A 55,859-nucleotide genomic window follows, 5' to 3' on the forward strand; every position below is an offset into this window, starting at 1 on the left:
CAGGCCTCGCACCTGTCGGGCCACGACTTCCTGGTGATCAAGCGCCAGCGCAGCGATGCAGAGCGCATGCAGGTGCTCGCGCGCCTGCTGCACGTGCCGGCCTCGTCCTTCCTGCTGCCCAGCGTGGGCGAGGCCTTCGAGGCCTACTACGCGGGCGGCCTGAACTCGGGCCGGCTCGATGCCTATGCCGACCTGCTGGAGCTGCTGGTCCACGGCAAGATCGTCAACGCCGAACACACGCGCTACCTGCTGGCGGTGATGGAGCGGGTGCAGACGGGGGTCTACCGCGTGCAGGCCGGCCTGCCCAAGGCGGCGCGCTTTGCGCACAAAACGGGCACGCAAAGGGCGCGCACCTGCGACTCCGGATTGGTCACTGTCCCACGTCTGGGCCGGGACCGGCGCGTTATCGTGGTCGCCTGCACGCGTGGAGAGCTGTCCAGCGCGCGTTCAGACCGTGCCCTGCGCGACGTGGGGGCGGCCCTGTGCCAGTCTGGACTGCTGACCGACGGACGAACCCATGACCCAGAGTGTCCCCCCGTGGCGCGCGTGGTGCACCGCGCTGATCCTGGCGAGCGCTAGCCTGGCTGCGCAGGGCGCCGCCTGGAGCGACGCGCTGCGCCAGCAGATCGAACGCATCGACGCCGCCACGCCCGGCCGGCTCGGCGTTTATGTGAAGCGGCTGGACAACGGCGAGGTGCTGTCCTACCAGGCCGACCGGCCCTGGTACCTGGGCTCCTCGGCCAAGCTGCCGGTGGCCATCGCGGTGCTGCAGGAGATCGAGCAGGGCCGGCACAGCCTGGCCGAGCAGGTCACCTTGCAGGACACGGACAAGATCGACGGCTCGGGCAACGTGGTCTGGAACAAGGCCGGCACCCGCTACCGGGTGGATGCACTGCTCAAGCGCATGCTGATGGAGAGCGACAACACAGCCGCCAACATGCTGATGCGCAGCATCGGCGACGAGGCGCTCAACCGCCATGCGCGCGAGCTGCTGGGGGGCAAGGGCTTCGAGCGCATCACCAATTTCGCGCAGGTGCGCTACGACGTTTATGCCGAACTGCACCCCGACGCGCTTACGATGAGCAACATGGACCTGGTGCGCCTGGCGGCCGCGCCCATGGGGCCGCAACGCGTGGATGCGCTGGCCCGCACCATCGAGGTGGACAAGGCGGACTTCCGCGTGAAGACCATGGACGATGCCTACCGGCGCTACTACGCGCGCGGCCTCAATTCCGCACCGCTCACCTCCTATGGCGGCATGCTGGAAAAGCTGGTCACCGGCAAGCTGCTCTCGCCCGCGCATCAGCAGCGCCTGTTCACCGACCTCAAGTACGCCACCTACGATGCCTACCGGCTCGAAGCCGGCCTGCCGCGCAGCGAGCGCTTCATCCACAAGACGGGCACCCAGCTGCACCGCGCCTGCCACATGGGCGTGGTCAACCCGCAGGACGGCGGCCGTGCCGCCATCGTGGTGGCCACCTGCGCCGAAGACCTGGACGAGCACGGCGAGGCCGGAAAGGCCTTCGAGCAGATCGGCCGGGCCATCACCGCGACCCTGCTGCCGGGCAAGAAGCCCGGCCGATGAGCGACGCAGGCTACTGCGCGCAGACGCGCAGCACCTCGCTGCCGTAGGCCTCGAGCTTTTTCGCGCCCATGCCGCTGATGCCCTGCAGGTCCTCCTGCGTGGCCGGGTTGCGCTCGGCGATGGCGGCCAGCGTGGCGTCGTGGAAGATCACGTAGGCCGGCAGGTTGTGCTCCTTGGCCACCTCGGCACGCCAGGCCTTGAGGTTGATGAAGCGCACCTGCGCATCGGGCCCCAGGTTGGCGGCGGCGGCTGGCGGTGCGCTGCCCTTGCGGGTGCGCTTGGCCGGCGCGGCCGACACCGATTCGCGCAGCTGCACCAGCACCTCGCCCTTGAGCACGGCGCGCGAGCCCTCGGTCAGGCACAGGGTGTCGAAGCTGTGGCCGCTGTCGAGCATGACCTTCTGCAGGCCCAGGGCGCCGGTGGCGATCAGCTGGCGCAAAACACCACGCAGCTGGGGCTCGGACAGGTCGGCCCCGATGCCGAAGGTGGAGATCTTGTCGTGCCCGAACTGCGCGACCTTCTCGGTCTGCTTGCCGCGCAGGATGTCCATGATGTGGCCCGCGCCGAAGCCGATGCGGCTGACCTGCTGCACCCGGTAGATGGTGGACAGCAGCTTGCGCGCCGCGTCGGTCGCATCCCAGATGGCCGGGGGTGTGAGGCAGTTGTCGCAGTTGCCGCAGGGCGTGGACTCCTCGCCGAAATAGGCCAGCAGGCGCACGCGGCGGCAGTCGGTGGCCTCGGCCAGGGCCAGCAGCGCGTCGAGCTTGCCGCGCAGCGCCTGCTTGAACTCCTCGCCCGCCGGGCTCTCGTCGATCATGCGGCGCTGGTTCACCACGTCGTTCAGGCCGTAGGCCATCCAGGCATCGGCGTTCAGGCCGTCGCGGCCGGCCCGGCCGGTCTCCTGGTAGTAGCCCTCGATGTTCTTGGGCATGTCCACGTGCGCCACGAAGCGCACATCGGGCTTGTCGATGCCCATGCCGAAGGCGATGGTGGCCACCATCACGATGCCTTCTTCGCGCAGGAAGCGGTCCTGGTTCTTCTGGCGCACTTTGGTATCGAGGCCCGCGTGGTAGGGCAGGGCGGTCAGGCCCGCGTCGCTCAGGGTGGAGGCCAGCTCCTCCACGCGCTTGCGCGACTGGCAGTACACCACGCCGGCCTCGCCCGCATGCTCGCGCTCGATGAAGCGCAGCAATTGGGTGGTGGCGTCCTTCTTCTCGACGATGGTGTAGCGGATGTTGGGGCGGTCGAAGCTGCTGATGAACAGCCGCGCGTCCTCGAGTTGCAGGCGCTCGATGATGTCGGCGCGCGTGAGGTCGTCGGCCGTGGCCGTGAGGGCGATGCGCGGCACGCCGGCATAGCGCTCGTGCAGCACCGTGAGGGCGCGGTACTCGGGCCGGAAGTCGTGGCCCCACTGGCTCACGCAATGGGCTTCGTCGATTGCGAAGAGCGACAGGTGCCCTTCGTTGTACAGGCTGTCGAGCAGGCCCAGGAAGCGCGGCGTGTTCAGCCGCTCCGGTGCCGCGTAGAGCAGCGTGATGGCGCCGGTCTGCAGGCGGAATTCCACGTCCTGCGCCTCGTCGAAGCTCAGCGTGGAGTTCAGGAAGGCCGCGTCCACCCCCGCCTCGTGCAGGGCGCCCACCTGGTCGTGCATCAGCGCGATCAGGGGCGAGATGACGATGGTCACCCCGCGCCCCTGCTGCTGGCGCACGATGGCCGGCACCTGGTAGCACAGCGACTTGCCGCCGCCCGTGGGCATCAGCACCAGCGCATCGCTGCCGCCGATCACATGCTCGACGATGTCCTGCTGCGGGCCCCGGAACTGCTCGTAGCCAAAGACGTCGTGCAGGACGGTATGGGCGGGTGACGGACTCAATGACTCTCCTTTTGATAGCTGCCGCAGCGCATGGCAAAAGGGCGGCAGCCTGGTCGGGTGGGTGTTCAACAGCGCCGGCGCGCGCATCTGCGGCGGCGGGCAAAGGCGCCTATTGTGCGCTGTGCAGGCGCCCGGTTCCGGCCAACCCGGTGCTGCAGTCAACGATTCGCATTGCGAATGGATTGGTCCGATTATCCAATTGGACGCAAATGGCTGCCCCGGACAAGATGCGGTCCAGCCCCGGCACAAGGGGTGTCCGTACACCCATCCAGGAGACAAAGACATGCATCACATCTTCCGGGCCGTGCTCACGGCCTGCGCCGTGGCGGCGGCCAGCCTGCCGGCAGGGGCGCAACAAGCCGTGTACCCCAGCGCGCCCATCACCCTGGTGGTGCCGTTCGCGGCCGGCAGCGGCACCGATTCGGTGGCCCGCACCGTGAGCCAGAAGCTCGCCGAGCGGCTCAAGCAACCGGTATTGGTGGACAACAAGCCCGGCGCCAATGCCCAGGTGGCCGCGCAGATCGCCGCCAAGGCCAGGCCCGACGGCTATACGCTGTTCATGACCACCAACACCTCGCATTCGGCCAACCCGGCGCTCTACTCGGCCCTCAAGTACGACCCGATCAAGGACTTCACGCCCGTGGCGCGCGTGGGCGAGCTGCCGTTCGCACTGGCCGTGCACCCCTCGGTGCCGGCCAAAACCCTGGGCGAACTGATCGCCTACGCCCGCGCCAACCCCGGCAAACTCAGCTACGCCACGCCCAACAGCACCTCGCTGGTGGCGATGGAAAGCATCAAGCACATCGCCGGCATCGACCTGCTGAGCGTGCCTTACAAGTCGAGCCCGCAGGCCATGACCGACCTGGTGGGCGGCCAGGTGCAGGTCTACGTGGCCGACCTGGGCTCGGGCATGAGCATGCTCAAGAGCGACAAGGTGCGCACCCTGGGCATCACCACGGCCCAGCCCTCGCCCCTGCTGCCGGGCGTGCCGCCCATCGGCCAGACGGCCAAGGGCTTCGACCTGACCTCCTGGAACGGCATCTTCGGCCCGGCCGGCATGCCGCCGGCGGTGGTGAACCGGCTGAACACCGAGCTGCAGGCCGTGCTGGCCGACAAGGACACGCAGGACAGGCTGGCGCTGATCGGCTTCCAGGTCTGGCCGAGCAAGACCCCCGAAGAGTTCGCCAGCTACGTGGCCGAGCAGCTCAACCACTGGCGCACCCTGATCCGCCAGGCGGGCATCAAGCCCGAATGAACCGACCGAGAGGAACCCCTTCCATGCAGGACACCAGGCCCCCCGGGGCGGCAGGCCCGCTCGCCGGCGTGCGCGTGCTCGACCTCACCAGCGTCATCATGGGCCCGTTCGCCACGCAGATCCTGGCGCAACTGGGTGCCGAGGTCATCAAGGTGGAGACGCCCGAGGGCGACAACATGCGCCACGTGGGCCCCATGGCCAACCCGGGCATGGGCCACATCTTCCTGCACGCCAACGGCGGCAAGCGCAGCATCGTGCTCGACCTCAAGCACCCCGCGGGGCGCGAGGCCGCGCTGCGCCTGGCCGAGGGCTGCGACGTGCTGATCAGCAACGTGCGGCCCCAGGCGCTGGCGCGGCTGGGGCTGGACGCCGCCGCGGTGGCCGCGCGCAACCCGCGGCTGATCCACGTGAGCTGCTGCGGCTTCGACCAGGAGGGCCCCGACGCCGCGCGCCCCGCCTACGACGACCTGATCCAGGGCGCCACGGGCATCCCCTGGCTCATGCAGCAGTACGGCGCGCCCGAGCCCGCCTATGCGCCCACCACCCTGTCGGACCGCGTGACCGGCCTGCACGCGGTGTACGCCGTGACGGCCGCGCTCTATGCGCGCGAGAAGACCGGCCAGGGCCAGGCCATCGTGGTGCCGATGTTCGAGGCCATGGTCCAGTTCGTCCTGGGCGACCACATGGCGGGGCTCAGCTTCGAGCCGCCGCGTGGCGATGCGGGCTATGCGCGGCTGCTCACGGCCCACCGCAAGCCCTACGCCACGGCCGACGGCATGCTCTGCGTGCTGATCTACAACGACAAGCACTGGCGCAGCTTTTTTGCCGCCATCGGCGAGACCGAGGGCCTGGGCCGCGACCCGCGCTTTGCCACGCACGGGGCGCGCGCCGCGCACATCGACGCGGTGTACGCCGAGGTGGCGCGCATCCTGCGCGGCCGCAGCACCGCCGAATGGCGCGCCCTGCTTGACGCGGCCGACGTGCCCCACATGCCCATGAACTCCCCGGCCGACCTGCTGGCCAATGCGCAACTGCGCGCCACCGGCTTCCTGCAGGACAGCCTGCACCCCAGCGAAGGCCCGCTGCACACCATGGCCCACCCCACGCGCTGGTCCGGCACGCCGCCGGCACGGCAACTGGCACCCGCCCCGCGCTTGGGCGAACACACGCGTGCCTTGCTGGCCGAGGCCGGCTATGCCCCCACCGACATCGATGCCCTGCTGGCCCAGGGCGCCTGCCACCTGCCCGCCGGAGACACTGCATGACCACCCCTGCCACCCCACCCCGCTACCTGGTGCGCAGCGCCGGGGTGCCCGCTTACCAGCCGGCCAACCACCAGCACACCTACAACCAGCGCCTGATCGGCCCCGAGACCGTGGGCGCCCGCCAGATGGAGGTGCTGCTGGGCACCCTGCACGCGGGCGGCGGCGCGCTGCCCCACGCCCACCCGGGCGTCGAGCAGGCCTGCTACCTGCTGGAGGGCACGGCCCGGGCCGAAGTGGCGGGCGAGGTGTTTGACATGCTGCCGGGCGACATGTGCTTCTTTCCGGCCGATGTGGCGCATGTCTTCACCGTGACCAGCGAGGCACCGGTGAAGTTGCTCGTCATCTACAGCCCCCCTTACCTCGAATCGCCCGAGCGGGTGGTCCGCTTCCCTGCTGCTTCTTCAGCCACCGCTGCGCCCGCATGAACTTCGCCCTCTCCCCCGAACACGAGCAGATCCGAGATGCCGTCGAGCGCGTCTGCGCCCCTTTCGACGCCGACTACTGGCTGCGCAAGGACCGCGACGGCGGCTTTCCCGAAGATTTCCACCGCGCCCTGGCCGATGCCGGCTGGCTCGGCATCGCCATGCCCGAGGAATACGGCGGCGCAGGCCTGGGCATCAGCGAAGCGGCGCTGATGATGCACACCATCTCTGCCACCGGTGCGGGCCTGTCGGGCGCCTCGGCGGTGCACATGAACATCTTCGGCTTGCACCCGGTGGTGGTCTTCGGCACCGAGGCGCAGAAGGCGCGCTGGCTGCCGCCGCTGATCGCCGGCCGCGACCGGGCCTGCTTCGGCGTGACCGAGCCCAACACCGGGTTGAACACCCTGAAGCTCACGACGCGGGCCGTGCGCCAGGGTGACCACTACGTGGTGCACGGCCAGAAGGTCTGGATCAGCACCGCCCAGGTGGCCAACAAGATTCTGCTGCTGGCGCGCACCACGCCGGTGGAGGAATGCACGGGCACCGAGGGCCTGAGCCTGTTCTACACCGACCTGGACCGCAGCACGGTGGAAGTGCGCGAGATCGACAAGCTCGGGCGCAAGTGCGTGGACTCCAACCAGGTCTTCATCGACGGCCTGCGCATCCCCGTGGAAGACCGGGTGGGCGAGGAGGGCCAGGGCTTTCGCTACATCCTGCACGGCCTGAACCCCGAGCGCATCCTGATCGCCAGCGAGGCCGTGGGCCTGGGCCGCGCCGCGCTGGCCCGTGCCGCCGGCTATGCCAACGAGCGCGAGGTGTTCGGCCGCCCCATCGGCCAGAACCAGGGCGTGCAGCACCCGCTGGCGCTGTCGTGGATGGAGCTCGAGGCCGCGCACCTCATGGTGCAGAAAGCCGCCTGGCTTCACGACCAGCACCTGCCCTGCGCGGCCGAGGCCAACAGCGCCAAGTACCTGGCGGCCGAGGCCTGCTACCACGCCTGCGAGCGCGCCATCTTCACCCACGGTGGCATGGGCTACGCCAAGGAATACCACGTGGAGCGCTACCTGCGCGAATCCTGGATACCGCGCCTGGCGCCCGTGAGTCCGCAGCTCATCCTGTGCTTCATTGCCGAGAAGGTGCTCGGGCTGCCCAAGTCGTATTGAGGCGCGCATGCGCTGGCATGATGGGCGCATGAAGCTGTACCTGCTGCGCTACTTTGCCGTGCTGGCCGAAGAGCTGCACTTCGGCCGTGCGGCCGAGCGCCTGGCCATCACCCAGCCGCCGCTCAGTTCGGGCATCAAGGCGCTGGAGGACGAGCTGGGCGTGAAGCTGTTCGAGCGCAGCAGCAAGCACGTGGCGCTCACGCCCGCGGGCCATGCCTACCTGGCCGAGGTGCGCGTGGTGCTCGACCGCGTGGCGCGCGCGGGCGAAACGGCGCGCGCCGTGGCCGCGGGGCTGCGCGGGCGCCTGGACATCGGTTTCACCGGCTCCATGGTCTACCGCGACATGCCGGCCATCGTGCGCGCCTTCGGCGCGCAGGCGCCAGGCATCGAGGTGCAGCTGCGCGAGATGTCCACCGGCGAGCAGCTCGAGGCGCTGCTGCACCGCCAGCTGCACGCCGGCTTCATCAACAGCAGCGTGGTGCCCGAGCCGCTGGCCAGCCTGCCGCTGGCCGAGGACCATTTCGTCTGCTGCCTGCCCGAGGACCATCCGATGGCGCAGCACGCCACGCTGGACCTGCAGGCGCTGGCCGCCGAGACCTTCGTGATGTTCTCGCGCGACGTGGCGCCCGCCAACCACGACAACGTGATCGCCCTGTTCCACCGCGCCGGCATCCACCCCCACACACGCCATGCGGCGCGCCAGTGGCTCACGGTGGTGGCGCTGGTCGCCCTGGGCATGGGCGTGGCCCTGGTGCCGGCCGCCATGGCGCGGGCCGGGGCCCAGGGCGTGCGCTTTGTGCCCATTGCCGGCCTGCACCACCCCACGGTGGGGGTGCTGGCCTGGCACCGGGACGCGGTGAGCCCGGCGCTGCGCGGCTTCCTGGACGTGGCGGCCGCTGGCCAACAGGGGTAACCGGCCCGGGCCAGCAGGGGAAAAGCCGCGCTTTCTACAATAGCGGGATGCAAGCCCTCCAATACACCCGCGCCCGGGAACTGCCCGACATCCTCGCCCAACGCATCGCCATCCTCGACGGCGCCATGGGCACCATGATCCAGCGCTTCAAGCTGGGCGAGGCGCAGTACCGGGGCGAGGGCTACACCGGCCCCGGCAACGCGGGCGACCGGTTCAAGGACTTTGCCTACGACGTCAAGGGCAACAACGAGTTGCTGAGCCTGACCCGGCCCGACGTGATCAGCGACATCCACGAGCGCTACCTGGCCGCGGGCGCCGACCTGATCGAGACCAACACCTTCGGTGCGACCACCATCGCGCAGGAGGACTACCACATGGCCGAGCTGGCGCGCGAGATGAACCTGAAGTCCGCCCAGCTGGCCCGCGCCGCCTGCGACAAGTACAGCACGCCCGACAAGCCGCGCTACGTGGCCGGCGCCCTGGGCCCCACGCCCAAGACGGCCAGCATCAGCCCCGACGTGAACGACCCCGGTGCGCGCAACATCGACTTCGAGCAGCTGCGTGCCGCCTACTACGAGCAGACCGAGGCGCTGGTCGAAGGCGGCTCCGACGTGCTGCTGGTCGAGACCATCTTCGACACCCTGAACGCCAAGGCCGCGCTGTTCGCCATCGACGAGTATTTCGAGAACAGCGGCCAGCGCCTGCCGCTGATCATCAGCGGCACGGTGACCGACGCCTCGGGCCGCATCCTCTCGGGCCAGACCGTGACGGCCTTCTGGAACAGCGTGCGCCATGCGCGCCCCCTGGCCATCGGCCTGAACTGCGCCCTGGGCGCCACGCTGATGCGCCCCTACATCCAGGAGCTCAACCGCGTCGCCGGCGACACCTTCATCAGCTGCTACCCCAACGCCGGCCTGCCCAACCCCATGAGCGACACCGGCTTTGACGAAACGCCCGAGGTGACGAGCCGGCTGGTGCACGAGTTCGCCGCCGAGGGGCTGGTGAACATCGTGGGCGGCTGCTGCGGCACCACGCCCGACCACATCGGCGCAATCGCGCGCGCGGTGGAAACCGTGCCTGCGCGCAAGATGTTCTACCCGGCCGAGGCCTGAATCCCGGGGCCGGTGGGCCCATCTGTACGAAAATCGATCCTGGCGATGGCTTTGCCATCGCCAGGTGCTATGCATACCATCGCAATTTTGACCGCAGCATCTGCTGCGGCCGTGAATCCTCCTGCCCGCCATGCTGACCGACGCCCCCACCTCGCCCCCCGTTGCCGCACCACCCGCCCCCATGGCGGGCAGTACGGACCGCGAGGCCCTCAAGCTCGAAAAGCGCCTGGTGCGCCAGGTCAGCCAGGCGATTGCCGACTTCGGGCTGATCGCCGATGGCGACAAGGTCATGGTCTGCGTGTCCGGCGGCAAGGACAGCTACGGCATGCTGGACGTGCTGCGCATGCTGCAGCAGCGCAATGGCAACCGCTTCGAGCTCGTCGCCGTCAACCTCGACCAGAAGCAGCCGGGTTTTCCGGCCCAGGTGCTGCCCGACTACCTGGCGGGGCTGGGCGTGCCCTTCCACATCGAGACGCGCGACACCTACAGCGTGGTCAAGCAGCATGTGCCCGAGGGAAAAACGATGTGCAGCCTGTGCAGCCGCCTGCGCCGGGGCATCCTGTACCGCGTGGCCGACGAACTGGGCTGCACCAAGATCGCGCTGGGCCACCACCGCGACGACATGCTGCAGACCTTCTTCCTGAACATGTTCTTCGGCGGCAAGCTCAAGGGCATGCCGCCCAAGGTGCAGAGCGACCGTGGCGACCACCTCGTCATCCGCCCGCTGGCCTATGTGGCCGAGGACGACCTCACGCGCTGGGCGGCGCTGCGCAACTTTCCCATCATCCCCTGCACCCTGTGCGGCAGCCAGGAGAACCTGCAGCGCAAGCAGATCGGGCAGATGCTGCGCGACTGGCAGCAGCTGTACCCGGGCCGCATCGAGAACATGGCCGTGGCGCTGCGCAACCTGGTGCCTTCGCACTTCATGGACCCGCGCCAGTTCGACTTCCAGGGCCTGGTGGCCAATGGCGTGGCCGATGCCGATGGCGACAAGGCCTTCGATGGCGAGGAATTCCCGCAGGCCATTGCCATGCCGGTGCCGCGCTGAACAACCCACAACCCGACTGGATGGCCCCCGATGACCGCCCTCAAAGCCCCTGAACTGCTGTTGCCCGCCGGCTCGCTCGACAAGATGCGCGCGGCCTATGACTTCGGCGCCGACGCCGTGTACGCCGGCCAGCCGCGCTACTCGCTGCGCGCGCGCAACAACGAGTTCCGCCTGGAGCAGATCCGCCAGGGCATCGAGGAGGCGCATGCGCGCGGCAAGAAGTTCTTCGTGACCAGCAACCTGATCGCGCACAACGACAAGATCCGCACCTACCTGCGCGACATCGAGCCCGTGATCGATTTGAAGCCCGACGCCCTGATCATGGCCGACGCCGGCCTGATCATGATGGTCAAGGAAAAGTGGCCCGAGGTGCCCGTGCACCTCTCGGTGCAGGCCAACACCACCAACTGGGCGGCCGTGAAGTTCTGGCAGAAGATGGGCGTTGCGCGCATCATCCTCTCGCGCGAGCTGAGCCTGGACGAGATCGCGCAGATCCGCCAGGAGTGCCCGGACATGGAACTCGAGGTGTTCGTGCACGGCGCGCTGTGCATCGCCTACTCGGGCCGCTGCCTGCTCAGCGGCTACTTCAACCGCCGCGACCCGAACCAGGGCACCTGCACCAATGCCTGCCGCTGGGGCTATGCCACGCATGGCGCCGAGGTCGACCCGACCACCGGCGAGGCCGTGGCGCAGAAGATGGAGGCCGGTTTCGACTTCGCCGCCGCGCAGCAGGAGGCCGAGCAGTCGTTTTCCACCTGCGGCGACGGCGTGCGCCACCCGGCGGCCGACCAGGTCTACCTGCTCGAGGACATCGGCCGGCCCGGCCAGCTCATGCCCATCATGGAGGACGAGCACGGCACCTACATCCTCAACAGCAAGGACCTGCGTGCCGTGGAGCATGTGGCGCGGCTGGCGCAGATCGGCGTCGACTCGCTCAAGATCGAGGGCCGCACCAAGAGCCTTTACTACGTGGCCCGCACCGCCCAGGTCTACCGCCGCGCCATCGACGATGCCGTGGCCGGCCGGCCGTTCAACCCCGAGCTGCTGCTGGAGCTCGAAGGCCTGTCCAACCGCGGCTATACCGGCGGCCTGCTCGAGCGCCGCCCGAGCCAGGACTACCAGAACTACATCAGCGGCCACTCGGCCACCCAGCGCAGCCAGTTCGCGGGCGAGGTGCTGGGCGCCGACGGCCAGGAGGCCGTGGGCCTTGCGGGCGACTGGGTGCAGGTGGAAACCAAGAACCACTTCGCCGTGGGCGACCTGCTGGAGGTGGTGCACCCCAGCGGCAACATCCAGCTGCGGCTCGAGCGCATGCACGACGTGCACGGCCAGCCCGTGGCCGTGGCCCAGGGCAACCCGGTGCGCGTGTGGATCCCGCTGCCCGCGCGCTATGCGGGGGCACTGCTGGCGCGTGTGGTGGAACAGCCAGCGGCCGCGCCGGAGCTGGTGGCGTGATGCCGCGGCGGGCAGGATTGATCTCCCTGGCCGCCGCACTTGCGGGAGCGGCCCTGTGGGCACCCGGCGCCGGCGCACAGCTGGGACCCGAGCCCCCGGTGCGCCATGTGCAGGGCTCCTGGGTCAACCTGCGTGAACGGCCCCGGCCCGATGCCCGGGTGGAAGCCCAGTTGCCGGCCAACACCGTGGTGCGCCTGCTCGCCGAGCAGGACGGCTGGTGCGAGGTGTTCTACACCGGCGACGCCCGGCTCAACCCCGATGGCAAGGGCGAGGTGATCCGCTTCATCCCCTTCCAGTCGCACATGGCCTGCAACCTGCTGGCCGCGCAGCCCCTGACCCTGCCGCAGGCCGCGAAGGACCCGGCCCGGGCCTTCTGGGTGGCGCCGTCGTCCAACCGCCTGCGTGCCTATGGCAATGCCCTGCCCCGGCCCGCGGCCCTGCAACTGCCGGCCTTGCGCAAGAGCCACGCCGAAGGGGCCGAGGTGCGCTACCCCGCCCGGCCGGAGTTCGATGCTGCCAAGCGCCTGCTGCGCGCCGGCGTGCTGCCCGACACGGCCCACGAGATCGCGCGCGGCAAGCCGGTGCCGGACCCTGTCGCCGATCTCAAGCTGCCAGGCCTGCGCCTGGCCCTGCAGCCCATTGCGTCCTCGCGCTTCAAGCGCCATGGCGAGGTGGCGCTGCTGCACGACACCGAGGCCGACGGCCTGGCCGCCGTGGCCGGAAGCCGCATTGCCGTGGTGCCCACGGCGGCGCCCATGGGCCGCTACAACCGCCACAGCGGGCCGGAGATCGAGTTCGTCACCGGCTTCTGGGACGTGGGTGCGGCCGACCTGGTCTTCGATCCGCCGCTCACCATCTATGCCGTCACGCAGCAGGGCCTGGTGGGCGCGCAGGCCCTGCGCAAGCGCAGCTGGCAGATCGACAATGCGGACTTCTACTGCGGCGGCAACTACACCGGCCCGGCGTTCGAGGACCCAGGGGCCGAGGGGGACGAGGTCGTCCCCGTCAAGCGCTATGCACGCCTGCCGGAAACGGCGCAGGTGCTCACCCGCCTGGTCACCACGACCGAGCTGCCCGCCAGCGCTGCGGCGGTGAAGTCCCAGCGCCAGCCCCTGGGCTGGACCATCCCTGCCGAGCCTCCCGACGTTCCCAAGCCGGTGCGCATCCAGACGGCCGTGGTGGCCTACGAAATCGACCTCGACCGTGACGGCATTGCCGACATCTTGCGCTTCGAGGTGCCCTTCAAGGGCGAGATGTCGGGCCACCCCCTCTTTGCCCACCACTGGTACCTCAACGTCGGCGGCCAGTGGTTCCGCGCTGGCCGCTGGATCGACCAGGAGTGCACCTGAACTAAGGTGGTGGAGCCGGCTGGCGCAGCAATGCCGCCAGCACCAGGGCCTCGGCCAGCACCTCGAAGACCTCCTCGAAGGTTTCCAATGCTGGCGGCACGCCGGGCCACTGGTCGACGGCAATCGCCCACAGGCCGACCAGCAGGCCGGCCCACACCAGTGCCTGCGTGCTGTGGTGGCTGAGCGCGCGGTGCAGCCAGGCCAGCGTGGCCACGCCGACCACGCCCACGGCCAGCAGGGGTGCCTCGCGCACCCAGGTCGACTGGCAGGCCACGGTCCATTCGATGCAGCGGAACTTCCACAACTCGTGCAGCATGAACTGCTCGTCCAGCGCCAGCGCGCCGAAGGCCAGCACCAGCCAGATCCCCAGCATCCGGGGCAGGGCGCGCTCGGCGGTCAGCCGCAGCGCGGTGATGGCCAGGGTGAGCAGCAGCGCGCTCGACAACCAGGCGGCCGGCGAGGCGTCGGAGCGGAAGGCGCGCTCCCAGCTGGGCGCGAACAGCGCGGCGCTGAGCAGCAGGAAAACGGCCACCCCGGTGAGCAGTGCAGGGGCCACCCAGGGATGGGGTGGCAGAGAAGGCGGCGAGGGTGGAGTGGGCATGGTGGCGTGGGCAGGCCGGATTCTGACGCAGGCCGGGTGGGCCGGTGATCGGGTGCCGCTGTTCAGCGGGGTCGAATCGCTCCAGAATCGGGCCTTCACCCCACCGCCCGCATGGCTGCACCCATCGACCCTTCCCGCCCTGGCGCCTTGCCGCCCGTGGCCCAGTTCCTGGCCGAGGCGGCGCTGCAGCGCCAGGCCGCGCTGCTCGGGACCGACAAGGCGGCCCCGGCGCGTGCGCCGTTTCCGCTGGGCGATCCCGCAGCACCCGCGGCCCCTGCCGCACCCGTGCCCGGGGCAGCACCCCCGGCGCCGGCAGTGGCCGACAAGGCCAGCATTTCGCCGCAGGCGCGTGGCCCCCTGGGCGCGGGCTTCGATCCGCGGGGCCATGCGGCGGCGGCCAGCCCGGCGGGCGCTGCGGTGCGCAACCTGCTGCCTGCGGCGCTGGCACCGGGGGCGCCGGTGCCAGCACCTGCTGCGTCCGCGGCAGCACCGCTGTCTGCGGCCTGGCCGGCCGAGGGGCTGGACGCCCCGGCGCTGCGCATGGTGAGCGCCCTGGTGGCGCAGCTCACCGAGGGCAGTGGCATTCCCCAGCGCGTGGTTGCGGCCCAGCCCTGGCCCGTGGGCCTGGCGCATGCACTGGAGAAAGGCGATGCCGAGCCCGGGCAGCCGCCGCTGCAGACCTGGCTGGTGCGCCAGGGCACGGTGCAGACGCCCGAGGGGCCACGCAGCTTTGCGCTGACCCTGCGCGTGCCGGTGCCCTGGATGGCGTCGCAGTCGACACCTCTCGCCGCGGCGGGGCTGGGCGCGCCGGCGCCGTTGCATGTGCCGTTTTCCGGCAATGCGCAGGCGCTGCAGTCGGGGGTGTTCGCGCTGGTGCTGCAGGGGCCTGAAGCCGCGGCCACGGCGCGCACCAGTGCGCTCCTGGTGCTGGACTTCCAGGCGCAGGTGCCGGCTTCGGTCTATGGCCGAGAGATGCTTCTCGCGCCAGGCCAGCGCCTGGACCCCTGGACGCAGATGGCGGTGCTGCAGGCCAGTGGCCATCTGCCGGTCGATGAGGAGCGTGAGCGCGAACGGCCGCTGTGCGAGGTGGCTGGCTGCCCTTATGCGGGGCGCACGCCTTGTGCGCAGCCGTTCTGCCTGGCCTTGCGCTGGGTGGACCCGGTGGTTCCAGCGCTGCCCGCAGGGCCCCAGCTCAGCCCGTGAACTGGCTGTCGCGCACGTCGCCCACGCTGCGGCGGATCTCGCCGTGCCGCGCGCGCGTGATGGGGTAGACCAGCAGCAGCGGAATCGCCAGCGCCAGGCACAGTGCGGGCAGCGGGCCGGTCATGAGCCGTATGCCGCCCAGCGCCTCGGGCGACTGGGCCACGTTGGGTACGTAGTGCGTGATGTCCAGCACGGCCGCAACGATCACCGTGGCCAGCGTGCGTGCGATCTTGTCGACCAGACCGAACAGGCCGTAGTACATGCCGGTGGTGCGCTCGCCCGCGAGCATGTGGCCGTGGTCGATGGTGTCGGGCACCATCGCGAAGGGCACGATCCAGTGCGCGCCCATGCCGATGCCGATCAGCGCCAGCACGGCGGCCACCGCCCCCTGCTGGCCCGGCCCGATCCAGTACAGCACCACCAGGCCCGCGGCACTGAACACCAGGCCCAGCATGTAGGCCCGGTTCTTCTCCCAGCGGTCCACCACGCGCTTCCAGACGAACAGCGAGACCGCCACCACCCCGAGCAGGATGGCCATGAGCCGCGGCAGGTCGCCCTGCGTGCCCTGCAGCTGGTAGATGACGAAATAGGCCAGCGCGCCCTGCACCAGGGTCAGGCCCAGGCGCACCAGGCCGGCCGCGCTCACCAGCAGCAGGAAGGGCCGGTTGCGCAGCGTGCCCAGCAAGGTACGGCGCACCGAATCCCAGGCAGGCGAGGGGTCGGCGGGGGCGGGTGCCTCGTCGGCCACGGGCTCGCGCACGCGCCAGGCCACCACGGCCACCGCCATGCCGGCGGCCAGGCCGAAGCAGGCACCGGCCAGCGCGTAGCCCGTGCGCGCATCGGGCGCGGCACGCACCAGCACTGGCATTAGCACGCTGCCCGCGAAGAAGCCGATCAGGGCACCGAGCGAGGCAAAGGCCGTGAGGCTGGTGCGCTCGTCGTAGTCGCGCGTGAGGTTGGCGGCCATGGCCTGGTAGGGCAGCTGCACCAGCGTCATCAGCGTGTCGAACAGCGTGTAGGTGATGGCAATCCACAGGAACGCCGCCACCGGCGACAGGCCCGGGGGCACCATCCATACCGCGGCCGACACCACGGCCAGCGGAATCGCGCCGTAGATGAGGTACACGCGGTGGCGGCCCCAGCGCGAGCGCGTGCGGTCCGTCACCCAGCCGAACAGCGGGTCGTTGATGGTGTCCCACACCTTGCCCACCAGCAGCGCGGCGCCGGCAACGGCCGGCGGCACCAGGGCCACGTCGGTGTAAAAGATCATGAGCAGGAAGCCCATGGCGGCGATCAGCATCTGCAGGCCCACGTTGCCCACGGCGTAGCTGAGCTTGGTGCCCAGCGGCAGCCTGGTGTCGGCGGTGGTGGCAGCCTGCGCGGCGGTCGGCCCGCTCACAGCGCGTGCGCCGGTTCGGCCACGGGCTCTTCGGCGTCGAGCATGGCACGCACCTCGCGGCGCAACATCTTGTTGAGGAAGCTGCGCGGGATCTCGGGCACGATGCGCACGCGGTCGGGCTGCAGTGCCGCGGTCAGGTTCTCGGCCAGGTACTCGGTGATGTCGTGCTCCAGCGCACGCCAGTTGTGCTCGGTGCGCCAGCTCTGGCGCAGGCTGACCACCAGCACGGCCTGCTCGCCGTGCTGCACCAGGCAGCATTCCTTGACGGCGGGGTGCTGGTGCGTGACTTCTTCCACCTCGCGCGGGTTGAGCAACTGGCCGTCCTTGCGCACGCGGTCGGCATTGCGGCCCAGCACGTGCAGGTAGCCTGCCTTGTCGAAATAGCCCGTGTCACCCATCACCACCCAGCCGTTGCGAAGCGTCTCGGCCGTTTTCTCGGGGTCGTGCCAGTAGCGCTCGAATTGCACCGGGGTCTGTACCGTGATGAGGCCCGTGGAGCCCAGGGGCAGCGGATGGAAGTCGTCATCGCGGATCACCACGTCCACGCCGGGCATCACGCGCCCCACCGACGACAGGATGTCCAGGCCCAGTGGCGCGCCGCTGGCGTCCACATGTTCGTGCGGCAGCAGCCAGGTGATGGGCGGCAGAGCCTCCAGGCAGCCGTAGCCCTGCTGGAAGATGGGGCCGAAGCGGCGGATGGCTTCGGCGATCTTGGGCGCGGGCATCATTTCCGAGCCATAGGGCACATGGGTCAGCGAGGCCAGGCGGTAGCGCGGCAGCTCCGGGTCGTCCAGCAGGTCGATGATGGCCGACGGCGAGAGAAAGGCGCGCGAGACCTTGTGGCGCTCGATCAGCCCGGCCAGCGTGGCCGAGCGGAAGTTCTCGGGCATCACCAGCACCGCGCCCGAGAGCAGCGTGGGCAGCACCAGGCCCGAGCCCGGCCCGGTGAGCGGCAGGCCCAGCATGTTGATGTCCTGGCCGCTGGCCGGGGGCGTGAAGTTGATCGACTGGGCAATGAAGCGCACGCTGTCCAGGTACTTGCGGTGGGTGTAGCCGATGGCCTTGGGCAGCCCGGTGGTGCCCGAGGTCATGTGCAGCGCGAACACCTCGTCCTCGTGCACCCTGGCCGTGCCGCGCGTGGGCGTGGCCTGGGCCAGCGCGTCCTCGTAGGGCTTGCCCAGGGCCAGGATGTGCAGGCCGGGCATGCGCTCGCGCACGGTGGCCAGGATGGGCTCGCTCAGCGCCGGGTCGTGGATGAACACGGCGGGTTTCACGCGCAGCAGGGTATCGAGCGCGGCCTGGGCCGACAGGTGCTTGTGGAAGCTCGCGAAGATGGTGCCGTTCTCGAACGTGGCCAGGCGCGTCTCGTACTGCTCGCCGGTCTCAGGCAACCAGGTGAAGACGATGTCGCCCTGCTGGACGCCCTGCGCCTGCATCCAGCCGTGCAGGCGCAGCACGCGGTCGTGCAGCTGTTGGTAGGTGAGGGTGCCGCGCCGGTCGATGAGGGCGCGCTTGCTGCCATGCAGTCGGTAGGCCAGGCGGGCCACCGAGCGGGCGGTGCGCAGGCGGCTCAGCATGAAGCGCGCCATGACGCTGCGCAGGGAGGGAAGGGCCACCGTTGTCTCCTGGGATTGCCGAGATGAAAGGGCAGTCTCCCACGCAGCCTGCGGGGCAATCATTTCCATTTGTTGGCGTGCGTATCTGCCTGTTTCAGCGGCCGCCCAGCGGTCGCATCGTGCCGACAACAGGCATGAACGCGGGTGTGCGGCGTCGCCCGGACGCAACAGGCACCTCCCGGAAAAAAGCCGCCAGCACCGGGTGCGGTGCTGGCGGCTGGGTCGGACCGGGGGCCGCCGGATAGGCGGCCGCGGTTCTTGCAAAAAAGAAATATCAGGGATACAGGCCGCGCATTTCGCGGGCGTGCAGGATGCGCTGGCAGGCCACGATGAAGGTGGCGGTGCGCAGGCTGACCTTGTGCTCCTGGGCAATCTGCCAGACGCCGGCAAAGGCATCCTGCATGATGCGCACCAGGCGGGCGTTGATCTCGTCCTCGCTCCAGAAGAAGCTGGAGAAGTCCTGCACCCATTCGAAGTAGCTCACCGTCACGCCGCCGGCGTTGGCGATCACGTCGGGCAGCACCAGCACGCCCTTGTCGTGCAGGATGTCGTCGGCCTCGGGGGTGGTGGGGCCGTTGGCGCCCTCGATCACCAGCTTGGCCTTGATCTGGCCGGCATTGTGCTCGGTGATCTGGCCTTCCAGCGCGGCCGGGATCAGGATCTCGCAGTCCACGCCCCAGAACTCGTCGGCTGCCATGGTGTCGGCGCCGGCAAAGCCGCCCACGCCGCCACGCGCCTTCACGTGGGCCAGCAGGGCCGGTACATCGAGGCCCTTGCCGTTGAAGATGGTGCCGGTGTGGTCCTGCACGGCCACGACCTTGGCGCCAGCCTCGGCAAACAGTTTGCCGGCGATGCCGCCGACGTTGCCGAAGCCCTGCACTGCCACGCGGGCACCGTCGAGCGACAGGCCGGTGAGCTTGGCGGCTTCCACGCCCACGGTGAAGACACCGCGGCCGGTGGCCTCCACGCGGCCGAGCGAGCCGCCCAGGTCCACGGGCTTGCCGGTGACCACGCCGGTGGCGGTGGCGCCGGTGTTCATCGAGTAGGTGTCCATCATCCAGGCCATGATCTGGCCGTTGGTGTTCACGTCGGGTGCAGGGATGTCCTTGGAGGGGCCGATGATGATGCCGATCTCGCTGGTGTAGCGGCGCGTCAGGCGCTCAAGTTCACCGAGGGAGAGCTTCTTGGGGTCCACGCGGATGCCGCCCTTGGCACCGCCGTAGGGCACGTTCACCGCGGCGTTCTTGATCGACATCCAGGCCGACAGGGCCATCACTTCCGACAGCGTCACGTCCTGGTGGAAGCGCACGCCGCCCTTGCCCGGGCCGCGCGAGGTGTTGTGCTGCACGCGGTAGCCCTCGAAGTGGGCGATGGTGCCGTTGTCCAGCTCGATCGGTACGTCCACGATCAGCGCGCGCTTGGGGCGCTTGAGCGTCTCGACCCAGCGGGCCAGATGGCCCAGGTAGGGCGTGACACGGTCCACCTGCTGCAGGTAGACGCCCCAGGGGCCGAGGTTGTCTGCTTGGAGGTAGGAAGGCAGGGTATGGACGGCGCCCAACTTGGAGCTGGTGGCCGGAGCGCCGGAAGATTGCGACATGTGAATTTCCTTGTGGGATAAGTTCAAGCCACGGAGCTTATGCCTGCCTGTTGTCCCTGTCCAAGGCCGGAGTGTTACAGGATTATGCATTTGATGCATAACATGCCAATTGGCCCGGTCGGTGTCTGGAACCGGCGCGCAGCGCCCCTGGCTTGCTGCCCTCGAGGGCATCTCCAACGCCTCACGTTCCATGTCCGCCAGCACGTACACCTTCACCTGCATCGGCTCCGATGCCGACGCGCTTTGCACCCTGCACGGCAAGCTGCTGGCCGCCATCGGCACCCCCTGCAGTGCCTGGCCCGAACTTCTGGGCGGCATCTTTGCCGATTGGGACCAGCCCTCGGTGCTCAGTGCGTCGCTGCTGGGCACGACCTTGCGCTGCAGCATAGACGCCTCGGCGCACGATGCACTGGAGAAGGCGCAGATCCTCGCCCTGCATGCCGCGGGTGCCGAGTACCTGCGTGTGCAGGTCTTCAACAGCCAGGTGGGCGAGTCGGACACCACGCACCACCACGCGGGCAAGCGCATCACTGCCAAGGCCTTTCCCAAGCCCGCCCTGTCCGAAGGCGACCGCTTGTACGGGCTGGTGCTCGAGTCCAAGGATGGCGCGCTCGCCAAGGAGATCAAGGCCGGGGCCTCTGCGGACGCCGCGGCCCAGGGCATGCCCCTGTTCATGCACGCCCTGCGCGGGGGCATGGAAAAGTCCGTGCGCGCCATGTTCGATGCCCGTGTGGACCTGGCCCCCTGCCTGCCCTGGGCCACCGAGGCGGCCAGCCAGATCGCCCAGCATGGCGGCAGCAGGCGCGAAGCCATGCTGGTCGCGCTGCTGGCGCTGCCAGGCGCAGACCTGGTGGCACTGTCGCGCTCCGTGGCCGTGGTGCAGGCCGTGTGCGCACACCCCAAACTGCTCAAGTGGCTGCTCGCCCAGGAAGGCGTGGACGTGAATGCCAGGTTGTACGAGGAGGAGTCTGCGCAGGAGGTCGGCAGCCTGTTGTTCCACAGCGTCGAGTCTTCCAGGACAGCGCGGAAGTCCTGGCGGTGCGGGAGGCCCGGGGCGTCTGCTCGGTGCCACCCCTGCAGATGAGCGACGTGGCCCGTCTGGACCGCATGCGCTGTGGCTACCGCGATGCCGAAACCACGGCGCAGCTGGCGGCTGCGGGCGTCGACCTCGACACCTCGGTCTGGCGTGACGACTATCCTGCGGTGCGCATGCTGCTGCGCAATTTTCAGGGGGCGGCGCGGGATGTGCGCCTCGCCCTGGAACTGCTGGATGCGGGCGCCGGCATCGCTGGCTGGCTGACGCCGGAAGCGGTCCAGGAGGAGGTGCTGGGCGCGCTGCTCGCGTGGTGCTGGTACGAGCAGGGTGCAGCCGAGGGTGAGGAGCCCATCGCTCTGGACGGGCAGCGCGTGGACGCTGTCCTCGGCATCTTTCGCCGCATGCTGGAGCGCGGGCTCAACGCCAACACCCCCGTCGTGTTCAGCGCCGACAACCTGGCGGCCAGGGGCGAAGCCTTTGCTACGCCCCGGGTGCGCTATGAAGGCGGGCTGCTGGGGGCCGTGGCCTGCATGCTGTGCGCACGGGGCAGCGAACTGCGCGGCCTGTGCCTGCCCCTGGTGGAGCTGCTGCTGGTGCATGGCGCCGACCCGCTCGCGCCCTGCCGGCGTGTCGCTGGCCACCCAGGCTCGGGTGGCACCCGGATCTGGGTGCGCGGGGCCTGACCGGAGACCAACCTGCCCTGGCCCGAAGGCGCCTCGGCACTGGACTATCTGCTGCAGCGCCAGGCCCGGGAGCCGGACAGCACCGATGCCGCGGTGGTTGCGGCCCTGCAGGCCAGCGGTCGGCCAGGGCGCTGAACGCTCACTCGACCTTGAAGCCTGCCAGCTGCGGGTCGCCTGGCGGGTAGCGCAGCTCCAGGTTCTGCAGCACCTGGCGCAGCACGGTGGCGATCATCAGGTTGCGGTGCGTCTTGGAGTCGGCCGGCACGATGGTCCAGGGCGCCCAGGGCGTGTGCGTGGCCTGGAGCAGGGTGTCGTAGGCCAGGCGGTAGTCCTTCCACTGCTTGCGCACCTCGATGTCGCCCATGCTGAACTTCCAGTGCTTGGCCGGGTCGTCCAGGCGCTCCTGCAAGCGCAGGCGTTGCTCCTCGGGGCTGATGTGCAGCAGGAACTTGAGCACGATGGTGCCCGTCTCGCTGAGCATGCGCTCGAAGTCGTTGATATGGGCCAGGCGCTGCTGTTGCTGCGCGGGCGTGATCCAGCCATTGACCACGGGCACCAGCACGTCCTCGTACTGGCTGCGGTTGAACACCGTGATCTCGCCGTCCTGCGGCACCTGCTGGTGGATGCGCCAGAGGTAGTCGTGTGCACGCTCGGTCTCGGTGGGGGCTTTCCAGCCCACGGTGCGCACGCCCAGGGCGCTCATGCGGCCGAACACGCCGCGGATGGTGCCGTCCTTGCCCGAGGTGTCGGTCCCTTGCAGCACCACCAGCAGCTTGTAGCGCTTGTCGGCATAGAACAGGTTCTGCAGCGCGTCGAGTTCCAGCGCCAGGGCTTCCACGGCCGCCTTGTCCTCGGCCTTGCTGCCCAGCGAGAAGGGCTTGGCACCTGGGTCCCAGTTGGCGAGGGCGGAGGCCTTGCCTTTCTTGCCGCCCGCCTTGGGCTGCCAGGCCGACCAGCGCTCGCCAAAGGCCTTGCTGCTGCTCTGGAAGGGGTTCATGGTGTGCATCTCCGGTGAATAGGACTATCGAAGGGGCCGTCAGTGGCTGCCATGGGCCATGCGGTAGGCCATGGGCGTCTGGCCGGTGGCATGGGTGAAGGCCCGGTGCAGGCCTGCTTCGCTGGCAAAGCCCAGGTCCTGGGCGATGCGCTTGAGCGGGTAGCGGGTCTGGCACAGGGCATCACCGGCCTGCCGCAACTTGATGCGGCGCATCCAGTGTGCCGCAGACAGGCCTGTGTGTGCACGCACCCGCCGCGCAAGGGTGCGGGTGGACAGGTGCATGGCCGCCGCCAGGTCGGCCAGGCACAGGCCCTGGGCCGGGCTGCGCTGCACCCAGAGCATGGCGCTGCGCAGGGCGGGCTCTGCCTGGGCCATCAGGTCGAGCCCGGCAAACACCGGGTGGGTGGTGCGTGGGCGGGGCAGCATCAGCACCTCCTGCAGGTCCTGCACCGCCTGGGGTGGCAGCCGTGCCGCCAGCGCATGCAGCATCAACGGCAGGTAGCCGCTGGCGCCGGCGGCCGTGGTGGCGGCCGCGTGGGCCACCAAGGGCTCGTCCAGGCGCCAGTGCACGGCCGAAAACTCCTGCTCCAGTGCCGCCCGCAGCCACCAGGTGGCCGTGGCCGCGTGGCCATCGAGCCGACCGCTGGCCGCCAGCAGCACCACGCCGGCACAGTAGCTCCACAGCTGCGTGCGGCCGGGCAGGGCACGCAGCGCCCGCACCAGGGGTTGCAGGGGGCGCAGCTGGGCCCTTACTTCGTCGGGTGACGACAGCCACAGGCCTGGCACCAGCACGGCATCGGCCTGTGCCTGGACCAGGGTCTCGGTGGGCGCCAGTGCCGGCCCCTGCCAGGTGGCAACCGGCTGCAGGTCCAGCCCCACCCACAGCACGTCGAACAGCGGCCTGCCCGCACGCAGGTTGGCCGCGCGCGCCATGTCGGCCGTGGCAAACAGGCCCGCGGGCATGCAGCCCTCATAGAGCAGCAGGGCCAGGCGCAAGGGGCGCGAGGGGGAGGGGGAATCAGCACCTGGGTGTGGCATGAATTGGCAATGAATCGTCCATTCCGGCCATTTTCACCAGACGCACGCCTTTGAACAATAGGTCTTCATCCATTGCCACAACACCTCTCCCATGAAGATCACCCAATTGCGCAACGCCACCATCGTGCTGGAATTCACGGCCCAGGGCACGCCCGTGGTCCTGCTGGTCGACCCCATGCTCTCGCCACAGGGCGGTCTGCCCACGCTGCGCTACCTGGGCGGCACGCGCCGCCGCAACCCCACCGTGGAGCTACCCCAAGGGGCCGATGCCTTGCTGGGCCGCGTGACGCATGCCCTCATCACCCATTGCCAGCGCGGCCACTTCGATCACCTGGACCGGGCGGGCAAGCAGTTCCTGCGCGGGCGCAGCACGCCCGTCGCCTGCATGCCCCGCGATGCGGACTACCTCGCCGCACGTGGCCTGGTGGTGCAGCCGCTGACCGGTCCCGGCCGGCAGCCCTTCCTGGGCGGTGGGCACATCACGCCCATCGCCTGCCTGCATGGGCGCGGCTGGGTCGGCCGGCTCATGGAGCATGGCCATGGCTACCTGATCGAGATGCCGGGCGAGCCCAGTGTCTACATTGCCGGCGACACGGTGCTCACCCCCGAAGTGCGCGATTGCCTCACCCGGCTGCGGCCCGACGTGGCCGTGCTGCCGGCCGGCGGCGCGCGTTTCGACCTGGGGGGCGAGATCCTCATGGACGGGCGCGACGTGATCGAGGCCTGTGCACTGGCGCCCGGCCTGGTGGTGGCCAACCACCTGGAGGCACTCGACCATTGCCCCACGACGCGGGCGGATCTGGCAGCGATGGCCGCACAGGCCGGCCTGCAGCACCGGCTGTGGATCCCGCAGGACGGCGAGTCACGCGTGTTCTGAGGCGGGTGTCGAGCAGGTCTGTTCGGGCGCATGCCCGGCCCGCAGCGCATCGTGCGCCATCAGCTCCACGAAGCGGCGTGCACCCAGGCCCAAGGGGCGCTCCTTGGACCAGACCACGTCCACCCACAGCGCCGTGCCGTTGCTCAGGTTCTCGAAGGGCATCTCCAGCAGCGTGCCCGCGTCGATGCGCGGCTGCACCAGCGCGCGCGGCTGCCAGCCCCAGCCCAGGCCGGCCTCGATCAGGCCCAGGGCGGCCAGGTGGTTGTCGGTGCGCCAGTGGTGGCGCGCAAATACGAAGCGCCGGTCGATCTGCGCCAGGTCGCGGCTGGCCACCACGATCTGCCGCGTGGTCGTGAGGTGCTCTTCGCGCAGCTGGGCCAGGGCGCCGGCTTCGCCCCGGGCCTCGGCGGCCGCGCGCGCTGCCTGGAGCACCGGGTGGTCAGGCGCCATCACCGCCACCAGGGTCTCGCTGCCCACCTCCTGGAAGCCTTCGCGCCCGTCGATGCTGGGCCGCTCGAACACCAGCGCCAGCTGCGCGCGCCCGGTGTGCAGCAGCTCAAGCGCATCGACCTGGGGCGCAGCCAGCACCTCCACCTGCAGCAGCGGGTACTCGCGCGCCAGGGCGGCGATGGGCTCCGTCCAGCGCGAGGCCAGCAGCTCGGGCGCAATCGCCACCGTGAGCCGCTCTTCCAGGCCCTGGGTCAGCGACAGCGCCTGGGCGTTGAGCTGCTGCAACTGCCCGGCCAGCAGCCGCGCCTGGGGCTCCAGCGCCCGCGCGGCTGCCGTGGGCCGGGGTTCGCGGCCGCTGCGGTCGAAGAGCGGCATGTCCAATTCCGCCTCCAGGTGGGCAATCGCCATGCTCACGGCCGAGGGCACGCGCGAGAGGCTGCGCGCCGCCGCCGAGAAGGAGCCCTGGTCCAGCACGGACAGGAAGACCTGGATGTTGTCCGAGGAAAAAGCCATCCCCCAATCTATCAGAAAAACTGATACAAGCTAACTTTTTATATCAGCCGCAAGCACATAAAGTTCGTGCCATGGAAACGCAGAACACCACCACCTCCCTGGCAGCGCCGCAGGCTGCCGCCGGCCTTCAGGGCGTCAAGCGCCGCGTCGTCTACGTCACGCTGTACGAACTCATCGCCATCTTTGCCGCCACGGCGGGGCTGGCCTTCCTCACCGGCCAGGGCGCCGCGCATGCGGGCGTGATTGCTGCCGTTGCGGCCCTCATCGCCGTGGCCTGGAACCTGCTGTTCAACTGGGCCTTCGAGCGCTGGGAGTCGCGCCAGGAAGTGCGCGGGCGCAGCACCAGGCGCCGGGTGGTGCATGCCATCAGCTTCGAGATGGGCCTGGTGGTCACCCTGGTGCCGATCTTTGCCTGGTGGTTCCACATCAGCCTGTGGCAGGCGCTGGTGATGGACATCGGCATGATCGTCTTCTTCCTGTGCTACACCTTTGTCTTCAACTGGGTGTTCGACCATGTGTTCGGCCTGCCGGCCAGTGCGCAAGGCATCGCCCAGCCTTGAAACCAGCGGTGCCTGACCGCAGGGGGTGAAACTGGCGCGGCCAGGAGGTGCTTCATCTCAACCCTGCAGCAACTGCCCCGCGATGGCGGCTGCTGCCGTGCGGGTCTCCACCCCCAGCTTCTCGAAGATGTGCTCCAGGTGCTTGTTCACCGTGCGCGGGCTCATGCCCAGGATGTCGGCGATGTCGCGGTTGGTCTTGCCCTTGGTGAGCCACGAGAGCACCTCGGTCTCGCGCGGCGTCAGCGCCACCTGCTGAAGGTGGCGCGGCGCTGCGGCCTCGGGCCGGGCGTGGCTGAGCAGCAGCATCGATTCGGCCAGGCCGCTGGCGCCCATGTGCCGGGCCAGCAGCTGGCGGCCGTCGGCCAGGGCCAGGGTCTGTTCGCCATCGCGCTGGGCCTGCACCAGCCAGGCGGCGGCCACTTCGGCGGGGGCCTCGGCATGGGCGAAGGCGTCTTCCAGCCAGCGCGTGGCCTGGGGAGAGCGCCAGGCCATGCGGCCCTGGCCATCGAGCACCACCACGCCCAGGCCGGCCACGTCCACTGCCTCGCGCGCCAGGCGCGTGGCCTGGGCATTGCGCACATGGGTCGCCAGGCGCGCCAGCACCTCGGGGATGCGCAGCGGCTTGACCACGTAGTCCACGCCACCGCTGGCAAAGCCCTGCAGGATCTGCGCCGTGTCCGACAGCCCGGTCATGAACACGATGGGCACGTGCGACCACGGCGGCGTGGCCTTGAGTTGGCGGCACAGCGCGAAGCCGTCGATGCCCGGCATCACCGCGTCGAGCAGCACGCCATCGGGCACCACCATGTCGAAGCGTTGCAGCGCCTCTTCGGCGTCGCGCGCGGCCAGCACGGCGTAGCCCTCGGCGGCCAGCGCGTCGCAGAGCATGCGCAGGGTGTCCAGGGCGTCGTCCACCACCAGGATGACGCGCTGGCCGGGCACGCCGGGGCTGACCGGTGCGGTGGGATCAAAGGGACTGTTCATGGTCGGGTTCTCGAAGGTGGCGGGCCAGGGCCTCGAAGTCGAAACGGTCGGCACAGGCCTGCAGCACGGCCAGTGCCGCAGCGTGGGCCGGCAGCTGGGCACGCGCCTGGCGCAGCAGCTCGCGCACGGCACCGGCCTGGCCCTGGCGCGCCAGGCGCGTCAGGCCGTCGCGCAGGTCCTGGGGCAGGCTGGCGGGAGCGGGCACCGGACCCGCGGCCTGGTCCGCTGGGGGCGGCAGGGGCTGCGGGGTGTTGTCGTGCACCCATTCGAGCTGCAGCGCCGCCTGCAGCGCACGCAGCAGCTCGGACTCGATCACCGGCTTGCCCACGAAGCCCTGCACCTGCATGGCCGCCAGGCGCCCGGGCTCGTGGTCGAACTGGTTGGCCGAGACGAAGACGATGGGCAGCGCGCTGGCAGGCAGCAAGGTGCGCAGCAGACCCGCGGTCTGCCAGCCATCGAGGTCGTCCATGGAGATGTCGAGCAGCACCAGGTCGGGCGGGGTCTGGCGCACGATCTCCACGCACTCGCGCCCGCTGGCCGCCTCGCGCACGATGAAGCCCAGCGGCACCAGCAGGCCGGCCAGCAGCTGGCGCTGCAGCGGCTGGTCGTCCACCACCAGCAGCGTGCGGCGCGGGGCGATGTGGCCGATCACCGGGCGCAGGGCCGCCATGTGGGCCGGGCGCCACGCCGGGTCGGGCGAGATGCCGGGCAGGTACAGGCGCACGGTGAAGGTGCTGCCCTGGCCCGGGGTGCTGGCCACCGTGAGCTCGCCGCCCATGAGCTGGGTGAGCAGGTGCGTGATGGTCAGGCCCAGGCCGGTGCCGGCCTCGCTGGCCCGGCGCCCGGCGCTGCCGCGCTCGAAGGGCAGGAAAATGCGCTCGCGGTCCTGCGGCTCGATGCCGATGCCGGTGTCGATGACCTCGATGCGCGAGACATGCGGGCGAAAGTCCATGCGCAATCGCACCTCGCCGCGCTCGGTGAAGCGCACGGCGTTGGACAGCAGGTTGATCAGGATCTGGCGCAGGCGCTTGGCATCGGCGCGTATCCAGCCCGGCATGGTGCCTTCGGTCTGCACCACGAAGCGCAGGCCCCTGGCCTCGGCCTGCGGGCGCAGCATGCCTTCCACGTTCTGGATCAGCTCGGGCAGGGGCAGGGGCGCCAGGTCCAGGCGCAGCCGGCCGGCCTCGATGCGCGCCAGCTCCAGCGAGCCGTCGATCAGTGCATGCATGTGCTGCCCGCTGTGCTGGATGGTGGACAGGCTCTCGCGCAGCCAGCCCTCGGTCTGTGGGTTCTTGAGCAGGATCTGCGTGTAGCCGAGGATGCTGTTGAGGGGTGAGCGCAATTCATGCGTCATGCCGGCCACGTAGCGCGTCTTGGCCAGGCTGGCCGACTCGGCCTGGTCCTTGGCGGCCTGCAGCTCGGCGTCGGTGCGCTTGTGGGCTTCTATTTCCTGCAGCAAGAGCTGCGTCTGGCGCTCCGACTCGTCCTGCGCCATGCGCCGGCTGTCGGTGCTCAGCACCACCCACCAGGCGCACACGGCCGCCAGCAGCGCCAGCAGCGCGAACACCTTGAAGAACGGCATGCGCAAGAACTGCGCGGGCGTTTCCAGGCTTTCCTGCACGTAGACCACGCCGAGCAGGAACACCAGCACCGCGCACAGCGAGACCATCACCATCAGGTACTGCCCCATGCGGAAGTTGACCTTGGCTGCCCAGTGGCGTGGCAGCAGCAGCGCCGCCACGGCGCGCAGCTGGTCGGTGGCGCGCGAACCGGTCTTGCAGCGGTCGTGGCAGCGCGATTCGAGCGAGCAGCACAACGAGCAGATGGCCGCGCCGTAGGCCGGGCAACGCGCCATGTCCTCGGACTCGAACTGGTTCTCGCACACCGTGCAGCGCACGGCCTCGCCGGGCTGCCAGGTGGTGTCGGGCTGGCGCGCCAGGTAGTAGCGCCCCCGGGTGGCCCAGGCCAGCAGTGGGGCCAGCGCCATCGACAGCACGAGCGCGATGAAGGGCGAGAACGCGGCCGCCATTTCGCCCAGCATGCCGGCATAGGCGCAACAGGCCACCGTGGCCGCCAGCACCATGGAGCCCAGCCCCACGGGGTTGAAGTCGTACAGGTGCGCGCGCCGGAACTCGATGCCCGGCGGCGACAGCCCGAGCGGCTTGTTGATCACCAGGTCGGCCACCAGCGCCCCCACCCAGGCGATGGCCACGTTGCTGTAGACGGCCAGCACCTTCTCGAGCGCGCCGAACACCCCGAGCGTCATGAGCAGCGTGGCAATGCCCACGTTGAACACCAGCCAGACCACGCGCCCGGGGTGGCTGCGCGTGATGCGCGCGAAGAAGTTGGACCAGGCAAGCGAGCCCGCGTAGGCATTGGTCAGGTTGATCTTGATCTGCGAGACCACGACGAACAGCACCGTGACCGCCACTGCCAGGCCCGGCAGGCCCAGCGCCTGCATGACCTGGTGGAAGCCCGCGAGGAACATCTGCGTGGGCTCGGCCGCGCGCGTGGTGCCCACTTCGAACTGCAGCGCCGCGAACGCCAGGAAGGCGCCGCCCGCCATCTTCAGCATGCCCATCACGATCCAGCCCGGGCCGGCCACCAGCACCGCGCCCCACCAGCGCCAGCGGTTGGCGGCCGTGCGCTCGGGCAGGAAGCGCAGGAAGTCCACCTGCTCGCCGATCTGCACCACCAGCGAGAAGATCACCGTGCCCGCCACGCCGAACATCAGCAGGTTGAACTGGCTGCTGCCGCTCTTGAGGCCCGACAGCCCGGCGAAGTCACGGTACAGCTGCGGCTGGGTGAGCGCGATCCACACGAAGGGCAGCAGCAGCAAAAACAGCCACAGCGGCTGCGTCCACGCCTGCAGGCGCGAGATCAGCGTGATGCCGCGCATGGCCATGGGCAGGATGACCAGGGACGAGACCACGTAGCACCACTGCAGTGGCCAGTCCACCACCATCTGCAACGCCAGCGCCATGATGGCCGCCTCCAGCGCGAAGAAGATGAAGGTGAACACCGCGTAGATCAGCGAGGTGATGGTCGAGCCCAGGTAGCCGAAGCCCGCACCGCGCGTGAGCAGGTCCATGTCCAGGCCGTAGCGCGCTGCGTAGTAGGCAATCGGCAGCCCGGTCAGGAAGATCAGCACCCCCACCGCGAGGATGGCCCACATGGCATTGGAAAAGCCGTAGTTGAGCGCGATGGCCCCGCCGATGGCCTCCAGTGCCAGGAAGGACAGCGAGCCGAACGCCGTGTTCGCCACGCGGAACTCGCTCCAGCGCCGAAAGCTCTTGGCGGTGTAGCGCAGCGCGTAGTCCTCCATGGTCTCGTCGGCCACCCAGGCGTTGTACTCGCGCCGAAAGCGAAAGATCGTCTGCTGGGCAGGCTGCGGTGCGACGGACGGGGGGGTGGAGGGCATGCACGGGCCCATGCAAGAAACGTTCTAGCAACGCTTGCCGGGTGGTGCGTACGCACGGGCTACGTTAATTGACGTATGGGCGCGTACCAGGGTTGTCCCTAATCTTGGCACCAGCGCGGCACCCACAGCAACCCAGCCGGCCAGCGCCGCACACCACCCCAAACCGTCTGTAGCAAGGAGCGTTTTCACCATGAAGCACCTCACCGATCCGAATGCCCTGGGCACCAACCCCTCCACGGACGGCGGCCGTCGCCGCCTGCTGCAGGCCATGGGCGCCGCCTCGATGGCAGGCCTGCCGGCCTGGTCCTTTGGCCAGACCACGGCCGCTGTCAACACCACCAAGCTGGCCGTGACGGACACCGAGGTCACCGTGGGCCAGCTGCATTCGGCCACCGGCACCATGGCCATCTCCGAGACCGGCTCCATCCAGGCCGAACAGCTCGCCATCGACCAGATCAACGCCATGGGCGGTGTGCTCGGCCGCAAGATCAAGGTCATCAAGGAAGACGGTGCCTCCGACTGGCCCACCTTCGCCGAAAAGTCCAAGAAGCTGCTCATCAACGACCACTGCGCCGCGGTGTTCGGCTGCTGGACCAGCGCCTCGCGCAAGGCCGTGCTGCCGGTGTTCGAGAAAGAGAACGGCCTGCTCTACTACCCCACCTTCTACGAAGGCCTGGAGCAGTCCAAGAACGTGATCTACACCGGCCAGGAGGCCACGCAGCAGATCCTGTACAGCCTGGAGTGGGCCAAGACCGAGAAGAAGGCCAAGACCTTCTTCCTGATCGGATCGGACTACATCTGGCCGCGCACCTCGATGAAGATCGCGCGCAAGCATGTCGAGAACTTCCAGAAGGGCAAGATCGTCGGCGAGGAGTACTACCCATTGGGCAGCACCAACTTCGGCTCGCTGATGAACAAGATCAAGGTGCAAAAGCCCGACTGCCTGTTCGTGGCCGTGGTGGGCGGCTCCAACGTGGCCTTCTACAAGGCGCTCAAGGCCGCCGGCATCACCGGCGACAAGCAACTGCTGGTCACGCTCTCGGTCACCGAGGACGAGATGACCGGCGTGGGTGGCGAGAACTTCGCGGGTTTCTTCTCGTCGATGAAGTACTTCCAGTCGCTGGACAACGAGAACAACAAGAAGTTCGTCGCCGCCTTCAAGGGCAAGTACGGCAAGGACGCGGTGATCGGCGACGTGACTCAGGCCGGCTACCTGGGCCCCTGGCTGTGGAAGGCCGCGGTCGAGAAGGCCAAGAGCTTCGACGTGGACAAGGTGGTGGCCGCATCGCCGGGCATCGAGCTCAAGACCGCGCCCGAGGGCTACGTCAAGCTCGACGCCAACCACCACCTGTGGAGCAAGTCGCGCATCGCCATGGGCATGCCGGACGCCAGCTTCAAGGTCGTTGCCGAATCGCCGGAGCTTATCAAGCCCGATCCCTTCCCCAAAGGGTATCAGTAACCACCCCCTGAGCGGCTACGCCGCTTCCCCCTCTCTCGCTTCGCGGGAGGGGGACGACGCCCTCGCTGCGGGGCGGCCCTTGCTCGGCGTCCCTGGCTTGGGCCGTGCCTTTGCGTGCCCCGTTCTTCGTACCGACCCGTTTGCGCTCAGGAGCAGCACCCATGACCTTCTCAGAAATGCTCAACATCGGCCTCATGCAGGGCTTTGCGGGCCTGAGCCTGTTCGCCGTGCTGCTGCTCATGGGCCTAGGGCTGGCCATCATCTTCGGGCAGATGGGCGTGATCAACATGGCGCATGGCGAGTTCATGACCATCGGCGCCTACACCATCTACCTGGGCTCCACGCTCGCGTCGACGCATGCGCCGCAGCTGGTGGCCTACTACTTTCCGGTGGCCATCGTGGCTGCTTTCGGCATTGCCTTCGCCGCGGGCTGGCTCGTGGAATGGGGCCTGATACGCCACCTGTACAAGCGCCCGCTCGATACGCTGCTGGCCACCTGGGGCATCAGCCTGGCGCTGCAGCAGTGCTTTCGCACCTTCATCGGCCCCAAGGAAGTCAGCCCCACCTTGCCCGACTGGCTGCTGGGCTCGTGGGCACCCGTCGAGGGCCTGGATATCCCCATCAACGGCATGTTCGTGCTGGGGCTCACGGTGGTGGTCACCTGCGGCGTGCTGCTGGCGCTGCACCGCAGTCGCTGGGGCCTGCGCGTGCGTGCCACCGTGGCCAACCGCGTGATGGCCAATGCCACGGGCATCGATACGCAAAAGACCGACCGCCTGACCTTCGCCATCGGCTGCGGCATCGCCGGCGTGGCGGGGGCCGCCTTCACCACCATCGGCTCCACCGGGCCGACCTCGGGCTCGCTCTACATCGTGGACGCCTTCCTGGTCGTCACCTTCGGCGGTGCGGCCAGCCTGCTGGGCACGGTGGTCTCGGCCTTCGGCATCGCGCAGACGCAGTCCATCACCGAGTTCTTCCTGGCCGGCTCCATGGCCAAGGTGATCACGCTGTCGCTGATCGTGCTGATCCTGATGGTGCGGCCGCAGGGCCTGTTCGCCTCCAAGGTGCGCCGCTGAGCACCGATCGATTTCCCCCCGAGTCCACCACCGGAGTCTTTTCATGAATGCCCTCAAAGCCTGGATCCAGCGCTACCAGCTCGCCAGCCTGGTGCTGCTCACCGTGCTGCTGGCCGTGGTGCTGCCACTGGCGCTCGACATCTTTCGCCTGAACCTGGTCGGCAAGTACCTCACCTACGCCTTCGTGGCCATCGGCCTGGTCATGGTCTGGGGCTACGGCGGCGTGCTCAGCCTGGGGCAGGGCGTGTTCTTCGGCCTGGGCGGCTACGCCATGGCGATGTTCCTCAAGCTCGAGGCGTCCGACCCCATCGCCACCAAGATCCAGTCCACCCCCGGCATCCCCGACTTCATGGACTGGAACCAGATCACCGAGCTGCCCGCGTTCTGGGTGCCGTTCAAGAGCCTGCCGTTCTCGCTGGCCGCGGTGATCGTGGTGCCCACATTGCTGGCCTTTATCGTGAGCTTCGCCATGTTCAAGCGCCGCGTGGGCGGCGTGTACTTCGCCATCATCACCCAGGCCGTGGCGCTGATCTGCACCGTGCTCATCATCGGCCAGCAGGGCTACACCGGCGGCGTCAACGGCATGACCGACCTCAAGACCCTGTGGGGCTGGGACACGCGCACCGACAGCGCCAAGTACATCCTGTACTACGTGTGCGTGGCGCTGCTGGTGCTGTCCATCGTGCTGTGCCGCTTCATCCAGACCAGCAAGCTCGGCACCCTGCTCTTGGCCATGCGCGACAAGGAAGACCGCGTGCGCTTCTCGGGCTACGACGTGGCCAACTTCAAGGTCTTCACCTTCTGCCTGGCGGCCGCGCTGTCGGGCATCGGCGGTGCGCTGTTCTCGCTGCAGGTGGGCTTCATGTCGCCGAGCTTCGTGGGCATCGTGCCCTCCATCGAGATGGTGATCTACGCTGCCGTGGGGGGGCGCATGAGCCTGGTCGGGGCGGTGTACGGCACCTTGCTGGTCAACGCCGGCAAGACCTACTTCTCCGAAAGCTTTCCCGACCTGTGGCTGTTCCTCATGGCCGCCCTGTTCATCGGCGTGACCATGGCCTTCCCCATGGGCCTGGCCGGCCTGTGGGAGAGCCACATCGTGCCCTGGTGGAAGGGCCGCCGCGAGGCGCTGCGCCAGGCGTCGGTGCGGGCGCCGGTGGCACCGCCAAGCCGCCCGCCCACCGATGCGCCGGCCGCCGCCCCGAGCCTGCCTGAAGGCGCCAGCAGCCAGCGCGCCTGAGCGCACCCCGCACCCGGAGCACCCCCATGAGCAACACCGACTTCGCCCTGGCCGTGGAAGACCTCACGGTCTCGTTTGACGGCTTCAAGGCCATCGACGCCCTCACGCTGTACGTTGACAAGAACGAACTGCGCGTGATCATCGGCCCCAACGGCGCGGGCAAGACCACGCTCCTGGACCTGATCTGCGGCAAGACGCGCGCCACCGGCGGCAGCATCAAGTTCCGGAACGAGGAGCTCACGCGCATGGCCGAGCACAAGCGTGTGCGCCTGGGGATCGGCCGCAAGTTCCAGACGCCCTCGATCTACGAGAACCTCTCGGTGTTCCAGAACCTGGAGGTCTCCTACCCCTCGGGGCGCTCAGTGTTCGGCGCACTCGCGTTCCGCTGCACCCCGGCGGTGAAGGAGCGCGTGCAGGCCGTGGCCGACGACATCGGCCTCGGGGACAAGCTCGACACCGAGGCCGGCCTGCTCTCGCACGGCCAGAAGCAGTGGCTGGAGATCGGCATGCTGCTGATGCAGGAGCCCGAGCTGCTGATGCTCGACGAGCCGATTGCCGGCATGAGCGCACGCGAGCGCGAGCTCACGGCCGAGCTGCTGCAGCGCATCTGCAAGAACCGCGCGGTGATCGTGATCGAGCACGACATGGAGTTCGTCAAGCGCATCGCGCACAAGGTCACCGTCATGCACCAGGGAAAGATCCTGGCCGAGGGCTCGATGGACAAGGTCCAGAACGACCCCAAGGTGATCGACGTCTACCTCGGCCACTGACCGAGCCACCCCGCACAGGAGCACCACCGTATGTTGGAAGTCAAGGACCTGTTCGTGGCCTATGGCCAGAGCGAAGCACTGCACGGCATCTCCTTCGAGGGCCGGGCCAACGAGACCGTGGCCATCATGGGCCGCAACGGCATGGGCAAGACCACGCTGTTCAAGAGCCTCATGGGGGTGATGCCGGTCAAGAGTGGCAGCATCACCGTGGCCGGCCAGGAGGTGACGCGTGACGAGAGCTTTCGCCGCGTGGCCAAGGGCATTGCCTACGTGCCCCAGGGCCGCATGATCTTTCCCACGCTCACGGTGGAAGAGAACATCCAGACGGGGCTGGAGAACTCGAAGACGCGCGAGATCCCCGATGAGATCTACGCCCTGTTCCCCGTGCTGTGGGACATGCGCCGGCGCAAGGGCGGCAACCTTTCGGGCGGGCAGCAGCAGCAACTGGCGATTGCGCGCGCGCTGGTCACCGACCCCAAGGTGCTGCTGCTCGACGAGCCCACCGAGGGCATCCAGCCTTCCATCATCAAGGACATCGCCCGGGCCCTCAACGAGATCCGCAAGCTGCGCAAGATCACCATCGTGGTCAGCGAGCAGGTGCTCTCGTTCGCCATGGACGTGGCCGACCGCCTGTTCGTTATCGAAGGCGGCCGTCTGGTGCACGAGACCGCGCGCGCCGATACCGACCAGCAGCACATCAAGGCCTACCTCTCGGTCTGAGCCCCTCTTTCTTTTCTCTCTTCGTTCCCCTTCCACAACCATCCAAGGAGCAACACGCCATGGCCGATACCCTGATCAAGGTGGACCTCAAGCAGTCGCCGTACGACAACCCCCAGGTGCACAACCGCTGGCACCCGGACATCCCCATGGCCGTGTGGGTGGAGCCCGGGGCGGAGTTCAAGCTCGAAACCTACGACTGGACCGGCGGCGCCATCAAGAATGACGACAGCGCCGACGACGTGCGCGACGTGGACCTGTCCACTGTGCACTTCCTGTCGGGCCCCGTGGGCGTCAAGGGCGCCGAGCCGGGCGACCTGCTGGTGGTGGACCTGCTCGACATCGGCGCGCGCGACGACAGCCTGTGGGGCTTCAACGGCTTCTTCTCCAAGAAGAACGGCGGCGGCTTCCTGACCGAGCACTACCCGCTGGCGCAAAAGTCCATCTGGGACTTCCACGGCATGTTCACCAACAGCCGCCACATCCCGGGCGTGAACTTCGCGGGCCTGATCCACCCCGGCCTGATCGGCTGCCTGCCCGACCAGAAGATGCTCGATGCCTGGAATGCGCGCGAGGCCGAGCTGATCGCCACCGACCCGGACCGCGTGCCCGGCCTGGCCAACCCGCCCAACGGAATCACCGCCCACATGGGCAAGCTGCAGGGCGAGGCCAAGGCCAAGGCCGCCGCCGAGGGCGCACGCACGGTGCCGCCACGCGAGCACGGTGGCAACTGCGACATCAAGGACCTCTCGCGCGGCTCCAAGGTGTATTTCCCGGTCTACGTCGAAGGCGCGGGGCTCTCGGTGGGTGACCTGCACTTCAGCCAGGGCGACGGCGAGATCACCTTCTGCGGCGCCATCGAAATGGCGGGCTGGGTGCACATGAAGGTCAGCCTGATCAAGGGCGGCATGGCCAAGTACGGCATCAAGAACCCGATCTTCAAGCCCAGCCCTGTCACCCCCAACTACAAGGACTACCTGATCTTCGAGGGCATCTCGGTCGACGAATCGGGCAAGCAGCATTACCTGGATGTCACGGTGGCCTACCGCCAGGCCTGCCTGAACGCCATCGAGTACCTGAAAAAGTTCGGCTACAGCGGCGCGCAGGCCTATTCCATCCTGGGCACGGCCCCGGTGCAGGGCCACATCAGCGGCGTGGTCGACGTGCCCAATGCCTGCGCCACGCTGTGGCTGCCCACCGAGATCTTCGACTTCGACATCAACCCCACGGCCGCCGGCCCGGTGAAGATGCTCGACGGCAGCATCGACATGCCGATCTCGCAAGACAAGTAGCCACGAAGGCCCGCCCATGCCCACCTACGACTACGCCTGCCCCGACTGCGGCAACTTCGATGCGCTGCGCAGCGTGGCCCTGCGCAACGAGCCCTGCGCCTGCCCCGAATGCGGGGCCGCAGCGGCGCGCGTGTTCGCCTACGCCCCCCATCTGGCCTGCGTGAGCCCCGAGCAGCGCCGCGCGCACGACACCAACGAGCGCGCGCAGCACGCCCCGCGCTCGTCCTCGCGCGATGGCGATGCCGGCAGCTACGGCCGGCTGCGCCACCCCTCGGGGTGTGGCTGCTGCAGCGGCGGTGGCAGCAAGCGCGGCGGGACGGTCACGGCACCGAGTGGCGCGAAGACCTTTCCCACAAAAAGGCCCTGGATGATCAGCCACTGACGAATCAACGATTCCCAAGGAGACCACGCCATGATCCACGGCGATATTTCAAGCAGCAAGGACACCGTGGGCGTCGCGGTCGTCAACTACAAGATGCCGCGCCTGCACACCCAGGCCGACGTGCTGGACAACGCGCGCAGGATCGCCGACATGCTGGTGGGCATGAAGACCGGCTTGCCGGGCATGGACCTCGTGGTCTTCCCCGAATACAGCACCCACGGCATCATGTATGACCGCCAGGAGATGATGGATACCGCCACCACCATTCCTGGCCCCGAGACGGAAATCTTCGCGGCTGCCTGCCGCAAGGCCAAGGTCTGGGGCGTGTTCTCGCTCACGGGCGAGCGGCACGAAGAGCATCCGCACAAGATGCCCTACAACACGCTCATCCTGATGAACGACCAGGGCGAGATCGTGCAGAAGTACCGCAAGATCATGCCCTGGACGCCCATCGAGGGCTGGTACCCCGGCGACCAGACCTATGTGAGCGAGGGGCCCAAGGGCCTCAAGATCAGCCTCATCATCTGCGACGACGGCAACTACCCCGAGATCTGGCGCGACTGCGCGATGAAGGGTGCCGAGCTCATCGTGCGCTGCCAGGGCTATATGTATCCGGCCAAGGAACAGCAGATCCTGATGAGCAAGGCCATGGCCTTTGCCAACAACACCTACGTGGCGGTGGCCAATGCGGCGGGGTTCGACGGCGTGTACAGCTACTTCGGCCACTCGGCGCTGATCGGCTTCGACGGCCGCACGCTGGGCGAGTGCGGGGAGGAGGAATACGGCGTGCAGTACGCGGCCCTCTCCACCAGCCTGATCCGCGATTTCCGCAGAAACGGTCAGTCCGAGAACCACCTGTTCAAGCTGCTGCACCGCGGCTACACCGGTGTTCTCAATTCCGGCGAAGGGGACAAGGGCGTGGCCTCCTGCCCCTACGGCTTCTACCAGCGCTGGGTGACCGACCCCGACGGCACGCGCGCCGCCGTGCAGGCGCTCACGCGCAGCACGGTGGGCACGGCCGAGTGCCCCATCGAAGGAATACCGCACGGCGGGTGACGCACGGTTACCAGGGCGCGCCCGGCAGTTGCCGATAATGGGGCGCACATGGTGGCACCCGCATCCCTTCACATCCCCCTGGCCTTGCTGGCCCTGTCGTCGCTTGCCTTTCTGGCCGGTTGCTCCGCCCCGGCACCCACCGCGCGCGGTGAGGTGCGCGGCGCACCCACCACTGCGGGCGAACTGGCCCAGTCGGACGTGAACCGCATGGCCACGCTGGCCATGCGCGACAACCTGGCCAGCCTGTACCTGCTGATGGACAAGCTCTACCGGCGCAACCCGGCCGAGTGGCGCAAAAGCGGCGCGACCAGCCGCGAACAGGCCATGGAGCAGGTGCGCGCCGCCGTGGAACAGCGCCAGCCCTGGGCGCCGCTGCAGGGCCGGCGCGACATCGCGGGCCTGGCCTTTGCTCTGGCCCCCGAATTCGCGGGCGACCGGGTGGCGGCCTTCATTGCCGCCACGGCCGACATGCTGGTCACCGCCCATGGCGGCAAGACCGAGTTCTTCCTGCTCGACTCGCTCGATGCCCAGCACCTGTACAACGCCGCGCGCAACGTCGAGTCGGCCGTGTGGCTGCTGTCCCAGCGGCGCAATGGCGCGGGCCAGCCGCTGCTGTGGGCCGACGAGATCGGTCCCCAGGGGCGCAACCTGAGCTTCGAGCGCGAATTCGGCAAGCTCATCGCCCGCCTGGACCTGGTGGCGGTGGTGGTGACCGAGAAGTACCGCCGCGCGGCCATCAGCTATGTGCAGGGGATCGTGGGGGGCACTTTTCTGCAGTTCCTGCCCGTTCGCTAGGCAGGTAAAATGCCGCTTCCCCCGAGGAGCGTTGCAGCGGACAAGCCTGGCACCCAGATTGCCAGGCAACCATCCGTCAGGCTCGGGGCCGACCACCCCGCAACGACGCTCACCTGTTACCGACCCCACTTGCAGGTGAGCCTGATGTCCGCCCTTCCCATGCCCCCCCTGAAGCTGTCCGGCCTGGAGCCCGTCTCCATTGGCGAGGGCACGCTGTTCGTCAACATCGGCGAGCGCACCAACGTCACCGGCTCCAAGGCCTTTGCCCGCATGATCCTCAACGGGCAGTACGAGGAGGCCCTGGCCGTGGCGCGCCAGCAGGTGGAAAACGGCGCCCAGGTGATCGACATCAACATGGACGAGGCCATGCTCGACAGCAAGGCGGCCATGGTGCGCTTTCTGCAGCTCATCGCCTCCGAGCCCGACATCGCGCGCGTGCCCATCATGGTGGACAGCTCCAAGTGGGAGGTGATCGAGGCCGGCCTGCGCTGCATCCAGGGCAAGGGCATCGTGAACTCCATCTCCATGAAGGAGGGCATCGACAAGTTCAAGCACGAGGCGCGCCTGGTCAAGCGCTATGGCGCGGCCGCCGTGGTCATGGCCTTCGACGAGAAGGGCCAGGCCGACACCTTCGAGCGCAAGATCGAGATCTGCGAGCGCGCCTACCGCGTGCTGGTCGACGAGGTGGACTTCCCGCCCGAGGACATCATCTTCGACCCCAACATCTTCGCGGTGGCCACCGGCATCGAGGAGCACAACAACTACGCGGTCGATTTCATCGAGGCCGTGCGCTGGATCAAGCAGAACCTGCCCGGCGCCAAGGTCTCGGGCGGTGTCTCCAACGTGAGCTTCAGCTTCCGCGGCAACGACCCGGTGCGCGAGGCGATCCACACCGTGTTCCTGTACCACGCGATCCAGGCCGGCATGGACATGGGCATCGTCAACGCCGGCATGGTCGGCGTCTACGACGACCTGGAGCCCACGCTGCGCGAACGCGTCGAGGACGTGGTGCTCAACCGCCGCCCCGATGCGGGCGAGCGTTTGGTCGAGGTGGCCGAGACCGCCAAGAGCGGCGCCAAGGACGAAAGCAAGAAGCTCGAATGGCGCGGCACGCCCGAGGCCCCGCGCACCGTGGGCGAGCGCCTGTCGCATGCGCTGGTGCACGGCATCACCGACTTCATCGTCGAAGACACCGAAGAGGCCTACCAGGCCATCGTCGCCAAGGGCGGGCGGCCGCTGCACGTGATCGAAGGCCCGCTGATGGACGGCATGAACGTCGTGGGCGACCTGTTCGGCGCCGGCAAGATGTTCCTGCCCCAGGTGGTCAAGAGCGCGCGCGTGATGAAGTCCGCCGTGGCCCACCTGATTCCCTACATCGAGGAAGAAAAGCGCCAGGACGAACTGGCCGGGCGCGACGTGCGCAGCAAGGGCAAGATCATCATCGCCACCGTCAAGGGCGACGTGCATGACATCGGCAAGAACATCGTCACCGTCGTGCTCCAGTGCAACAACTTCGAGGTGGTGAACATGGGCGTGATGGTGCCCTGTCACGAGATCCTGGCGCGCGCCAAGGTCGAGGGGGCCGACATCGTGGGCCTGTCGGGCCTGATCACGCCCAGCCTCGAAGAGATGCAGTACGTGGCCGGCGAGATGCAGAAGGACGACCACTTCCGCATCAAGAAGATCCCGCTGCTCATCGGCGGCGCCACCACCAGCCGCGTGCACACCGCCGTGAAGATCGCGCCGCACTACGAAGGCCCTGTCGTCTACGTGCCCGATGCCTCGCGCAGCGTGAGCGTGGCCCAGAGCCTGCTGGGCGACGGCGTGCACAGCTATGTGCAGGAGCTCAACGCCGACTACGATAAGGTGCGCACCCAGCACGCCAACAAGAAGCAGACCCCGCTGTGGTCGCTGGCCAAGGTCCGCGCCAACAAGACGCCGGTGGACTGGGCGGCTTTCCAACCCACCGTGCCGCGCGCGCTGGGCCGCCGGGTGTTCAAGAACTTCGACCTGGCCGAGCTGGCGCGCTACATCGACTGGGGCCCGTTCTTCCAGACCTGGGACTTGGCCGGCCCGTACCCCGCGATCCTGACCGACGAGGTGGTGGGCGTGGAAGCCACGCGCGTGTTCGCCGATGCGCAGGCCATGCTGAAAAAGATCATCGAGGGCCGCTGGCTCACCGCCAGCGGCGTGATGGGCCTGTACCCGGCCAACAGCGTGAACGACGACGACATCGAGTTCTACACCGACGAAACCCGCACCGAGGTCGCCATGACCTGGTACGGCATGCGCCAGCAGACCGAAAAGCACGTCATCGACGGCGTGACCCGCCCCAGCCGCTGCCTGGCCGACTTCGTCGCACCCAAGGACAGCGGCATCGCCGACTACGCCGGCCTGTTCGCCGTGACGGCGGGCCTCGGTATCGAGAAGAAGGAAAAGGCCTTCATCGACGCGCTCGACGACTACTCGGCCATCATGTTCAAGAGCCTGGCCGACCGCCTGGCCGAGGCCTTTGCCGAGTGCCTGCACCAGCGCGTGCGCACCGACCTGTGGGGCTATGCCGCAGGCGAGCAGCTGACCAACGACGAGATGATCGGCGAGAAGTACGCCGGCATCCGCCCGGCGCCCGGCTACCCCGCCTGCCCCGACCACAGCGCCAAGAGCGAGCTGTTCCGCGTGCTGCAGTGCGAGGAGGTCGGGATGACCCTGACCGAGAGCCTGGCCATGATGCCGGCCGCCAGCGTGAGCGGCTTCTACCTGGGCCACCCTGAGAGCACGTACTTCAGCGTCGGCAAGATCGGCGAGGACCAGCTGCACGACATGGCCCAGCGCCGGGGGATGGACGAGGCCGTGCTGGCGCGGTTGCTGGCGCCTAACTTGTAGCGGGTTCTTGCCAGCCCCAGAAAGACGAAAGCCCCGCATGCGGGGCTTTCCATTTGGTGCATCTTTCAGCTTGTTAGCGTCCAGAGCGCATATCCCAGTGAAATATGTGGAGGTGATTGTAGCGGCTTAGGTTACAAATGGCAAAAACACCGAGAGGGACAAATGCCTGCGTCTTTGCCGTACCGACTTGCCTTGGATCTGGGATCCACCTCATTGGGATGGGCTATCTTTCGACTGGCGCCCAGCGGGCAACCCACTGCCATTATCAAGGCGGGAGTCCGCATCTTCAGCGATGGCCGCAATCCCAAAGATGGTGCTTCCCTGGCCGTGACGCGACGTGCCGCCCGCGCCATGCGCCGCCGGCGCGACCGCTTGCTCAAGCGCAAGGCCCGTATGCTGGACCAGTTGCTGCGCCATGGCTTCTTTCCGGCCGATGCAGCAGATCGCAAGGCTCTGGAGCACCACAATCCCTTCCAGTTGCGCGCCAAGGGCCTGCACGAGGCATTGACCCCCGGCGAGTTTGCGCGAGCGCTGTTCCACATCAACCAGCGGCGGGGCTTCCAGAGCAACCGCAAGACCGACCGCAAGGACAACGACAGCGGCGCGCTCAAGAAGGCGATTGGCCAACTGCGCGAGCAGATCACGGCCAGTGGCTGTGCGACGGTGGGCGAATGGTTCTGGCGGGCCCGCATGGAGCAAAAGCCCGAAGGGGTGAAGGGCCAGGGCGTGCGGGCGCGCTACCGCGAAACCCCTTTCACCACGGACGAGGGCAAGAAGCGCATTGACAAGAGCTACGACCTGTATGTGGACCGCGCCATGATTGCCCAGGAGTTTGATGCACTCTGGGCGGCGCAGTCTGTCTTTCAGCCAGCCCTGTTCACCGAGGCCGCGCGGGTCGACTTGAAGGATACGCTGCTGTTCCAGCGCAAGCTGCGCCCAGTAAAGCCAGGCCGGTGCACCTTGTTGCCCGACGAAGAGCGAGCCCCTTTGGCCTTGCCCAGCACGCAGCGCTTCCGCATCCTGCAAGAGGTCAACCACCTGCGCCTGCTGGACGACTCGCTGCGCGAGCTACCGTTGACGCTGGCGCAGCGCGATGCGGTGGTGGCGGCTCTGGAGGGCCGCGCCAAGCTGGGCTTTGAGCAGATGCGCAAGCTGCTCAAGCTCTCGGGCACGGTGCAATTCAATCTTGAAGACGAAAAACGAACCGAACTCAAGGGCAACGCCACCAGCGCCGCGTTGGGCCGTAAAGAGCTGTTTGGCGCAGCCTGGGCGGGTTTTGACGCTGCGCTGCAGGACGAGATCGTCTGGCAACTGGTGAGCGAAGAAGGCGAGGGTGCCTTGATCGCCTGGTTGCAGCAGCACACGGGCGTAGACGAAGCGCGTGCCGAGGCGATTGCCAACACGGCCCTTCCCGAAGGCTACGGCAGCCTGAGCCGCAAGGCGCTTGCGCGCATCGTGCCGGAGCTGCAGCGTGATGTGGTGACTTATGACAAGGCCGTGCAGGCTGCGGGGTTCGCGCACCACAGCGACCTGGGCTTCGACTTTGACCATGGCGCTGGAGATGTGGAGCAGGTGGGCGAACGTACCATTGCGGCCACGGGCGAGATCCAGCCGCTGTTTGCTTTCAAGCAACTGCCGTACTACGGCAAGGCCTTGCAGCGCCATGTGGCCTTTGGCAGCGGCAAGCCCGAAGACCCCGACGAAAAGCGCTACGGCAAGATTGCCAACCCGACCGTGCACATTGGCCTCAACCAGGTACGCGCGGTGGTCAATGCGCTCATTCGCAAGTATGGCCGGCCTACCGAGGTGGTTGTCGAACTGGCGCGCGACCTCAAGCAAAGCCGCGAACAGAAGCAGGACGCCCAGCGCAAGCAGGCCGATAACCAGCGGCGCAACACCCGCATCCGCGAGCGCATTGCGGAAACGCTGGGCATCAGCCTGGAGCGCGTGCGTGGCAGCGATATCCAGAAGTGGATTCTGTGGGAAGAACTGAGCTTTGACGTGGCCGACCGCCACTGCCCCTACAGTGGCCTGCAGATCAGCGCTGCCATGCTGCTCAGCGAGCAGGTGGAGATCGAGCACATCCTGCCGTTCTCCCAGACGCTGGACGACAGCCTGAACAACCGCACCGTGGCCATGCGCCAGGCCAACCGCGTCAAGCGCAACCGCACGCCATGGAATGCGCGCGCCGACTTTGAGGCACAGGGATGGGACTACGACGGCATCTTGCAGCGGGCCGAGCGCATGCCGCTGCGCAAGCGCTACCGCTTTGCCCCCGACGGCTACGAACGCTGGCTGGGCGAGGACAAGGACTTTCTGGCCCGCGCGCTGAATGACACCCGCTACCTTTCACGCGTTGCCGCCAACTACCTGCGCCTGGTATGCCCCCAAGGCGTTCGGGTGATACCGGGCCAGATGACGGCCATGCTGCGCGCCAAGTTCGGGCTGAACGACGTGCTGGGCCTGAACGGCGAGAAAAACCGCGACGACCATCGCCACCATGCCGTGGACGCCTGCGTGATCGGCGTGACGGACCAGGGCTTGATGCAGCGCTTTGCCAGCGCCAGCGCCCAAGCGCGCGAAGGTGGCCTGACGCGCCTGGTGGAAGACATGCCCCTGCCCTGGCCTACCTACCGTGACCACGTGGAGCGGGCGGTCCGCCACATCTGGGTCAGCCACCGGCCTGACCATGGCTTCGAGGGTGCCATGATGGAAGAGACTTCCTATGGCATCCGAAAGGACGGCCGCATCAAGCAGCGGCGCAAGGCCGATGGCAGTGCGGGGCGTGAAATCACCAACCTGATTCGCATTGTCGAAGCGGGGCAGCCCGGACGCCATGGAGTGGATGCCCAGGGCAAGCCATTGGCATACAAAGGCTATGTGGGGGGCAGCAACTACTGCATTGAAGTCACGGTGAACGACAAGGGCAAGTGGGAAGGCGATGTGGTCTCGACCTTTGATGCCTACCGGATCGTCCGTGCATCGGGGTGGAAGCAGCTGCGCAACCCCGCCACGGGGCAGAACGGGAGCCCCTTGGTCATGCGCCTGGTTATCGGAGACAGTGTTCGGTTGGAGTTGGACGGGCGCGCGGAGACCCTGAGGCTCGTCAAGGTCAATGGGAACAACGGGCAGATATTCATGGCGCCGGTGAACGAGGCGAATGTGGACGCTCGCAACAGCGACAAGCAGGATGCTTTCGCCTACACGTCCAAGTACGCTGGCTCCATGCAAAAGGCCAAGGCCCGTCAGGTCACTATCTCCCCCATTGGTGATTTGCGTGATCCAGGCTTCACCGGCTGACCACCATGATCGGCCGCATTGTCGAAATCGCAGACGATCGGCGGCACGTTTTTGTGAACCGAGGCTTCATGGTGGTAAGGGACACCGAGGGCGAACGCAAGGAACTCGGCCAGGTTCCTTTGGATGATATTGCTGCAGTCATTGCCAACGCCCATGGCCTGAGCTACACCAACAATCTCCTGGTGGCACTTGCAGAAAGGGGGGCGCCGTTCGTGCTCTGCGGTACCAACCACAATGCCGTGGGCATGCTGCTATCACTCGATGGCCACCATGTACAGGCCAAGCGCATCGAGGCACAGATTGCGGCGGGCGCGCCCCTGCAGAAGCGTTTGTGGGCCTCAGTGGTCAAGTCCAAGCTGGAGCAGCAGGCGGCGGCGCTGGAAGCCGCTGGCGCGCCGACCGCGCCATTGCGGGCACTGGTCTCCAAGGTCCGAAGCGGCGACCCCGAGAACATCGAGGGGCAGGGTGCGCGGCGCTATTGGGGCCTGCTGTTTGGCCCTGAGTTCCGCCGCGATCAGGATGGTGATGGGCTCAATGCCTTGCTCAACTACGGGTACACCATACTGAGGTCAGCTACGGCTCGCGCAGTTGTAGCCGCCGGCTTGCACCCCAGCATCGGCCTGCACCACAGCAACGACGCCAACGCCATGCGGCTGGTTGACGATCTGATGGAGCCGTTTCGCCCCGTGGTGGACCTCAAGGTATGGCAACTGCACAAGGCGGGGGAAGCCCACGTCACGCCAGACACCAAGCGCGCCCTGGTGCGCGTGCTGTACGACGATATGCAGACGCTGGTTGGGGTGACGCCCGTGATGGTGTGCATGCAGCGCCTGGCGACGTCATTGGCTCAGGTGTACCTGGAGGAACGCGCCAAGCTCGACCTGCCGCTGCCCGGCCTGCCCCTTTCGCTGGCGGGCAGCTTCGAACCCGATTGACGGATCCGCGCTGCCAGCCGCACCATGTTGTCCGGGTACAGACTTATGTGGATGGTGGTGATGTTCGATTTGCCTGTGGTGGAAAAGGCCGAGCGCAAGGCAGCCACCCAGTTTCGCAACACGCTGCTCGATCTGGGCTGCGAAATGAGCCAGTTCAGTGTCTACATGCGATTTTGCACAAGCCAGACCCAGGTGGATACCTTGTGCCGCGCGGTGGAGCACGCCTTGCCTCCGGGCGGCAAAGTGCATATCTTCCAGTTCACTGACAAACAGTACGAGCGCGCGATCACCTATCGCGGGCGCACGAAACAACCGGCGCAAAAAGCGCCCGACCAATTCGACTTGTTCTGAACCATGGCGCGGATTTCTAGTCCTCTGAAAGCGGAAAATCTCTTGATGAATCAAGGGGTTACCGCGATCAGAGTCTAGATCACTGGGATATGCGCTCTGGCCGGAACCCTTTGAGGCCTGCAATGGTCTTGCTGCGCTAGTCTAGATCACTGGGATATGCGCTCTGGCCGGAACCTCAGGCCGGCCCCTCCAACCGAGGGCTCGAGTCTAGATCACTGGGATATGCGCTCTGGCCGGAACCCATGACGCTGCCAACCAGCTGGTACGTGTAGTCTAGATCACTGGGATATGCGCTCTGGCCGGAACCCCGGCACGCGGCCGGTAGCGTTGAGCAGGAGTCTAGATCATTGGGATATGCGCTCTGGCCGGAACCTGGTGGGCGGGTCAGTCTTTTTCGTTCAGAGTCTAGATCACTGGGATATGCGCTTTGGCCGGAACCCTTGAGGATGTTCGCCGCCAGGTGAAAGGAGTCTAGATCACTGGGATATGCGCTCTGGCCGGAACCCGGTTTCATCGCTCAGGCAGTACACGTCGAGTCTAGATCACTGGGATATGCGCTCTGGCCGGAACTTCAGCAGCGTTAGGTACTGCCAGATCTTTAGTCTAGATCACTGGGATATGCGCTCTGGCCGGAACCGGTGTTCTCGCTGGTCTTCTTCCCGAAGGAGTCTAGATCACTGGGATATGCGCTCTGGCCGGAACGACCAACTCCCGCCACTGCCAGATGACTACAGTCTAGATCACTGGGATATGCGCTCTGGCCGGAACAGCGTCTTGGCGCGCGAGGCGGCCGACTGCAGTCTAGATCACTGGGATATGCGCTCTGGCCGGAACTCTCGACCCAATCAGGGGCGCCCAGGTCGGAGTCTAGATCACTGGGATATGCGCTCTGGCCGGAACCTATGTGTGGTTCAACCGCAAAACCGCTGCAGTCTAGATCACTGGGATATGCGCTCTGGCCGGAACGTCATGGTGTTCCTTGTTGGCGGATGGCTGAGTCTAGATCACTGGGATATGCGCTCTGGCCGGAACTCCTTCGCACGGCGGTTGTCGTCGCGCGTAGTCTAGATCACTGGGATATGCGCTCTGGCCGGAACCGCAACGCATGGCGCCTTGCCGCGCAGGCCAGTCAAGATCACTGAGATATGCGCTCTGGCCGGAACGCTCGTACGTGAGCGGGACGGCGGCAGGGTAGTCTAGATCACTGGCATCCGACTGCCAAAGAAGCAAGGCAAGCCCAAGCAGTTGCAAGGGCTTGCCTTGTGCGTCCCTCAGCCCACGATCGTCCCGCTGACTTCGCCCAGGCCGATGCGCACGGCGCCTTCGCGCTCGCACCAGCCCTTGAGGGTCAGCGTGTCGCCGTCTTCGAGGAAGCTGCGCTGCTCGCCATTGGGCAGCGTGACGGGCTGCTTGCCGCCGCCGGTCAGCTCCAGCAGCGAGCCGGCTTCGCTGGCCTCGGGACCCGAGAGCGTGCCCGATCCCATCAGATCGCCGGGCTGCAGGTTGCAGCCGTTCACCGTGTGGTGCGCCACCAGCTGCGCGGGCGTCCAGTACGCGGCGCGCTGGGTGTTGGTCAGCGCCAGGCGCACGGCAGGCTCGCCGGCTTCGCGCATGCGGGCGGTCTGCAGCAGCACCTCCAGCGCAATGGTGAAGGCACCCTGGGCGCGGTTGCCCGGTGAGTCGAGGTAGGGCAGGGGCTGCGGGTCGGCGGCGTCGCGCTCGAACGGGGCGCGGAACGGTGCCAGCGCCTCCATGGTCACCACCCAGGGCGACAGGGTGCTGGCGAAGTTCTTCGACAGGAAGGGGCCCAGCGGCTGGTATTCCCAGCCCTGGATGTCGCGCGCGCTCCAGTCGTTGAACAGCGCCACGCCGAACAGGTGCTGCTCGGCCTGGCCGATGGCGATGGGCTCGCCCTGGGCATTGCCCTGGCCGATGAACCAGCCCAGCTCCAGTTCGTAGTCCAGGCGCTTGCAGGGGCCGAGCGTGGGCACGGCGGCATCGGGCGCCTTGGTCTGGCCCTGCGGGCGCTTGATGCGTTGGCCGCTGATGCCGATGGACGAGGCGCGGCCGTGGTAGCCGATGGGCACCCACTTGTAGTTGGGCAAGAGCGGGTTGTCGGGGCGGAACTGCTTGCCCACTGTAGTGGCGTGGTGCACGCTGGTGTAGAAGTCGGTGTAGTCGCCGATCTGGCAGGGCACGGCCATCTCGGCCTCGCCCTGGGGCGACAGCGCCTGGGACCAGGCGGCCTGCTGGCTGGCGCCTTCGCGCAGGCCTTCGGACAACTGCTGGCGCAGGGCCTGGCGCTTGGCCGGCGTGGCGGCCATCAGTGCGTTCATGTCGTTGTGCGCGACCAGGCCCGCGGCCTGCAGGTCCAGGATCTGGTCACCGATGGCCACGCCGATGCGCAGCGGTCCACCGCTGCCCGCGGTGCGAAAGCGGCCGAAGGGCAGGTTCTGGATGGGGAAATCGCAGCCCGCCAGATTGGCGGAGGCGACCCAGCTGCGCAGCTGGGGATCGTGGGTGGCGTCGAGGGTGGTGGTCATGGTCACGCAGGGAGGGAAGAAGAAGGGGAGAAAAGGATCAGTCGGCGCTCATCTGCGCACTGTGGGCGACCTTGCCCAGGCGCTCGTACTCGCGCTTGGTCAAGGCATCGAAATCGGCCACGCTGGCGCTGCGCGGGGTGAAGCCCGCGGCCAGCAGCTTGTCCTTGACGGCGGGGTCGGCCAGCGCATCGGCCAATGCCTTGTTCAGGCGCTGTGCCACGGCGGGGGGCAGGCCCGCGGGGCCATAGACGCCGAACCAGGGCTCGACCACCGCGTCGGGCAGGCCGGCTTCGGCCAGGGTGGGCACGTCGGGCAGAGCGGGGGAGCGCTGGGCGCCCGCCACGGCCAGGGCGCGCAGCTTGCCGGCCTGGATGTGGGGCAGCGAGGCGGGCAGGTTGTCGAAGGCGATCGGCACCTGGCCGCCGATCAGGTCGGTGATCAGCGGCGCGCTGCCCTTGTAGGGCACGTGCACCAGGTCGGTCTTGCTGGTCTGCGCGAACAGCACGCCGGTCAGGTGCATGGAGGTTCCGGCACCTGCTGTGGCGTAGGGAACACCGGGGTTCTTCTTCGCATGGGCCAGCAGCTCGGCCACGGTCTTCACGGGCAGGGCGGGGCCGGCCTCGAGCACGATGGTGGAGTTGCCCAGCAGGCCCACGGCCGTGAAGTCCTTGCGCGGGTCGAAGGGCATCTTCTTGTAGATGTGCGGGTTCAGTGCATTCGTGGAGATCGCGCCCATGCCCACGGTGTAGCCGTCGGGCGCGGCCTTGGCCACCGCGTCCATGCCGATGTTGCCGCCCGCGCCCGCGCGGTTGTCGATGATGACCGGCTGACCCAGGGTCTGCGCCATGTGGGCGCCCACGGTGCGTGCCACCAGGTCGGTGGTGCCGCCGGGGGCATAGGGCACGACAAAGCGGATCGGCTTGGCCGGGAAGGCGGCCTCCTGCGCGGCCGACGGGCCGGCGGCCAGGCCGAGCATGCCGGCGGCAGCGGTGCACAGCAGGGCGCGGCGGGTGGTAGGGGTGCGGTCGAAAGCGGTCATGTCCGGGTGTCTCCGAGGATGGTTATAGGAATGCCGCCATTCTTGGCCGGCCCGCCGTTTCCTACAATCGTTCTTTCCACTCCATGGACAAACATGGCCACCCTGGTGCTCGACCGCGTGCTGCGCATCCTCGACCAGCTCTCGCGCTACGACGCGCGCGGGCTGTCGCTGTCGGACATCGCGCGCCAGTCCGGCATCCCGCATCCCAGCGTGCACCGGCTGCTGCAGGACATGATGGCCGCGCGCCTGGTGGCCGCGCTGCCCGAGGGGCGCGGCTATGTGCTGGGCCGCCGCCCGTTCGAGCACGGCCTGGCCGCGCGCGGCCGGCACGACGTGGCGCCGCTGTTCAGCGCCAACCTGCAGCGCCTGGCCGATGCCACGGGCTATGCGGCCTACCTGTTCGTGCTCAGCGGTCACGAGGCCGTCTGCTATGCCCATACCAATGTGCAGCGGCTCGACCCGCCGCTGTCGGTGACCGTGGGCGGGCGCCGCCCGCTGGGCGTGGGCGCGGCGGGCCTGGCGCTGATGGCGGCGCAGGGCGAGGAGCTCATCGAGGCGGCGCTGGCGGCCAATGCGGCCACGCTGGGCCGCTACGGCGGGCTGGACGAGGCCACGCTGCGCACGCTGCTCACCCAGACCCAAGGCCTGGGCTATGCACGCAGCGGCGGCTGCCTGAACACCAATACCGCCGCCGTGGGCCATGCGGTGGTGGACGCGGGCGGGCGTGCCTTTGCGGCCATCAGCCTGTCGACCACCGTGGCGCGGCTCACGCAGCGCGAGGCGGCGCGGCTGGCCGCGCTGCTGCGCACCGAGATCGCGGACATCCAGCCGCGTGTGCACTTCCACTGGAGTGATTCCTCACCCCTGCGCTGAGGCGGTTGGCCTATGGCTGGGGTGTCTGCTCGGCGCCCATGTCGGCGCCCGCAGCCATTTCGAGCTGCATCATGATCATGTTGACCAGCATGTGCACCGTGGGGCGGCCGGTCTCGATCACGTAGTGGGCGGTTTCCCGGTACAGGCCGTCGCGCTGGGCGTAGAGTGCGCGCAGCTTGTCCATGGGGTTGCCGCCCTGCAGCAGGGGGCGGGTGCGGTCGTGCTTGACGCGCTTGTAGATCTCTTCGGGCGAGGCGCGCAGGTAGAGCACCGGGCCCATGGCGCGCAGCACGTCGCGGTTCTCGCGGCGCAGCACGGCGCCGCCACCGGTCGACAGCACCATGCCCCCCGGCTGGGCAGCGGCCTTGGCGAGTTCCTGGGCCTCCAGGTCGCGAAAGCGCGCCTCGCCATGTTCCTCGAAGAACTGGCGGATGCTGGTGCCCAGCGTTTCCTCGAGCCGATGGTCCAGGTCGATGAACGGCACACCCGTGCGGTGCGCCAGCTGCCTGCCGACGGTGGATTTGCCCGAGCCGGGCATGCCGACCAGTGCACAGCGAATCTGCATATTCTTTTCTTGCCCCTTGGGGGGCGAGTTTAAAGCAGGGCCCTGTGGTTGCTACAGCGCCGCGTAGACCAGCGCCGGGTACAGCTCGCACAGGTAGCGCAGCTGGCCGGGTGCCTGGGTGAGCAAGATGGCCACCAGGTCTTCGGCCGGGTCCACCAGGAAGAAGGTGCCGCCCATGCCGCTCCAGCCGTACTGGCCCACCGAGGCGGCATGGGGCGCCAGGCCGGCGCTGCGGCGCACGGCCACGCCCAGGCCGAAGCCGTAGCCCTCGGGCAGGATGTCCCCGGCCGCCGGGATGCGGTCGCCCAGGTGATCGGCCGCCATGAAGGCCACGGTGGCGCGGCTGGCCAGCCGCACGCCGTCGAGCGTGCCGCCGGCCAGCAGCAGGCGCGCAAAGCGCGCGTAGTCGCCGGCCGTGGACACCAGCCCGCCGCCGCCCGACTCGAACGCGGCCGGCCGCGCTACGTCGTTGAGCGCCACCTCGGCGCCGGTGGCCGGGTCGCGCGCGAAGGGTTCGGCCAGGCGGTGCAACTGCTCCGCCGGCACGTGAAAGCCGGTGTCGTGCATCTGCAGCGGGCCGAAGACCCGGCGCTGCAGGATGGCGCCCAGGGTCTCGCCCTCCACCACCTCCAGCAGTGCGCCCAGCACGTCGGTGGCGCGGCTGTATTCCCAGCAGCTGCCGGGCTGGTGCAGCAGGGGCAGGGGCCCGATGGCCGTGGCCAGCGCCGCATTGCCGTCGCGGCGCGAGCCGATGCGTGCCGCTTGGTAGGCCTGGGCCACTGGGCCCGTGTCCCAGGCGTAGCTCAGCCCCGCCGTGTGGCGCAGCAGGTCGTGCACCGTGGCCTCGCGCTGCACGGCGGTGGTACCCCCCGTCGCCGGGTCGAACACGCCCTGGCCGGCAAAGGTGGGCAGGTAGCGCGCCACTGGGTGGGACAGGGGCAGGCGCCCTTCTTCCATGAGCATCAGCGTGGCCAGCGACACCACGGGCTTGGTCATGGAGTAGATGCGGAAGATCGAATCCGGCGCCATGGCCGGCGCCCCCGCGCCGGGCGCCTGGGCGCCCAGGGCGTCGTGCAGCACGGTCTGGCCGCGGTGGTGCACCAGCGCCACCGCGCCGGGCAGGATGCCGCGGTCGATGTGGTCCTGCAGGACGCTGCGCAATCGGGTCAGGCTGGGGGCATGCATGGGCGGGGGCTCCTGGAGAAGATGGCAAGAGCCTGCCACAAGTGGCAGATGGGCCCAGCCGCCTGTGGGACAGCGCCTACAGTGGCTTCCGTGCCCGGCCGGTGGAAATCCGCCACCCCGCCTCCTATGCTCCGTGCATGACCGTCTCCGACCGCATCCAGCGCGCCACCGAGCGCCTCCAACCCCTGGTACAGCCCGTGATGCCGCTGTGGCGGGCGGTGCAGCTGTGGCTCGACGCCGACGGCCTGCGCATGAGCGCGGCCATGTCCTTCTACGGCATGCTCAGCCTGGCGCCGCTGCTGCTCCTGCTGGTGGGCGTGCTCGGCTGGTGGCTGGACCGCAGCTACCTGGAGAGCAGCCTGCTGAACCAGGTGCAGTCGGTGATGGGCGAGCGCGTGGTCGACGTCATGCGCCAGGCCCTGGCCAGCGCCCAGGAGCCGTCCGAGGGGCGCCTGGCCTCGCTGATCGGCTTCGTCGTGCTGCTCTCGGGCGCCACCGGGGTGTTCGTGGAGCTGCAATCGGCGCTGGCACGGCTGTGGCAGGGCGCGGAGCTCGACCCCGCGCGCACCGCCTGGTGGCACATGGCCTCGCTGCGGCTGCGCGGGCTGGCCTATGTGCTGGCCATCGGCTTTTTGCTGCTGGTGTCGCTCACGATGTCCACGCTGATCAACCTGTTCGCCGGCTGGGCGGGGGCGCGGCTGTCCATCGCGCCGCTCGGCCCCATCCTGCAGGTGCTCAACGAGGTGGTGGCCTTCGGCTTCGCGGTGGCGCTGTTCGTCGGGCTGATGCGCATCGGCACCGGGCGCAAGCCGCCCTTGCGCTGTCTGCTGGCTGGCGCGGTGCTGGGGGCGACGCTGTTCACCGTCGGCAAGCAACTGCTGGCCTGGTACCTGTCGACGGCGGCCGTGGTGTCCGCCTACGGAGCGGCCGGCTCGCTGGTGGTGCTGCTGATGTGGATCTATTTTTCGTCGGCAGTGCTGCTGTTCGCTGCCAGTTGCGCGCGGGCCCTGGACGAGGCGGGGCTGCAGGTGCGCAGGCGTCGCGCCCCGGCGCATCCCGTGCCCCAGGACGGTACGGAGGTGGCGCCTGTGCCTTGACTAGGGCCTGTGTCGCTTGGCGCTGTAAGCAATGGCAAATGTGTGCCCTGGGGCTGTGCACCTTGCGGCGCTACTGCAGCACTTCTTACCGACCCTTACAAAGCAGACAAAGGCGGGCATCGTGGCCTGTATACCGTGCGCTCATGGGCCGCGTTGTGCACTGAGTGACGGCCCCGAAACCAGAACGACTCCTGAATGGCGCACATGCGCGCGGAAAGAAAAGAAACACCATGAACAGCCCTATCACCCTGCAGCCGTCCGATGTGCGCACCGTGCCTTCCACCCCTTCGCCCATGAAATGGATGTGGGTCGCCATCGCTTCCCTGGGGGCCTGTGTGGTGGCCCTGGGTACCACGCTGGTGGTACAGCACCGCCCGGCTGAAGTTTCCGCCGCCGCAACGGCGGCCAGCCCTGCCGTGGTGGCCCAGTCGCTGCAGGGCGCCGCTCCCGCCCCATCGCCGCTGGGTCTGGTAGCACCCCAGGTCGGTGCCCAGGCACAGCCTGCGCCCATGCCCGAGCCATTCCAGCCCCAGCGTGCCAATCTGGCCGGCGGCACGACCCAGATGGCGCAGCGCGCCCCGGTGTGCAGCACCTGCGGCCGGGTCGAATCGGTGCAGGCCGTCCAGCAGGCCGAGCCCGCCACCGGGGTGGGCGCGGTTGCGGGCGGCGTGCTCGGCGCCGTGGTGGGCAACCAGATCGGCAAGGGCAACGGCCGCACGGCCGCCACGGTGCTGGGCGCCGTGGGCGGCGGCTATGTGGGCCACCAGGTGGAGCAGCGCTCGCGCACCCGCACGGTGTACCGGGTGGCGATCCGCATGGACGATGGTTCGCTGCGCCGCTTCACGCGCGCGCAGCCACCGGCCGTGGGCACGCCCGTGGCGCTGCAGGGCAAGGGCTACCGCATCGACCACGAGCGCGACAGCCGCCCGAACGGCGGCGGTGGTGGTGCGTACACCAACGCCCCTGCGGGCGCGGTGCGCGTCGCCAACGGCTACTGATCAGCGGCAGGCGCCTTACAGCGCCCGGACCAACTCCGGCACGGCCGTGAACAGATCCGCCTCCAGCCCATAGTCGGCCACACTGAAGATCGGCGCCTCCGGGTCCTTGTTGATCGCCACGATCACCTTGGAGTCCTTCATGCCCGCAAGATGCTGGATGGCCCCGGAGATCCCGGCCGCCACATACAGCTGGGGCGCCACGATCTTGCCCGTCTGGCCCACTTGCCAGTCGTTGGGTGCGTAACCGGCATCCACCGCAGCGCGGCTGGCGCCCAGGGCGGCGCCCAGCTTGTCGGCCAGCGGGGTCATCACTTCGTCGAACTTTTCCTTGCTCCCCAGGGCCCGGCCACCGGAGACGATGATCTTGGCAGCAGTCAGCTCGGGGCGGTCGCTCTTGGCGATCTCGCTGCCCACGAAGACGCTCTTGCCCGCATCCGCCGTGGCGGCGGAGGTTTCGGTGCCTGCGCTGCCACCGCTGGCCGCTGCCGGATCGAAGCCCGTGGTGCGCACGGTGATGACCTTGGTGGCATCGCTGCTCTGCACGGTGGCAATGGCATTGCCAGCGTAGATGGGGCGCTCGAAGGTGTCGGGGGTTACCACCTTGGTGATGTCGCTGATCTGCGCGACATCGAGCTTGGCCGCCACGCGGGGGGCCACGTTCTTGCCACTGGCGGTCGCGGGGAACAGGATATGGCTGTAGTTGGATGCGATCGCGAGGACTTGCGCGGCCACGTTCTCGGCCAGGCCGTGTTCCAGGCCAGGCGCGTCGGCGTGCAGGACCTTGGCGACACCGGCGATCTGGCCGGCAGCAGCGGCGGCGCCACCGGCGTTGTGGCCGGCGATCAGCACGTGCACGTCGCCACCGCAGGCAATGGCGGCGGTCACGGTGTT

At 68.3% G+C, this 55,859-nt stretch carries 47 protein-coding genes, 1 CRISPR repeat array and 1 riboswitch (1 of these 49 cut by a window edge); of the genes, 32 read left to right on the forward strand and 15 right to left on the reverse strand.

The annotated features are described in order from the left end of the window. Positions 1–579 carry the 3' portion of a serine hydrolase gene (locus AC07PA_RS03095; protein WP_494603262.1) on the forward strand. It extends 573 nt beyond the left edge of the window, so the window shows 579 of its 1,152 coding nt (coding positions 574–1,152); the start codon falls outside the window, past its left edge; it ends in the stop codon at positions 577–579. Next, positions 518–1,585, forward strand: coding sequence for a serine hydrolase (locus AC07PA_RS03100; protein WP_494603260.1), 1,068 nt, complete (start codon positions 518–520; stop codon positions 1,583–1,585). Before AC07PA_RS03095 ends, AC07PA_RS03100 begins: the two co-directional genes overlap by 62 nt. A gap of 10 nt (positions 1,586–1,595) precedes the next feature. On the opposite strand, the gene recQ is transcribed toward AC07PA_RS03100, so the two are convergent. Beyond that, entirely contained in the window at positions 1,596–3,458 is a 1,863-nt protein-coding gene (gene recQ, locus AC07PA_RS03105; protein WP_494603258.1) for a DNA helicase RecQ, read from the reverse strand. Between the two features lie 283 nt (positions 3,459–3,741). Between recQ and AC07PA_RS03110 the strand changes: the two genes are divergently transcribed. The 9 genes from AC07PA_RS03110 (at position 3,742) to AC07PA_RS03150 (ending at position 13,440) form a co-directional block, all read left to right on the forward strand. Next, positions 3,742–4,713, forward strand: a complete 972-nt coding sequence (locus AC07PA_RS03110; RefSeq protein WP_494603256.1) for a Bug family tripartite tricarboxylate transporter substrate binding protein — start codon at positions 3,742–3,744, stop codon at positions 4,711–4,713. A gap of 23 nt (positions 4,714–4,736) precedes the next feature. Further along, a complete protein-coding gene (locus AC07PA_RS03115) occupies positions 4,737–5,978 on the forward strand; it encodes a CaiB/BaiF CoA transferase family protein (protein ID WP_494603255.1) in 1,242 nt (413 codons plus the stop codon). Next, positions 5,975–6,403 (forward strand): cupin domain-containing protein, encoded by a 429-nt coding sequence (locus AC07PA_RS03120; RefSeq protein ID WP_494603253.1) that lies wholly within the window; start codon positions 5,975–5,977, stop codon positions 6,401–6,403. The genes AC07PA_RS03115 and AC07PA_RS03120 overlap by 4 nt, the downstream gene beginning before the upstream one ends. Next, positions 6,400–7,563, forward strand: a complete 1,164-nt coding sequence (locus AC07PA_RS03125) for an acyl-CoA dehydrogenase family protein (RefSeq protein ID WP_494603251.1) — start codon at positions 6,400–6,402, stop codon at positions 7,561–7,563. Before AC07PA_RS03120 ends, AC07PA_RS03125 begins: the two co-directional genes overlap by 4 nt. A gap of 28 nt (positions 7,564–7,591) precedes the next feature. Continuing rightward, positions 7,592–8,476: a LysR family transcriptional regulator gene (locus AC07PA_RS03130; RefSeq protein WP_494603249.1), complete on the forward strand. Its 885-nt coding sequence runs from the start codon at positions 7,592–7,594 to the stop codon at positions 8,474–8,476. A 47-nt stretch (positions 8,477–8,523) separates the two neighbouring features. Continuing rightward, the gene (locus AC07PA_RS03135; protein WP_145694289.1) at positions 8,524–9,588 is read left to right on the forward strand and encodes a homocysteine S-methyltransferase family protein; all 1,065 of its coding nucleotides are present in this window, start codon (positions 8,524–8,526) and stop codon (positions 9,586–9,588) included. Between the two features lie 181 nt (positions 9,589–9,769). Continuing rightward, positions 9,770–10,636, forward strand: coding sequence for a tRNA 2-thiocytidine(32) synthetase TtcA (gene ttcA, locus AC07PA_RS03140; protein WP_494604118.1), 867 nt, complete (start codon positions 9,770–9,772; stop codon positions 10,634–10,636). A 30-nt stretch (positions 10,637–10,666) separates the two neighbouring features. Beyond that, positions 10,667–12,091 carry a prephenate-dependent tRNA uridine(34) hydroxylase TrhP gene (trhP, locus tag AC07PA_RS03145; RefSeq protein WP_007860474.1) on the forward strand — a complete coding sequence of 475 codons (1,425 nt, stop codon included), beginning with the start codon at positions 10,667–10,669 and terminating at the stop codon, positions 12,089–12,091. 17 nt (positions 12,092–12,108) lie between these two features. Next, positions 12,109–13,440, forward strand: coding sequence for an SH3 domain-containing protein (locus tag AC07PA_RS03150; RefSeq protein ID WP_494603246.1), 1,332 nt, complete (start codon positions 12,109–12,111; stop codon positions 13,438–13,440). 1 nt (position 13,441) lies between these two features. On the opposite strand, the gene AC07PA_RS03155 is transcribed toward AC07PA_RS03150, so the two are convergent. Continuing rightward, complete coding sequence (locus AC07PA_RS03155) at positions 13,442–14,041, reverse strand: DUF8692 domain-containing protein (protein ID WP_494603244.1); 600 nt, start codon at positions 14,039–14,041, stop codon at positions 13,442–13,444. 111 nt (positions 14,042–14,152) lie between these two features. Between AC07PA_RS03155 and AC07PA_RS03160 the strand changes: the two genes are divergently transcribed. Then, a complete protein-coding gene (locus AC07PA_RS03160) occupies positions 14,153–15,244 on the forward strand; it encodes a hypothetical protein (protein WP_494603242.1) in 1,092 nt (363 codons plus the stop codon). On the opposite strand, the gene AC07PA_RS03165 is transcribed toward AC07PA_RS03160, so the two are convergent. The 3 genes from AC07PA_RS03165 to AC07PA_RS03175 all read right to left on the reverse strand — a co-directional run bounded on the left by AC07PA_RS03165 (position 15,234) and on the right by AC07PA_RS03175 (position 19,856). Continuing rightward, the gene (locus AC07PA_RS03165; RefSeq protein ID WP_494603240.1) at positions 15,234–16,643 is read right to left on the reverse strand and encodes an MFS transporter; all 1,410 of its coding nucleotides are present in this window, start codon (positions 16,641–16,643) and stop codon (positions 15,234–15,236) included. The two genes, AC07PA_RS03160 and AC07PA_RS03165, sit on opposite strands and share 11 nt — an antisense overlap. Continuing rightward, positions 16,640–18,259: a class I adenylate-forming enzyme family protein gene (locus tag AC07PA_RS03170; RefSeq protein WP_007860467.1), complete on the reverse strand. Its 1,620-nt coding sequence runs from the start codon at positions 18,257–18,259 to the stop codon at positions 16,640–16,642. The genes AC07PA_RS03165 and AC07PA_RS03170 overlap by 4 nt, the downstream gene beginning before the upstream one ends. 274 nt (positions 18,260–18,533) lie before the next feature. Then, positions 18,534–19,856, reverse strand: coding sequence for a Glu/Leu/Phe/Val family dehydrogenase (locus AC07PA_RS03175; RefSeq protein ID WP_007860465.1), 1,323 nt, complete (start codon positions 19,854–19,856; stop codon positions 18,534–18,536). A 190-nt stretch (positions 19,857–20,046) separates the two neighbouring features. Here AC07PA_RS03175 and AC07PA_RS03180 point away from each other — a divergent pair, with 190 nt between their 5' ends. Together AC07PA_RS03180 and AC07PA_RS03185 are read left to right on the forward strand one after the other, a co-directional pair. Continuing rightward, entirely contained in the window at positions 20,047–20,940 is an 894-nt protein-coding gene (locus AC07PA_RS03180; RefSeq protein ID WP_494603237.1) for a hypothetical protein, read from the forward strand. Further along, complete coding sequence (locus tag AC07PA_RS03185; protein ID WP_494603235.1) at positions 20,937–21,575, forward strand: hypothetical protein; 639 nt, start codon at positions 20,937–20,939, stop codon at positions 21,573–21,575. The genes AC07PA_RS03180 and AC07PA_RS03185 overlap by 4 nt, the downstream gene beginning before the upstream one ends. Before the next feature lie 139 nt (positions 21,576–21,714). Here AC07PA_RS03185 and AC07PA_RS03190 read toward each other — a convergent pair whose 3' ends face one another. Further along, positions 21,715–22,581: a PPK2 family polyphosphate kinase gene (locus AC07PA_RS03190; RefSeq protein ID WP_494603233.1), complete on the reverse strand. Its 867-nt coding sequence runs from the start codon at positions 22,579–22,581 to the stop codon at positions 21,715–21,717. A 30-nt stretch (positions 22,582–22,611) separates the two neighbouring features. Next, entirely contained in the window at positions 22,612–23,610 is a 999-nt protein-coding gene (locus tag AC07PA_RS03195; RefSeq protein ID WP_494655362.1) for a GlxA family transcriptional regulator, read from the reverse strand. Positions 23,611–23,701: 91 nt separating this feature from the next. Here AC07PA_RS03195 and AC07PA_RS03200 point away from each other — a divergent pair, with 91 nt between their 5' ends. Next, on the forward strand, positions 23,702–24,487 hold the full coding sequence (locus tag AC07PA_RS03200) for an MBL fold metallo-hydrolase (protein WP_494603229.1): 786 nt from the start codon (positions 23,702–23,704) through the stop codon (positions 24,485–24,487). On the opposite strand, the gene AC07PA_RS03205 is transcribed toward AC07PA_RS03200, so the two are convergent. After that, entirely contained in the window at positions 24,473–25,450 is a 978-nt protein-coding gene (locus tag AC07PA_RS03205) for a LysR family transcriptional regulator (RefSeq protein WP_494603227.1), read from the reverse strand. The two genes, AC07PA_RS03200 and AC07PA_RS03205, sit on opposite strands and share 15 nt — an antisense overlap. A 71-nt stretch (positions 25,451–25,521) precedes the next feature. On the opposite strand from AC07PA_RS03205, the gene AC07PA_RS03210 reads away from it, so the two are divergent. Next, positions 25,522–26,010, forward strand: a complete 489-nt coding sequence (locus tag AC07PA_RS03210; RefSeq protein WP_007860447.1) for a PACE efflux transporter — start codon at positions 25,522–25,524, stop codon at positions 26,008–26,010. A gap of 57 nt (positions 26,011–26,067) precedes the next feature. On the opposite strand, the gene AC07PA_RS03215 is transcribed toward AC07PA_RS03210, so the two are convergent. Beyond that, positions 26,068–26,994 carry a response regulator gene (locus AC07PA_RS03215; protein ID WP_494603225.1) on the reverse strand — a complete coding sequence of 309 codons (927 nt, stop codon included), beginning with the start codon at positions 26,992–26,994 and terminating at the stop codon, positions 26,068–26,070. Further along, a complete protein-coding gene (locus tag AC07PA_RS03220; RefSeq protein ID WP_494603223.1) occupies positions 26,978–30,415 on the reverse strand; it encodes a hybrid sensor histidine kinase/response regulator in 3,438 nt (1,145 codons plus the stop codon). Before AC07PA_RS03220 ends, AC07PA_RS03215 begins: the two co-directional genes overlap by 17 nt. Positions 30,416–30,605: 190 nt before the next feature. Between AC07PA_RS03220 and urtA the strand changes: the two genes are divergently transcribed. From urtA to cas2, 13 genes are all read left to right on the forward strand, one after another. Next, on the forward strand, positions 30,606–31,874 hold the full coding sequence (gene urtA / locus AC07PA_RS03225) for an urea ABC transporter substrate-binding protein (RefSeq protein WP_494603221.1): 1,269 nt from the start codon (positions 30,606–30,608) through the stop codon (positions 31,872–31,874). Positions 31,875–32,035: 161 nt separating this feature from the next. After that, the gene (gene urtB, locus AC07PA_RS03230; protein ID WP_007860428.1) at positions 32,036–32,950 is read left to right on the forward strand and encodes an urea ABC transporter permease subunit UrtB; all 915 of its coding nucleotides are present in this window, start codon (positions 32,036–32,038) and stop codon (positions 32,948–32,950) included. 43 nt (positions 32,951–32,993) lie between these two features. Next, entirely contained in the window at positions 32,994–34,187 is a 1,194-nt protein-coding gene (gene urtC, locus AC07PA_RS03235; protein WP_494603219.1) for an urea ABC transporter permease subunit UrtC, read from the forward strand. A 26-nt stretch (positions 34,188–34,213) separates the two neighbouring features. Further along, positions 34,214–34,957: an urea ABC transporter ATP-binding protein UrtD gene (urtD, locus tag AC07PA_RS03240; protein WP_494603217.1), complete on the forward strand. Its 744-nt coding sequence runs from the start codon at positions 34,214–34,216 to the stop codon at positions 34,955–34,957. A gap of 30 nt (positions 34,958–34,987) precedes the next feature. Then, the gene (gene urtE / locus AC07PA_RS03245) at positions 34,988–35,677 is read left to right on the forward strand and encodes an urea ABC transporter ATP-binding subunit UrtE (protein WP_494603215.1); all 690 of its coding nucleotides are present in this window, start codon (positions 34,988–34,990) and stop codon (positions 35,675–35,677) included. Between the two features lie 59 nt (positions 35,678–35,736). Then, entirely contained in the window at positions 35,737–36,966 is a 1,230-nt protein-coding gene (fmdA, locus tag AC07PA_RS03250) for a formamidase (RefSeq protein ID WP_007860420.1), read from the forward strand. Between the two features lie 16 nt (positions 36,967–36,982). Beyond that, positions 36,983–37,348: an FmdB family zinc ribbon protein gene (locus tag AC07PA_RS03255; RefSeq protein ID WP_007860417.1), complete on the forward strand. Its 366-nt coding sequence runs from the start codon at positions 36,983–36,985 to the stop codon at positions 37,346–37,348. A gap of 30 nt (positions 37,349–37,378) precedes the next feature. Beyond that, on the forward strand, positions 37,379–38,404 hold the full coding sequence (locus tag AC07PA_RS03260) for an aliphatic amidase (RefSeq protein ID WP_494603213.1): 1,026 nt from the start codon (positions 37,379–37,381) through the stop codon (positions 38,402–38,404). Positions 38,405–38,452: 48 nt separating this feature from the next. Beyond that, positions 38,453–39,199 carry a hypothetical protein gene (locus AC07PA_RS03265; protein WP_494603212.1) on the forward strand — a complete coding sequence of 249 codons (747 nt, stop codon included), beginning with the start codon at positions 38,453–38,455 and terminating at the stop codon, positions 39,197–39,199. A 17-nt stretch (positions 39,200–39,216) separates the two neighbouring features. Next, positions 39,217–39,317: riboswitch (S-adenosyl-L-homocysteine riboswitch) on the forward strand. Between the two features lie 26 nt (positions 39,318–39,343). Further along, a complete protein-coding gene (metH, locus tag AC07PA_RS03270; protein ID WP_081497425.1) occupies positions 39,344–42,082 on the forward strand; it encodes a methionine synthase in 2,739 nt (912 codons plus the stop codon). 162 nt (positions 42,083–42,244) lie between these two features. Next, the gene (gene cas9 / locus AC07PA_RS03275; RefSeq protein ID WP_494603209.1) at positions 42,245–45,382 is read left to right on the forward strand and encodes a type II CRISPR RNA-guided endonuclease Cas9; all 3,138 of its coding nucleotides are present in this window, start codon (positions 42,245–42,247) and stop codon (positions 45,380–45,382) included. Positions 45,383–45,387: 5 nt separating this feature from the next. After that, positions 45,388–46,317: a type II CRISPR-associated endonuclease Cas1 gene (cas1, locus tag AC07PA_RS03280; RefSeq protein WP_494603208.1), complete on the forward strand. Its 930-nt coding sequence runs from the start codon at positions 45,388–45,390 to the stop codon at positions 46,315–46,317. Between the two features lie 24 nt (positions 46,318–46,341). Beyond that, positions 46,342–46,668, forward strand: coding sequence for a CRISPR-associated endonuclease Cas2 (cas2, locus tag AC07PA_RS03285; RefSeq protein ID WP_494603206.1), 327 nt, complete (start codon positions 46,342–46,344; stop codon positions 46,666–46,668). 71 nt (positions 46,669–46,739) lie between these two features. Continuing rightward, positions 46,740–47,831: a CRISPR direct-repeat array (repeat unit 36 nt; unit sequence AGTCTAGATCACTGGGATATGCGCTCTGGCCGGAAC). Positions 47,832–47,939: 108 nt separating this feature from the next. On the opposite strand, the gene fahA is transcribed toward cas2, so the two are convergent. Both fahA and AC07PA_RS03295 read right to left on the reverse strand, forming a co-directional pair. Beyond that, positions 47,940–49,211: a fumarylacetoacetase gene (fahA, locus tag AC07PA_RS03290; protein WP_494603204.1), complete on the reverse strand. Its 1,272-nt coding sequence runs from the start codon at positions 49,209–49,211 to the stop codon at positions 47,940–47,942. Positions 49,212–49,248: 37 nt separating this feature from the next. Further along, positions 49,249–50,250, reverse strand: a complete 1,002-nt coding sequence (locus AC07PA_RS03295; RefSeq protein WP_494603202.1) for a Bug family tripartite tricarboxylate transporter substrate binding protein — start codon at positions 50,248–50,250, stop codon at positions 49,249–49,251. Between the two features lie 93 nt (positions 50,251–50,343). On the opposite strand from AC07PA_RS03295, the gene AC07PA_RS03300 reads away from it, so the two are divergent. Then, positions 50,344–51,123 carry an IclR family transcriptional regulator gene (locus AC07PA_RS03300; RefSeq protein ID WP_494603200.1) on the forward strand — a complete coding sequence of 260 codons (780 nt, stop codon included), beginning with the start codon at positions 50,344–50,346 and terminating at the stop codon, positions 51,121–51,123. 10 nt (positions 51,124–51,133) lie between these two features. Here AC07PA_RS03300 and AC07PA_RS03305 read toward each other — a convergent pair whose 3' ends face one another. Next, positions 51,134–51,688, reverse strand: a complete 555-nt coding sequence (locus tag AC07PA_RS03305; RefSeq protein ID WP_007860398.1) for a shikimate kinase — start codon at positions 51,686–51,688, stop codon at positions 51,134–51,136. A 51-nt stretch (positions 51,689–51,739) separates the two neighbouring features. Further along, entirely contained in the window at positions 51,740–52,873 is a 1,134-nt protein-coding gene (locus tag AC07PA_RS03310; RefSeq protein WP_494603198.1) for a serine hydrolase domain-containing protein, read from the reverse strand. Positions 52,874–53,010: 137 nt separating this feature from the next. On the opposite strand from AC07PA_RS03310, the gene AC07PA_RS03315 reads away from it, so the two are divergent. Together AC07PA_RS03315 and AC07PA_RS03320 are read left to right on the forward strand one after the other, a co-directional pair. Then, entirely contained in the window at positions 53,011–53,970 is a 960-nt protein-coding gene (locus AC07PA_RS03315) for a YihY/virulence factor BrkB family protein (protein WP_494603196.1), read from the forward strand. 230 nt (positions 53,971–54,200) lie between these two features. Beyond that, positions 54,201–54,968, forward strand: coding sequence for an outer membrane lipoprotein (locus AC07PA_RS03320; protein WP_494603194.1), 768 nt, complete (start codon positions 54,201–54,203; stop codon positions 54,966–54,968). Positions 54,969–54,983: 15 nt separating this feature from the next. Here the strand turns inward: AC07PA_RS03320 and AC07PA_RS03325 are convergent. Then, positions 54,984–55,859: electron transfer flavoprotein subunit alpha/FixB family protein (locus tag AC07PA_RS03325; RefSeq protein WP_494603192.1), on the reverse strand; the 876-nt coding region annotated here is incomplete at its 5' end.

This window comes from Acidovorax sp. GW821-FHT09B03, assembly GCF_059418305.1.

What these genes read in the sequence shown, in the direction of transcription:
- AC07PA_RS03100 (WP_494603260.1), top strand. Translation starts at nt 518, where the DNA reads ATGACCCAGAGTGTCCCCCCGTGGCGCGCGTGGTGCACCGCGCTGATC.
- AC07PA_RS03110 (WP_494603256.1), top strand. Translation starts at nt 3,742, where the DNA reads ATGCATCACATCTTCCGGGCCGTGCTCACGGCCTGCGCCGTGGCGGCG.
- AC07PA_RS03115 (WP_494603255.1), top strand. Translation starts at nt 4,737, where the DNA reads ATGCAGGACACCAGGCCCCCCGGGGCGGCAGGCCCGCTCGCCGGCGTG.
- AC07PA_RS03120 (WP_494603253.1), top strand. Translation starts at nt 5,975, where the DNA reads ATGACCACCCCTGCCACCCCACCCCGCTACCTGGTGCGCAGCGCCGGG.
- AC07PA_RS03125 (WP_494603251.1), top strand. Translation starts at nt 6,400, where the DNA reads ATGAACTTCGCCCTCTCCCCCGAACACGAGCAGATCCGAGATGCCGTC.
- AC07PA_RS03130 (WP_494603249.1), top strand. Translation starts at nt 7,592, where the DNA reads ATGAAGCTGTACCTGCTGCGCTACTTTGCCGTGCTGGCCGAAGAGCTG.
- AC07PA_RS03135 (WP_145694289.1), top strand. Translation starts at nt 8,524, where the DNA reads ATGCAAGCCCTCCAATACACCCGCGCCCGGGAACTGCCCGACATCCTC.
- ttcA (WP_494604118.1), top strand. Translation starts at nt 9,770, where the DNA reads ATGGCGGGCAGTACGGACCGCGAGGCCCTCAAGCTCGAAAAGCGCCTG.
- trhP (WP_007860474.1), top strand. Translation starts at nt 10,667, where the DNA reads ATGACCGCCCTCAAAGCCCCTGAACTGCTGTTGCCCGCCGGCTCGCTC.
- AC07PA_RS03155 (WP_494603244.1), bottom strand. Translation starts at nt 14,041, where the DNA reads ATGCCCACTCCACCCTCGCCGCCTTCTCTGCCACCCCATCCCTGGGTG.
- AC07PA_RS03160 (WP_494603242.1), top strand. Translation starts at nt 14,153, where the DNA reads ATGGCTGCACCCATCGACCCTTCCCGCCCTGGCGCCTTGCCGCCCGTG.
- AC07PA_RS03175 (WP_007860465.1), bottom strand. Translation starts at nt 19,856, where the DNA reads ATGTCGCAATCTTCCGGCGCTCCGGCCACCAGCTCCAAGTTGGGCGCC.
- AC07PA_RS03180 (WP_494603237.1), top strand. Translation starts at nt 20,047, where the DNA reads ATGTCCGCCAGCACGTACACCTTCACCTGCATCGGCTCCGATGCCGAC.
- AC07PA_RS03185 (WP_494603235.1), top strand. Translation starts at nt 20,937, where the DNA reads ATGAGCGACGTGGCCCGTCTGGACCGCATGCGCTGTGGCTACCGCGAT.
- AC07PA_RS03190 (WP_494603233.1), bottom strand. Translation starts at nt 22,581, where the DNA reads ATGCACACCATGAACCCCTTCCAGAGCAGCAGCAAGGCCTTTGGCGAG.
- AC07PA_RS03195 (WP_494655362.1), bottom strand. Translation starts at nt 23,610, where the DNA reads ATGCCACACCCAGGTGCTGATTCCCCCTCCCCCTCGCGCCCCTTGCGC.
- AC07PA_RS03200 (WP_494603229.1), top strand. Translation starts at nt 23,702, where the DNA reads ATGAAGATCACCCAATTGCGCAACGCCACCATCGTGCTGGAATTCACG.
- AC07PA_RS03205 (WP_494603227.1), bottom strand. Translation starts at nt 25,450, where the DNA reads ATGGCTTTTTCCTCGGACAACATCCAGGTCTTCCTGTCCGTGCTGGAC.
- AC07PA_RS03210 (WP_007860447.1), top strand. Translation starts at nt 25,522, where the DNA reads ATGGAAACGCAGAACACCACCACCTCCCTGGCAGCGCCGCAGGCTGCC.
- AC07PA_RS03215 (WP_494603225.1), bottom strand. Translation starts at nt 26,994, where the DNA reads ATGAACAGTCCCTTTGATCCCACCGCACCGGTCAGCCCCGGCGTGCCC.
- AC07PA_RS03220 (WP_494603223.1), bottom strand. Translation starts at nt 30,415, where the DNA reads ATGCCCTCCACCCCCCCGTCCGTCGCACCGCAGCCTGCCCAGCAGACG.
- urtA (WP_494603221.1), top strand. Translation starts at nt 30,606, where the DNA reads ATGAAGCACCTCACCGATCCGAATGCCCTGGGCACCAACCCCTCCACG.
- urtB (WP_007860428.1), top strand. Translation starts at nt 32,036, where the DNA reads ATGACCTTCTCAGAAATGCTCAACATCGGCCTCATGCAGGGCTTTGCG.
- urtC (WP_494603219.1), top strand. Translation starts at nt 32,994, where the DNA reads ATGAATGCCCTCAAAGCCTGGATCCAGCGCTACCAGCTCGCCAGCCTG.
- urtD (WP_494603217.1), top strand. Translation starts at nt 34,214, where the DNA reads ATGAGCAACACCGACTTCGCCCTGGCCGTGGAAGACCTCACGGTCTCG.
- urtE (WP_494603215.1), top strand. Translation starts at nt 34,988, where the DNA reads ATGTTGGAAGTCAAGGACCTGTTCGTGGCCTATGGCCAGAGCGAAGCA.
- fmdA (WP_007860420.1), top strand. Translation starts at nt 35,737, where the DNA reads ATGGCCGATACCCTGATCAAGGTGGACCTCAAGCAGTCGCCGTACGAC.
- AC07PA_RS03255 (WP_007860417.1), top strand. Translation starts at nt 36,983, where the DNA reads ATGCCCACCTACGACTACGCCTGCCCCGACTGCGGCAACTTCGATGCG.
- AC07PA_RS03260 (WP_494603213.1), top strand. Translation starts at nt 37,379, where the DNA reads ATGATCCACGGCGATATTTCAAGCAGCAAGGACACCGTGGGCGTCGCG.
- AC07PA_RS03265 (WP_494603212.1), top strand. Translation starts at nt 38,453, where the DNA reads ATGGTGGCACCCGCATCCCTTCACATCCCCCTGGCCTTGCTGGCCCTG.
- metH (WP_081497425.1), top strand. Translation starts at nt 39,344, where the DNA reads ATGTCCGCCCTTCCCATGCCCCCCCTGAAGCTGTCCGGCCTGGAGCCC.
- cas9 (WP_494603209.1), top strand. Translation starts at nt 42,245, where the DNA reads ATGCCTGCGTCTTTGCCGTACCGACTTGCCTTGGATCTGGGATCCACC.
- cas1 (WP_494603208.1), top strand. Translation starts at nt 45,388, where the DNA reads ATGATCGGCCGCATTGTCGAAATCGCAGACGATCGGCGGCACGTTTTT.
- cas2 (WP_494603206.1), top strand. Translation starts at nt 46,342, where the DNA reads ATGTTGTCCGGGTACAGACTTATGTGGATGGTGGTGATGTTCGATTTG.
- fahA (WP_494603204.1), bottom strand. Translation starts at nt 49,211, where the DNA reads ATGACCACCACCCTCGACGCCACCCACGATCCCCAGCTGCGCAGCTGG.
- AC07PA_RS03295 (WP_494603202.1), bottom strand. Translation starts at nt 50,250, where the DNA reads ATGACCGCTTTCGACCGCACCCCTACCACCCGCCGCGCCCTGCTGTGC.
- AC07PA_RS03300 (WP_494603200.1), top strand. Translation starts at nt 50,344, where the DNA reads ATGGCCACCCTGGTGCTCGACCGCGTGCTGCGCATCCTCGACCAGCTC.
- AC07PA_RS03305 (WP_007860398.1), bottom strand. Translation starts at nt 51,688, where the DNA reads ATGCAGATTCGCTGTGCACTGGTCGGCATGCCCGGCTCGGGCAAATCC.
- AC07PA_RS03310 (WP_494603198.1), bottom strand. Translation starts at nt 52,873, where the DNA reads ATGCATGCCCCCAGCCTGACCCGATTGCGCAGCGTCCTGCAGGACCAC.
- AC07PA_RS03315 (WP_494603196.1), top strand. Translation starts at nt 53,011, where the DNA reads ATGACCGTCTCCGACCGCATCCAGCGCGCCACCGAGCGCCTCCAACCC.
- AC07PA_RS03320 (WP_494603194.1), top strand. Translation starts at nt 54,201, where the DNA reads ATGAACAGCCCTATCACCCTGCAGCCGTCCGATGTGCGCACCGTGCCT.